48 protein-coding genes and 2 pseudogenes (2 of these 50 cut by a window edge) are annotated in these 57,671 nt (G+C 61.4%); 27 read left to right on the plus strand and 23 right to left on the minus strand.

Going from position 1 to position 57,671, the window contains the following annotated elements:
* From gcvA to DIE17_RS13725, 7 genes are all read left to right on the plus strand, one after another.
* Positions 1-225, plus strand: partial view of a transcriptional regulator GcvA gene (gene gcvA, locus DIE17_RS13695; RefSeq protein ID WP_059648607.1) — the 3' portion only. It extends 681 nt beyond the left edge of the window; 225 of the gene's 906 nt are visible here — the last part of the coding sequence; its start codon lies off the left edge, out of view; it ends in the stop codon at positions 223-225.
* Positions 226-522: 297 nt separating this feature from the next.
* Complete coding sequence (locus DIE17_RS13700) at positions 523-2,988, plus strand: CoA transferase (protein WP_260439230.1); 2,466 nt, start codon at positions 523-525, stop codon at positions 2,986-2,988.
* 179 nt (positions 2,989-3,167) lie between these two features.
* Positions 3,168-4,262 (plus strand): ABC transporter ATP-binding protein, encoded by a 1,095-nt coding sequence (locus DIE17_RS13705; protein WP_124646193.1) that lies wholly within the window; start codon positions 3,168-3,170, stop codon positions 4,260-4,262.
* Between the two features lie 34 nt (positions 4,263-4,296).
* Complete coding sequence (locus DIE17_RS13710; protein WP_021158306.1) at positions 4,297-5,334, plus strand: polyamine ABC transporter substrate-binding protein; 1,038 nt, start codon at positions 4,297-4,299, stop codon at positions 5,332-5,334.
* Positions 5,335-5,351: 17 nt separating this feature from the next.
* The gene (locus DIE17_RS13715; protein WP_042973933.1) at positions 5,352-6,614 is read left to right on the plus strand and encodes an ABC transporter permease; all 1,263 of its coding nucleotides are present in this window, start codon (positions 5,352-5,354) and stop codon (positions 6,612-6,614) included.
* Positions 6,615-6,618: 4 nt separating this feature from the next.
* The gene (locus tag DIE17_RS13720) at positions 6,619-7,458 is read left to right on the plus strand and encodes an ABC transporter permease (RefSeq protein ID WP_059463576.1); all 840 of its coding nucleotides are present in this window, start codon (positions 6,619-6,621) and stop codon (positions 7,456-7,458) included.
* Positions 7,459-7,551: 93 nt separating this feature from the next.
* Positions 7,552-9,255 (plus strand): GMC family oxidoreductase, encoded by a 1,704-nt coding sequence (locus DIE17_RS13725; RefSeq protein WP_021158310.1) that lies wholly within the window; start codon positions 7,552-7,554, stop codon positions 9,253-9,255.
* Between the two features lie 131 nt (positions 9,256-9,386).
* Here the strand turns inward: DIE17_RS13725 and DIE17_RS13730 are convergent.
* Positions 9,387-9,899, minus strand: a pseudogene (locus DIE17_RS13730) (IS5 family transposase); the annotation flags it as partial.
* Positions 9,900-10,157: 258 nt separating this feature from the next.
* Here DIE17_RS13730 and DIE17_RS13735 point away from each other — a divergent pair.
* The gene (locus DIE17_RS13735) at positions 10,158-11,135 is read left to right on the plus strand and encodes a LysR family transcriptional regulator (protein WP_124920995.1); all 978 of its coding nucleotides are present in this window, start codon (positions 10,158-10,160) and stop codon (positions 11,133-11,135) included.
* A 21-nt stretch (positions 11,136-11,156) separates the two neighbouring features.
* On the opposite strand, the gene DIE17_RS13740 is transcribed toward DIE17_RS13735, so the two are convergent.
* On the minus strand, positions 11,157-13,205 hold the full coding sequence (locus DIE17_RS13740) for an MFS transporter (RefSeq protein ID WP_124920996.1): 2,049 nt from the start codon (positions 13,203-13,205) through the stop codon (positions 11,157-11,159).
* Between the two features lie 4 nt (positions 13,206-13,209).
* Positions 13,210-13,476 (minus strand): hypothetical protein, encoded by a 267-nt coding sequence (locus DIE17_RS37410; protein WP_185735376.1) that lies wholly within the window; start codon positions 13,474-13,476, stop codon positions 13,210-13,212.
* Between DIE17_RS37410 and ligD the strand changes: the two genes are divergently transcribed.
* The 3 genes from ligD to DIE17_RS13755 all read left to right on the plus strand — a co-directional run bounded on the left by ligD (position 13,441) and on the right by DIE17_RS13755 (position 16,518).
* Positions 13,441-14,652, plus strand: coding sequence for a DNA ligase D (ligD, locus tag DIE17_RS13745; RefSeq protein WP_124920997.1), 1,212 nt, complete (start codon positions 13,441-13,443; stop codon positions 14,650-14,652). The genes DIE17_RS37410 and ligD overlap by 36 nt on opposite strands.
* 115 nt (positions 14,653-14,767) lie before the next feature.
* Positions 14,768-15,682, plus strand: a complete 915-nt coding sequence (locus DIE17_RS13750) for a Ku protein (RefSeq protein ID WP_124920998.1) — start codon at positions 14,768-14,770, stop codon at positions 15,680-15,682.
* A 29-nt stretch (positions 15,683-15,711) separates the two neighbouring features.
* Positions 15,712-16,518, plus strand: a complete 807-nt coding sequence (locus DIE17_RS13755; protein WP_185735370.1) for a tetratricopeptide repeat protein — start codon at positions 15,712-15,714, stop codon at positions 16,516-16,518.
* A 344-nt stretch (positions 16,519-16,862) separates the two neighbouring features.
* Here DIE17_RS13755 and DIE17_RS37955 read toward each other — a convergent pair.
* Positions 16,863-17,001 (minus strand): annotated as a pseudogene (locus tag DIE17_RS37955) (H-NS family nucleoid-associated regulatory protein); the annotation flags it as partial.
* A 50-nt stretch (positions 17,002-17,051) separates the two neighbouring features.
* Between DIE17_RS37955 and DIE17_RS37960 the strand changes: the two are divergent.
* On the plus strand, positions 17,052-17,186 hold the full coding sequence (locus DIE17_RS37960) for a hypothetical protein (RefSeq protein WP_260439231.1): 135 nt from the start codon (positions 17,052-17,054) through the stop codon (positions 17,184-17,186).
* A gap of 115 nt (positions 17,187-17,301) precedes the next feature.
* Here the strand turns inward: DIE17_RS37960 and DIE17_RS13765 are convergent, their stop codons facing one another.
* From DIE17_RS13765 to DIE17_RS13780, 4 genes are all read right to left on the minus strand, one after another.
* Positions 17,302-18,546, minus strand: coding sequence for a citrate/2-methylcitrate synthase (locus DIE17_RS13765; protein ID WP_124921000.1), 1,245 nt, complete (start codon positions 18,544-18,546; stop codon positions 17,302-17,304).
* 60 nt (positions 18,547-18,606) lie between these two features.
* A complete protein-coding gene (locus DIE17_RS13770) occupies positions 18,607-18,999 on the minus strand; it encodes a VOC family protein (RefSeq protein WP_124921001.1) in 393 nt (130 codons plus the stop codon).
* A 47-nt stretch (positions 19,000-19,046) separates the two neighbouring features.
* Entirely contained in the window at positions 19,047-20,333 is a 1,287-nt protein-coding gene (locus DIE17_RS13775; protein WP_124921046.1) for an MFS transporter, read from the minus strand.
* A gap of 96 nt (positions 20,334-20,429) precedes the next feature.
* Positions 20,430-21,188, minus strand: coding sequence for an SDR family oxidoreductase (locus tag DIE17_RS13780; protein WP_124921002.1), 759 nt, complete (start codon positions 21,186-21,188; stop codon positions 20,430-20,432).
* Between the two features lie 30 nt (positions 21,189-21,218).
* Between DIE17_RS13780 and DIE17_RS13785 the strand changes: the two genes are divergently transcribed.
* Both DIE17_RS13785 and DIE17_RS13790 read left to right on the plus strand, forming a co-directional pair.
* Positions 21,219-21,425 (plus strand): hypothetical protein, encoded by a 207-nt coding sequence (locus DIE17_RS13785; RefSeq protein WP_124921003.1) that lies wholly within the window; start codon positions 21,219-21,221, stop codon positions 21,423-21,425.
* Between the two features lie 76 nt (positions 21,426-21,501).
* Positions 21,502-22,464: a 2-hydroxyacid dehydrogenase gene (locus DIE17_RS13790; RefSeq protein WP_124921004.1), complete on the plus strand. Its 963-nt coding sequence runs from the start codon at positions 21,502-21,504 to the stop codon at positions 22,462-22,464.
* Positions 22,465-22,638: 174 nt separating this feature from the next.
* On the opposite strand, the gene DIE17_RS13795 is transcribed toward DIE17_RS13790, so the two are convergent.
* The 10 genes from DIE17_RS13795 to dapA form a co-directional block, all read right to left on the minus strand.
* Positions 22,639-24,405, minus strand: a complete 1,767-nt coding sequence (locus DIE17_RS13795) for a chemotaxis protein (RefSeq protein WP_124921005.1) — start codon at positions 24,403-24,405, stop codon at positions 22,639-22,641.
* Positions 24,405-26,141 (minus strand): hypothetical protein, encoded by a 1,737-nt coding sequence (locus tag DIE17_RS13800; protein WP_124921006.1) that lies wholly within the window; start codon positions 26,139-26,141, stop codon positions 24,405-24,407. The genes DIE17_RS13795 and DIE17_RS13800 overlap by 1 nt, the downstream gene beginning before the upstream one ends.
* A gap of 352 nt (positions 26,142-26,493) precedes the next feature.
* Entirely contained in the window at positions 26,494-27,198 is a 705-nt protein-coding gene (locus tag DIE17_RS13805; protein WP_124921007.1) for an SDR family NAD(P)-dependent oxidoreductase, read from the minus strand.
* Positions 27,199-27,209: 11 nt separating this feature from the next.
* Positions 27,210-28,016 (minus strand): DeoR/GlpR family DNA-binding transcription regulator, encoded by an 807-nt coding sequence (locus DIE17_RS13810; protein WP_124523035.1) that lies wholly within the window; start codon positions 28,014-28,016, stop codon positions 27,210-27,212.
* A gap of 104 nt (positions 28,017-28,120) precedes the next feature.
* Positions 28,121-29,308 (minus strand): exo-alpha-sialidase, encoded by a 1,188-nt coding sequence (locus DIE17_RS13815; RefSeq protein ID WP_124921008.1) that lies wholly within the window; start codon positions 29,306-29,308, stop codon positions 28,121-28,123.
* A gap of 23 nt (positions 29,309-29,331) precedes the next feature.
* A complete protein-coding gene (locus tag DIE17_RS13820; protein WP_124646553.1) occupies positions 29,332-30,750 on the minus strand; it encodes a sodium:solute symporter family protein in 1,419 nt (472 codons plus the stop codon).
* Between the two features lie 110 nt (positions 30,751-30,860).
* Entirely contained in the window at positions 30,861-31,886 is a 1,026-nt protein-coding gene (gene pdxA / locus DIE17_RS13825) for a 4-hydroxythreonine-4-phosphate dehydrogenase PdxA (RefSeq protein WP_059541763.1), read from the minus strand.
* 11 nt (positions 31,887-31,897) lie between these two features.
* Positions 31,898-33,181 carry a four-carbon acid sugar kinase family protein gene (locus tag DIE17_RS13830; RefSeq protein WP_124921009.1) on the minus strand — a complete coding sequence of 428 codons (1,284 nt, stop codon included), beginning with the start codon at positions 33,179-33,181 and terminating at the stop codon, positions 31,898-31,900.
* Positions 33,178-34,344, minus strand: coding sequence for an iron-containing alcohol dehydrogenase (locus DIE17_RS13835; RefSeq protein ID WP_124921010.1), 1,167 nt, complete (start codon positions 34,342-34,344; stop codon positions 33,178-33,180). The genes DIE17_RS13830 and DIE17_RS13835 overlap by 4 nt, the downstream gene beginning before the upstream one ends.
* Before the next feature lie 13 nt (positions 34,345-34,357).
* Positions 34,358-35,254 (minus strand): 4-hydroxy-tetrahydrodipicolinate synthase, encoded by an 897-nt coding sequence (gene dapA, locus DIE17_RS13840; protein WP_124921011.1) that lies wholly within the window; start codon positions 35,252-35,254, stop codon positions 34,358-34,360.
* A gap of 160 nt (positions 35,255-35,414) precedes the next feature.
* Between dapA and DIE17_RS13845 the strand changes: the two genes are divergently transcribed.
* From DIE17_RS13845 to DIE17_RS13855, 3 genes are all read left to right on the plus strand, one after another.
* A complete protein-coding gene (locus DIE17_RS13845) occupies positions 35,415-35,819 on the plus strand; it encodes a hypothetical protein (protein WP_124921012.1) in 405 nt (134 codons plus the stop codon).
* A 376-nt stretch (positions 35,820-36,195) separates the two neighbouring features.
* Positions 36,196-37,617, plus strand: coding sequence for an APC family permease (locus tag DIE17_RS13850; protein ID WP_124921013.1), 1,422 nt, complete (start codon positions 36,196-36,198; stop codon positions 37,615-37,617).
* 140 nt (positions 37,618-37,757) lie between these two features.
* Positions 37,758-38,921 carry an MFS transporter gene (locus tag DIE17_RS13855; RefSeq protein WP_124921047.1) on the plus strand — a complete coding sequence of 388 codons (1,164 nt, stop codon included), beginning with the start codon at positions 37,758-37,760 and terminating at the stop codon, positions 38,919-38,921.
* A gap of 71 nt (positions 38,922-38,992) precedes the next feature.
* On the opposite strand, the gene DIE17_RS13860 is transcribed toward DIE17_RS13855, so the two are convergent.
* A complete protein-coding gene (locus DIE17_RS13860) occupies positions 38,993-39,907 on the minus strand; it encodes a helix-turn-helix domain-containing protein (protein ID WP_260439232.1) in 915 nt (304 codons plus the stop codon).
* A gap of 300 nt (positions 39,908-40,207) precedes the next feature.
* On the opposite strand from DIE17_RS13860, the gene DIE17_RS13865 reads away from it, so the two are divergent.
* Genes DIE17_RS13865 through DIE17_RS13885 form a run of 5 tightly spaced genes read left to right on the plus strand, consistent with a single transcriptional unit; the run spans position 40,208 to position 45,207 of the window.
* The gene (locus tag DIE17_RS13865; RefSeq protein WP_124921014.1) at positions 40,208-41,167 is read left to right on the plus strand and encodes a carbohydrate ABC transporter permease; all 960 of its coding nucleotides are present in this window, start codon (positions 40,208-40,210) and stop codon (positions 41,165-41,167) included.
* Positions 41,168-41,213: 46 nt separating this feature from the next.
* On the plus strand, positions 41,214-42,062 hold the full coding sequence (locus tag DIE17_RS13870) for a carbohydrate ABC transporter permease (RefSeq protein WP_260439233.1): 849 nt from the start codon (positions 41,214-41,216) through the stop codon (positions 42,060-42,062).
* A gap of 2 nt (positions 42,063-42,064) precedes the next feature.
* Positions 42,065-43,156, plus strand: a complete 1,092-nt coding sequence (locus DIE17_RS13875; RefSeq protein ID WP_124921016.1) for an ABC transporter ATP-binding protein — start codon at positions 42,065-42,067, stop codon at positions 43,154-43,156.
* A 6-nt stretch (positions 43,157-43,162) separates the two neighbouring features.
* On the plus strand, positions 43,163-44,044 hold the full coding sequence (locus tag DIE17_RS13880; RefSeq protein WP_260439234.1) for an inositol monophosphatase family protein: 882 nt from the start codon (positions 43,163-43,165) through the stop codon (positions 44,042-44,044).
* Positions 44,041-45,207 (plus strand): LacI family DNA-binding transcriptional regulator, encoded by a 1,167-nt coding sequence (locus DIE17_RS13885; protein ID WP_124921017.1) that lies wholly within the window; start codon positions 44,041-44,043, stop codon positions 45,205-45,207. The genes DIE17_RS13880 and DIE17_RS13885 overlap by 4 nt, the downstream gene beginning before the upstream one ends.
* A gap of 39 nt (positions 45,208-45,246) precedes the next feature.
* Here the strand turns inward: DIE17_RS13885 and DIE17_RS13890 are convergent, their stop codons facing one another.
* From DIE17_RS13890 to DIE17_RS13900, 3 genes are all read right to left on the minus strand, one after another.
* A complete protein-coding gene (locus DIE17_RS13890; RefSeq protein WP_124921018.1) occupies positions 45,247-46,851 on the minus strand; it encodes a GMC oxidoreductase in 1,605 nt (534 codons plus the stop codon).
* Between the two features lie 12 nt (positions 46,852-46,863).
* Positions 46,864-48,651, minus strand: a complete 1,788-nt coding sequence (locus tag DIE17_RS13895; protein WP_124921049.1) for a thiamine pyrophosphate-binding protein — start codon at positions 48,649-48,651, stop codon at positions 46,864-46,866.
* A gap of 73 nt (positions 48,652-48,724) precedes the next feature.
* Complete coding sequence (locus tag DIE17_RS13900; protein WP_124921019.1) at positions 48,725-49,390, minus strand: ThuA domain-containing protein; 666 nt, start codon at positions 49,388-49,390, stop codon at positions 48,725-48,727.
* 346 nt (positions 49,391-49,736) lie between these two features.
* Here DIE17_RS13900 and hisD point away from each other — a divergent pair, with 346 nt between their 5' ends.
* Positions 49,737-51,023, plus strand: a complete 1,287-nt coding sequence (gene hisD / locus DIE17_RS13905; RefSeq protein ID WP_124921050.1) for a histidinol dehydrogenase — start codon at positions 49,737-49,739, stop codon at positions 51,021-51,023.
* Between the two features lie 438 nt (positions 51,024-51,461).
* Entirely contained in the window at positions 51,462-52,592 is a 1,131-nt protein-coding gene (locus DIE17_RS13910) for a porin (RefSeq protein ID WP_124921051.1), read from the plus strand.
* A 301-nt stretch (positions 52,593-52,893) separates the two neighbouring features.
* Here the strand turns inward: DIE17_RS13910 and DIE17_RS13915 are convergent, their stop codons facing one another.
* On the minus strand, positions 52,894-54,171 hold the full coding sequence (locus DIE17_RS13915) for an ABC transporter substrate-binding protein (RefSeq protein ID WP_124921020.1): 1,278 nt from the start codon (positions 54,169-54,171) through the stop codon (positions 52,894-52,896).
* Between the two features lie 442 nt (positions 54,172-54,613).
* On the opposite strand from DIE17_RS13915, the gene DIE17_RS13920 reads away from it, so the two are divergent.
* The 3 genes from DIE17_RS13920 to DIE17_RS13930 all read left to right on the plus strand — a co-directional run.
* Positions 54,614-55,654 (plus strand): glycoside hydrolase family 3 N-terminal domain-containing protein, encoded by a 1,041-nt coding sequence (locus DIE17_RS13920; RefSeq protein ID WP_124921021.1) that lies wholly within the window; start codon positions 54,614-54,616, stop codon positions 55,652-55,654.
* A 9-nt stretch (positions 55,655-55,663) separates the two neighbouring features.
* Positions 55,664-56,677, plus strand: coding sequence for a glycoside hydrolase family 3 N-terminal domain-containing protein (locus DIE17_RS13925; RefSeq protein ID WP_124921022.1), 1,014 nt, complete (start codon positions 55,664-55,666; stop codon positions 56,675-56,677).
* A 112-nt stretch (positions 56,678-56,789) separates the two neighbouring features.
* Positions 56,790-57,671 carry the 5' portion of an MFS transporter gene (locus DIE17_RS13930; RefSeq protein ID WP_124921023.1) on the plus strand. Its footprint extends 276 nt past the window's final position, so only the first 882 of its 1,158 coding nucleotides appear in the window; its start codon is at positions 56,790-56,792; its stop codon lies off the right edge, out of view.

Here is a 57,671-nt window from a genome sequence, read left to right on the forward strand (position 1 = left end):
GCCTTGAAGGCGGCTGAACTCGGTCAGGGCGTTGCACTCGCAAGGTCGTCCCTCGTCGAGCACATGCTGATCTCCGGCCAGTTGATCGCGCCACTGAAACCACGCCTTCCAACCAGTGAGGCGTTCTACCTCGTCTATTCCCCGCACAGCATCGTCAATCCTCATGCGGCTGCGTTCGTCGAATGGCTCACTGCACAGGTTCAGGGGGCACACGCGAGATTCTGATCTCGCATGCGGCATGCGAGTCCGGTTGCCGGGACGCGATCTCCGATCTGCCCATCATCTGCTCGAGTCATAAAAAAAACGTACCCATCCTCGTTTTTTTTATTGCTTTACCCGCCACGGCTTCTCATCGAAAGTTGCTTCCATCCCGCTTGACCGGCATCCAACCGCGACTCGACGCGGCCGGCCGGCGGTGACGGGGATTGTCCACAACATGATGATCGACGGTCGCGCGATGCGGCCAGTCTGGAGGCGACTCGGCGGATTATGGGAAAGTGCAATCAATTGCCGTTCAGCGGTGTGAAAGTCATCGATTTCGGCCAGTACATTGCGGGGCCAGCCGTCGCGATGATCCTCGCGGATCTTGGTGCGACCGTCATTCACGTGGATCCTCCAGCCGGGCCGCTTTGGGATAGCCCGGCCAATGCGGTGCTCAATCGCGGCAAGCATTGCCTGCAGATCGATCTGAAGACCGACAAAGGCCTGGAAGAAGCCAAGGATCTGATCCGCCGCGCGGATGTTGTCATCGAGAACTTCCGGCCGGGCGTGATGGCGCGGCTGGGTCTCGATTTCGCGAAGTTGCGTGAAGCACGCCCGCAACTGATCACGCTCTCGATGCCCGGCTTTGCCAGCAACGACCAGTTACGTCGCGAATGGCGCGCGTTCGAGCCGATCATCGCGGCGGCTTCGGGCGTTTTTACGGACATGGGGCAGAACCGCGTGCTGATGGGCATCAACCCGAGTTTCTCGCCGTTGCCGCTGGCGTCTGCCTACGGCACCATGCTGGCCGTCTCGGCTGTTGGGCTTGCGTTGCAGGCACGGCAGCGCACCGGCATGGGAGATGAAATCGAGGTCCCGCTGGCGTCGGCTGTGATGGAGGGGCTCTCCTACAACTCGATCCATATCGAGAACTACCCCGAGCGATACAAGACCCTGCGCGAAAAGGAAATCGAGCGGCGGCGCTCCAACAATCTACCGATGGATCTGTCGTACGAAGCGCTGCAGGAATATCTGGATCCGTTCTACCGGACCTACGAGTGCGCCGACGGTCGCAAGTTTTATACGGTATGCCCGTCACATCGCTCGCACGCACGCCGCTGTCTGCAGGCGATGGGACTGTACGAGGAAATGCTGGAGGCCGGTTTGCCACGGGTCGATGATCCGTACCTGCCGATTCGCGAATGGGAAGGGAACGCGTCGCTAGGGGTTTATCCGTTACCTGAAGCGTGGGCGAAGCGCATTTCCGCGCGTATGAAGGAAGTTTTTCGTACGAAAACAGCTGCCGAGTGGGAAAAGATTTTCGGTGAAGGAGGTTTCCCTGGAGCGGCACACCGGACGACGCGGGAGTGGCTGCATGACGGCCACGCGAATACTGCCGGCCTGGTCGTGAATGTCGACGATTTCGAATACGGTGTGATGAAACAGCCCGGGCCGGTCGCGTGGCTTGAAGACTGTGCCGAATCCATGCTCTCGCCGGCGTCCCGCCATCCGGTGACCTTCCGGGATGCGTTAGCCATTCTGGATGAGCAGGAGCGTACTGAACTGCCGGCTCCGTCGGGGGTACCAACACAGGGGTGGCTCGACGGGGTGCGTGTGCTCGACCTGACGAACGTGATTGCCGGCCCCCATTCGGCGTCGTTTCTCGGCCGTTTTGGTGCCGATGTCATCAAACTCGACCCCGTCGTGCCGAATTATGATCCGTGGAACACCGTGGTCTTCGGGATGTCGTCGGCGCGTGGGAAGCGGAGCGTGCTCGTCGATCTGAACCATCCGGATGGACGCGAGGTGTTCACTCGACTCGCCCGGTCTGTCGACGTGATCGTCATGAATGCCCCGGATCGTCAGCTTGAGCCGCTGGGGCTGGACGAGGCGAGCCTCCGTTCCATCAATCCCGGCGTGATCTTCTGCCAGCTCGACTGCTTCGGCGGTCCTCGACGCGGGCCGCGGACCGACTACCTTGGCTACGACGATCTGATCCAGGCGTGCACCGGGATCATGGTGCGATTCGGCGGCGGCATGGAGACGCCGGAGGAGCATGCGCATGTCGGAACGATCGACGTCATGTGCGGATTCGCGGCTGCGCTAGGTGTGGCTGCCGCGCTTTACCGCAAGGCGAAAACAGGCGAGGTCGGGCGCGCGAGAACCTCCTTGTCGGCACTCGGCAATCTGGTACAGATTCCGTTCGCGTATGACTATGCGAATCGCCCACCATTCGACGAGCCGTCCGGTCGCGAGGCGAGCGGCTACGGCGCGATGTCTCGATTCTTCCGGGCCGCGGACGACTGGATCTATGTGGACACCAGCGAAAGTGAGTTAAACGAATTGGATCGAGTAGAAGGTCTGGCCGGAATTGCGGCAGCCAAGGATCCGGCTGCATTCCTCGCGTCCGCGCTGGGTACCGCGTCCGCCGCGTCTTGGCAGATCAGGTTGCAGGCCGCCAATATCGCGGCGGCGGTGCCGGACAACATCGTCAATCTGCGTCGGCACAACAGCCGGCCTAGCGACGATCGCCCCGGTATCGACAACGGCAGCTACTCGTTCAGCGTCTATGCGAATCATCCTAGCGGTCGATGTGTCACGCAGCTCGATCCCTTCGCGATTCGTCCGCGCCATGCCCGGATTCGCGCCTTGGCACCAGCTGAAAAATTCGGTGCATCGACGCAATCCGTCCTGCGCGAGTTCGGATACAGCGATGCCGAGATCGAGATGCTGATTGCCCGACATGCGATCGGAGATAGCTGGTCCGAAGAGTATTTGCCCAGCTAGTTGCGGGTCTTGTCGAGTCGCGCGACGAGTCGAGCATTCCCGCATGAAGCGCGGTGCAAAGCGAACGTCGCGACGACGAGACAGTCGCGCCGGTGGTTCGCCGGATGAATCAACGCGACACACAGCCGACGTGCGCAAGGCTACGGCGGGATGTGAATATTCTTACATTGGAGACAGCCATGCACGATCCGACCCAGGCTCTTGTGAGCTTTCGTCACGTCAAAAAAACTTACGACGGCGAGACGCTAGTCGTCAAGGATCTCAACCTTGAAATCCAAAAGGGCGAATTCCTGACTTTGCTCGGCCCATCCGGCTCAGGAAAGACGACCTGTCTGATGATGCTCGCAGGATTCGAGTATCCAACCGATGGCGAGATCTGGCTCGATGGCCAGTTGCTGAATCGGATCCCGCCACATAAACGCAATATCGGGATGGTGTTCCAGAACTACGCGCTCTTTCCTCATCTTACGGTCGCGCAGAATCTGGAATACCCGCTCAAGGTTCGGAAAATGCCGCCCGCTGAACGGGAGGCAAGGGTCAAGCGAGCGCTCGACATGGTCGGCATGCATAAGCTGAGCAAACGGATGCCCAGCCAGCTGTCCGGCGGTCAGCAGCAGCGCGTTGCGCTGGCACGAGCACTCGTATTCAACCCTCGGCTCGTGCTGATGGACGAACCCCTCGGCGCGCTCGACAAACAATTGCGCGAACACATGCAGCTCGAGTTGAAGGCGCTTCACGAAGAGCTCGGACTGACTTTCGTCTACGTCACGCATGACCAGAGTGAAGCACTCACGATGTCCGATCGTGTTGCCGTGTTCGACCAGGGCGTGATTCAGCAGCTCGATACCGTGGATCGCCTGTACGAATCACCGACGAATCTATTCGTCGCGAATTTCATCGGCGACAACAACCGGATGAGCGGCACGGTCGTTGCAAGGAACGGCGACCGCTGCCAGCTTCGGCTCGCAGACGGGACGACGGTGCGCGCACTGAATGTGGCGTCCGTTGACGTCGGCAACCAGGCGACGGCGGTTATCCGACCGGAACGGCTCTCTGTCGAATCGACGTTCGCGGCCAACGAGGGCAATGTCATCGAAACCGAAACGCTCGACGCAATTTATTTCGGCGACCACGTCCGACTGCGTTGCCGTGGCCCGGGGCAAGCCGAGTGTTTCGTCAAGGTTCCCCTCGAACACGATTGGCGGTCGCACGTTCGTCAGGGAAACCGGATTGCGCTGTCGTTCCGGGAGGACCACCTGAAGATCTTGAGCTGACTGTTTAGTTTTTATCACTCAGTAGGAGGAGACAATGAAATCGAATTCGAAAATGATTTGCGCCGCGCTGCTCGCGTCTCTGTCGGTGGCAGCTTTCGCCGATGGTCTCACGACCGTCAACTATGGTGGCGCGGCCGGCAATGCTCAAAAGGCGGCGTGGGTGGACCCGTTCGCGAAGGAAAGCGGCATAGCGACGAATGCCATCCAGTACACGGGTGACATGGCCAAGGTCAAAGCGATGGTCGAGGCCAGAAATGTCACCTGGGATGTCTTGGAGGTGGAAGCGGCGGACGTCGGTCGCGGATGCCAGGATGGTCTCTTCGAGAAACTCGACTGGTCCAAGATCGCCAACAAGAGCGACCTGATGGCCGGAGCTGCCACGCCTTGCGCAGCCGGCACTTTCGTGTGGTCGACCGTGCTCGCATACAACCCCACGCTGACCAAGGGCGCGCCGCAAGGCTGGAAGGATTTCTGGGACGTCAAGAAATTTCCGGGAAAGCGGGGATTGAAGAAGGAGGCTCGTTATAACCTGGAGTTCGCGCTGATGGCTGACGGGGTGGCGCCGAAGGACGTCTACACGGTGCTCGGCACGTCCGCGGGTGTCGAACGCGCGTTCAAGAAGATGGACGAACTCAAGCCCTACATCCAGTGGTGGGAGGCTGGCGCACAGCCTCCGCAATTCCTGATTGCGGGTGACGTCGCGATGTCGACCGCATATAACGGTCGCATCGACGCGGCAGTGCGTGAAGGAAACAAGAATCTCGGTATTGCGTGGGATCAGAGTATTTACGAACTCGATTTCTTCGTCATTCCGAAGGGCTCGAAGAACAAGGAAGCGGCCGAAAAATACATCTCGTATGTGCTCAAGCCCCAGGCACAAGTCGCGTTCGCGCAGAAGATTCCGTATGGTCCGACCAACAAGGCAGCGCTGAAAATGCTCGATGCGGCAACACAGGCAGCGCTTCCCAATTCAGCGAAGAATGGCAAAACCGCCATTCCCAACAGTGTCGAGTTCTGGACGGACCACGGCGACGCACTGGAGCAGCGCTTTACGGCTTGGGCCGCGAAGTAACGACCGGGGGAAGAAGCATGAGCACCATAACTTCTCGGCAACAGAGCTGGGATACACGCCAGCTCAAGCGGTCGCTGCGAGCCGTTCAGTTTCGAAAGGAGGTCGTGGCGTTTGGACTGGTGGCGCCCCTCGTTCTGTTCATCCTGCTTGTGTTCGTGATGCCGGTCGCATCGATGATTTCTCGATCGGTTCAAAGTCCCGAGGTGGTCGATGCATTGCCGAAGACGACCTCGGCATTGCGCCACTGGGATGGCAAGTCACCCGTTCCTGCCGAGGCTTACCGTGCGCTGGTGCTCGACGTGGAGAGCAACGGTGGCGACAACGATACCGGCACCGCCGCCGGTCGGCTGAACGGCCTCAAGGATGGGTTCCGGTCGTTGTTTTACAAGACGACCAGCGCGCTTCCTTTCACCGATGACGATGCGGCGATTTCCGCGCAGGATATGCAAAGGCGCCTGATCGAAGTCGACCCGCGCTGGGCCGATACAAGCTACTGGCAGGCGATCGCAAGCGTATCGTCCCGTTACACGAGCCAGTATCTCCTTGCCACGATCGACTATCGTGAGGACTCGGGCGGCCGCATCGTGCCGGTCGAGAACGGCGCGTCCGCATACCGTGCGGTGTTCATGCGGACCTTCGTGATCAGCGGGCTTGTGACGCTTGCGGCGCTGGTGCTGGGTTATCCGCTCGCTTACTGGATCTCGATTCTGCCGGCTCGAAAGGCGAATCTCGTCATGATCCTGGTGCTTCTGCCGTTCTGGACGTCGATTCTCGTGCGGATCTCGGCGTGGATCGTCATTCTCCAGGGGGCGGGCCTCGTCAACAAGGCGTTGATGGCGCTGCAGGTGATTTCGACGCCCCTGTCGCTCCTGTTCAACCGGACGGGGGTGTTGATCGCGATGACGCACATCTTGCTGCCATTCATGATCCTGCCGCTCTACAGCGTGATGAAGTCGATTCCTTCTAGCTACACCAAAGCGGCCATTTCTCTTGGTAGTCATCCTTTCGGGGCATTCTGGAAAGTCTACGTGCCGCAGACGCTTCCCGGTGTCGGCGCGGGCGGGTTGCTGGTATTCATTACCTCGCTGGGCTATTACATCACCCCGGCGCTGCTCGGTGGCGCCGGCGACCAGATGGTCAGTTACTACATCGCGTATTTCACCAACGTGGCCCTGAATTGGGGGATGGCCTGTGCGCTCGGTGCGGTCCTTCTCCTGGTGACGCTGGTGCTCTTCGCGCTCTATCGAAGGATCGTCGGTTCGGAAATCAAGGTGGCTTAGCATCATGAAAACTCACGTGCCGCGTTTCGCGCCCTACATGTCGACGCCGGAAATCGTATGGCATTACGCACTGCGATCGGCAAACGTCGTGGTGCTACTGTTTTTGATTTTGCCGATCCTGGCGATCATTCCGCTTTCGTTCAACGAGAACTCATTTCTCGTCTATCCGATACACGGATTCTCGTTCAGGTGGTATCACAATCTGTTCACGTCCACGGACTGGGCGCGCGCCGGCGCAAACAGCTTCATCGTGACGCCGATCGCGACGGTCGTTGCAACCGTCCTCGGAACGCTGGCGGCATTGGGATTGAACAAGGCATCGTTCAGGGGCAAGGGTTTGCTGGTCGCCGTCCTGATCTCGCCGATGATCGTCCCGGTCATCGTCACCGGCGTCGGGATGTACCTGCTGTTTGCCCGATGGGGACTGGCCGGAACGTATGCTGGACTGATATTCGGGCATACGGTGATCGCCGCGCCGTTCGTCGTGGTCACGGTCAATGCGACGCTTGCCGGCTTCAACCAGAACTATGTGCGAGCCAGCCTGAGCCTGGGGGCATCGCCGGTACGAACATTTTTTGCCGTTACGTTGCCGATCATTGCGCCAGGGGTGATTTCCGGCGCGCTGTTTGCGTTCGCTACGTCGCTGGACGACGTCGTGATCACGATGTTCATCGCCGGTCCGACTCAGGGAACGCTTCCGCTTCAGATGTTCATCGGGATTCGCGAAAACATCACGCCCACGGTCGCCGCGCTCGCGTCCATTTTCATCGTCTTCTCAAGTCTGCTGCTGATCACCATGGAATGGTTGCGTTCCCGATCCGTCGCGAGGCAGATGTTGACCTGACGTTGCCTGCGCCGGCGATGATCGGATTTGCCCTGGTGGAGGCAAGTGTCCGGAACGACGCGCAGATGTCATGCAAATAATCCAGGAGGCAAGATGTCGGCAGGAGAGATCAACGAAGCCCGCTTGACGCAATCGGTTGGCGAGTTCGACTATATCGTGGTCGGAGCAGGTACGGCTGGCTGCGCGGTCGCGAATCGCTTGAGCGAGGACGATGACGTATCCGTGCTGCTGATCGAGGCGGGCGGGAAGGACAACTACCACTGGATTCATATTCCGGTGGGGTATCTCTATTGCATCGGAAACGCACGGACCGACTGGCGTTACAAGACCCGTGACGAGGCGGGATTGAACGGCAGGGCGCTGTCCTATCCAAGAGGCCGGGTTCTGGGTGGGTGCTCGTCGATCAACGGCATGATCTACATGCGCGGTCAGCGAGAGGATTACGACGGGTGGGCGCGAATGACGGGCGATTCGTCCTGGCGATGGGACTCGGTGCTCGAAACGTTCAAGAAGAGCGAGGACTATCACGGCGGTGCAAGCGATGCTCATGGCGCCGGCGGCCCGTGGCGCGTAGAAAAGCAGCGACTGAAATGGGACATTCTCGAAACGTTCGCGCAAGCCGCCGAGCAGACCGGCATACCCGCAACGGACGATTTCAATCGCGGCGACAACACCGGCGTCGGATATTTCGACGTCAATCAGAAGCACGGCATTCGCTGGAATGCATCGAAAGGTTATCTTCGACCCGTGGCGAAGCGGGGGAACCTGACGATTCTGACGAACGCGCAGACCCGACGACTCCTGTTCGAGAACAAGCGCTGCACCGGAATCGAGTTTCGTCACGGCGGCGAATCGCGCATTGCCAAGGGAAAGCGTGAAGTGATCCTGTGTGCCGGCGCGGTCAATTCTCCGCAATTGCTGGAATTGTCGGGAATCGGAAATGCCGATCGTCTGGCGAAGCTTGGAATCGAGGTGGTGGAGGATCTGCGCGGCGTCGGCGAGAATCTGCAGGATCATCTGCAATTGCGCATGGCATTCAAGGTTGAAGGTGTGCGGACCTTGAACACGCTCAGTGCTCACTGGTGGGGCAAGCTGATGATCGGTCTCGAGTACGGACTGTTCAGAAGCGGGCCGATGGCGATGGCGCCGTCGCAGCTCGGCGTGTTTGCGAAGTCGGACCCGAACGATAAAACGCTGTCGCGCCCCGACGTCCAGTACCATGTGCAGCCGCTGTCGCTCGAACGGTTCGGCGAACCGCTGCATCCGTTCGATGCATTTACGGCGTCCGTTTGTCAATTGCGGCCATCGTCGCGGGGTAGCGTGCACATCACGTCGAATGATCCGCTGATGGCACCGAGTATTGCGCCCAACTATCTGTCGACGGAGGAAGACCGCCACGTCGCGGCCAACGCGCTGCGACTGACCCGGCGCATTGTTGCGGCACCCGCGCTCGAGCGGTTTCGCCCGCAGGAAATACTGCCCGGCATTCAATTCCAGACTGAGGAGGAGTTGCAGTATGCAGCCGGCAACGTCGGAACAACCATCTTTCATCCGGTTGGAACCTGCCGGATGGGAAGGGCGGACGATCCAGGCTCGGTCGTCGATTCCCGGCTTCGCGTGCGCGGCGTGAGCGGCTTGCGGGTCGTCGATGCGTCGGTCATGCCGACGATCACGTCCGGCAATACTAATTCGCCGACGCTGATGATCGCGGAGCGCGCTAGCGAGATGATTCGTGCAGATCGAAAGCGGGAAGGCAGGTCGGCGGAGACAATTCGTGGCGGAGTATTGTCGACATGACGCATAGACACTGGCGTAGAGAAGATTAATTTCGTCACTGCGGAATCCCGGTCGTTCATGGCATTGGCATTTGATTTGACGCCTCTTGGCGGGGCCGGCGTCAAGTGAAAAATCATATCCTCGACTGGCCGGTCGTCGTCGCTACCATCTTTGCGACGGATGCTCTTGTGGCTAGCCCAGGCCTGAATCAGCGTGCCATCGACGCTGAAATGTTCGCCAGACAGCAGGCCCCGTTTCTGCGCCGTTTCCACCGTCGCGTTGAACAGCTCCGTCACCGCGTCGAATTCCAGTAGCCGATCCCGGTTCTTGATGAACACCGAGTGATTCCATACCGTTTCCTCGATCGGCAGGCCGACGAACCAACGGAACAGCAGGTTGTACGAGATCTGCTCAACCAGTTGCCGCTCGCTACGGATGCTGTACAGCACTTGCAGCAACATCGCCCGCACCAGCTTCTCAGGCGCGATGCTCGGTCGGCCTCCCTTCGCTTCGACTTCGTACATTGCCGAGAACTTCGCATCCATCTTCGACAGCGCTTCGTTCAGCCATATCCGAACCTGGCGCAGCGGATGCGCCTGCGGAACAAATTCTTCTAGCCTCACCGTGCTGAACAACGACTTGTTGTAACTGTCCGCACCTCGCATCGGCCTGCTCTTCCGTGATCTCGGGAACCTACATCGTGCAGGACCGACCGGGGTATTCCAACAGCCTGCTAGAGGTGGTCTCGCTGTCCGGATTTGCTAGATCACTCTATCGACGCGTTTTACCATGACGGGCTTTTACCGATGCCGCCATTTTAATGGCCCTATTAGACTGCGGCTTACTTCGGTCCGCTGCGAGACTCCGTAGCGCGGCCATCGGTCTGGCTAATCACATCGTTTCGGGCACGCCATCCTTCTTCCATGACACCGTTACATCATCGACTGAAGCTGCGACACGTCGCGATTATTATCGAGGTCGCCCGCCAAGGCAGCCTGCTCAAAGCGGCGGATGTGCTTTCGGTTAGCCAGTCGGCGGTGTCGAAATCGCTGGCGGAAACGGAATCCATCATCGGTGCGCAGTTGTTCGAGCGCACGCCGTCCGGCATGCGTGCGACGTCATTCGGCCAGGTGCTGGTCCGTCACGGCCATCTGATTCTGGGAGACGTTCAGCGCGCGCAGGAAGAACTGGAAGCGCTTCGCAACGGCGATACCGGTGCGATCTCTGTCGGTGTATTCCTGCCGCTCGGCTGGTGGGGCGCGCTTGCCGATTGCGTCAATGCGTTTCGCGCGGCGTTCCCTCGTGTACGCGTGTCGTTACGCGAGGATGCGATGGAAAATATGATCGAACGCCTCGATCAGGACACGCTGGACGTCGTCATCGGGCGACTTGCAAGCGGACACTTCAGCGACAACTATCAGGCTGCGAAACTGCGCGACGACCATCCCTGTTTCGTTGCCCGCAAGGAGCATCGTCTTCTGGACGGGCCCGCCACGCTTGAAAATCTGCTGGATTTTCCGCTGATATTGCCCGCGCAGCCCAACATCGTTCGCCAACAGTTGGAGTTCGCGGTACGGGAAATGGGGATGCGCGTGAAAGCCGACATCGTTTCATCGCACATCTCCCACCTCATGCTCAGGACCGTTGGGGAAAGCGATGCGCTGCTGCTTGTGCCGGGATGCGTATCGACCGATCTGGCCGACTCCTACGGTCTGCGTCCCGTCGACTGCCGATTGCCTTTTCACCTGGGGCCGCTCGTTGCCGTCACGAGAGCCGACAAGCCGCCGACGCCCGCGCTCGCCCAGTTCATGAAGGTGGTTCTGGCCAAGCTCGGCCTGGACCGCGAATCGGCATCGCAAAGCGATGCGGACCAGGATGCCGCCCGGCACATCCGTGACTGACGGCGCGGCCAACGGAGTTCGTTAGCGCGGAAAGGGCGCGCCCCGCCTTTTGAGCATCGCGAGCAAGACGAATAGCGCAATCATCGGCATCGTCGCCCATCCGAGGATGGTCAGCGCATTGCAACTGCGGGCAAGCAACGCACCTACGACGGCTGGCCCGATCACGGAGCCGGCTCGCCCGCATGCGGCGGCATATCCGATGCCGGCCGTACGCAATTCGGTGGGATAGATGCGCACGGCAAGCGCGGCTTGTCCAACGCAGATGGCTCCCGTCGCGGCGCCGATGCCGGCGACGAACAGCAGCGCGGCCACTTCGCCGTGGAGTCCGCCCAATGTCAGCCCCGCCACGCACGCAATGCCGAGAGCCGTCAGCGACATAAGCACCGTTTCCTCGGCTATGCGCCCGGCCGACGCAACCAGCGCGACACTGCCAACCATGCCGCCCGCCGACGCTGCCATCGCGCCAAGCGCTGCCGTGGCGGGCGCGAATCCGAAAGATACGAGGAAGGTCGGAATCCAGAACAGTAACGCATAGGCAAGGAGAAAGCCCAGGCATGCAAGAGCGAAGAGGAGATAGCTCGATAGCGTGTACGGTGTGGAATTAACCTGCCGATGTCGTTTACGACAGGAATTGGTTGTACGCGCGAAGGATGTCAGTCCATTCGCGGTCTGCTCCGGTGCAGAGTCTCGATGTAGACTGCGATCATTTGAGACTCTGTTTCTAACCGTACTTTCATTTTTTATTTCATGTGCTTGCCAAATCTTGGACCTTTTTATTACGCGGCTAAGTAGATCGTAGCTGAACGTTTTTTGAGTCCTGGCCCGTACATCAGCAAGTACCTTCTGGACTGACGCATAAGTGCCTGCATCCGTGAGCGAATTGTGGGACTGCCAATATTCTGCGAATTTTTCATCTTCAGTCGCCTCTGCGACAAGCCTCCTGTATTGCTTGCCAAACTCGACCAAAAACGCCGTCTGCCTAGGTGCAATCTTGCGCAAATGAGTGCGTGAGATGCCGAGTGCATCCGCCGCTTGTTTCTGGGACGTAACAGTTTTCGACTCTAGTAGTTTATTGAGAGCGGCGATAAGGAAGGCCTCCGACTCCTTCGTCCGTCCTCTTCGAGTCTTCTGGCTGTGGGGAACATCGCCGGGGGGAGGCGGCGCGCGTTTTCTCAACATCTTTTGGTTTCCATGCAAGACATCCGCAACACTCACGTCGCAACAATATGCAATCACAACGAGCCAATCAAGGGTGGGGCGAAGCGATCCTCTCATCCACATTCGAAGCGATGGCGTATGGGTTCCAAGATAACGGCTGAAATCTGGGATGTTGCCTCCGAATAGCAATTCGTTGGCGTGTCGAAGGAAATCTGGAATTGTGGATGTCTGACTGAAAGATTCAGGGTGTAGATGAGAATGATCTAGTAGTTCTGCAATTAGCCATGCAATCCGGATTTGGTGTGGACGCGCTTCTTGTGCAACCTCATTGGCGAGGCTTGAGCCATCGAACGCAGAGACTCCAGGAAGACAGGACATTTGTCCAACTCCGCGCTGCGCTTGCGGTACTCGCTTCAATGCGAGTCCATGCACAGGGCACGCGGTCACGCATTTGATTGCCCAAAGCAAACGATTATATTTCTGTCGGCCAGCCCGCTCGTCGTCCGCATAGCAACGCGGACAGAAGCGTTCCACCGGTGAAATGAGTCCGTAATTCGACACAACAGAGCTAAGGGGCAATAGTGTAGTCAACTGGAGGTCGTGACGCAGTGTCAACCTCTTGAGTGCACTTGACCACTGTGCCGCTGGCTCACCTGCGCCACAAATGGTCAGGTCATAGCACCTACGGGCTGCGTTGTGGTCCCAGCCACGAATCAAGGGCGTAACTGCGTGGAACGCAAGGGTCCACGGAGGCAGGCCATGGCGATCGCAGAGCCGGCGGAAATAGCTGGAAAGTTCCTCGAACGTTTCTCCAGAGAAGCCTTCCGGTGCCAAACCGAACAGTGCAGAGCGTGGAGGGGTGTCTTCTGGCCAGCCTCCGGGACGGGAAACCGGTTCGGGCGTCGATGTCATCTCATTACCTCCTGCGGTGTTTGTCGTCCCGCTCAGCTTCTAGTTGCAACTCAGCACGGACTTGGGCCGCATCGACGTATGCGTGCACTTCGCTGCCTCGCAGATAGGGCACGATGTCCATCTCGCCGCGAACAGTCTCTCTAGCTATCTTTTTTTGAGCCTCCTCCGACGGCATTACCGATAGGATGTATTCGTCCCGCCATTCTCTTTCACCGTCTGCGATGCAGTCGGCAGCTTGCTGCTCGGATATTACGCTGGCGACAAACTTCATGACGCCGGCAGCGTGGGAACCGGCTGGGATGCTCGGACTGCGAGAGACCTTTGGACGCGTCTCATACCGCTCGAATTGAATTCATCGCCATTTGACATGGCTGCTACGAAGTCCCAGCGCTGGACCAGGCGAGCAGCCGGGAACGAGCGCTGGGTTCAACCATTGCTGGTCGCCGAAATCGAGTTTGCAGATTGGACGGCGGACGGGCTAGTGCGACAGGCATCATTCAAAGGTTTGCGCGTCGATAAGCCTGCTAGCAGCGTCGTTCGCGAAGGAGGGAAGACGGTAACATCGGCTGCTCCGTCGCGTGTCAAGGTCACTCATCCGGGGCGAATTGTTGACCCTTCAAATGGCATCACCAAGCTCGACCTGGTGCGCTACTACGAAAGCGTTACGCAGTGGATGCTGCCTCATCTGAAAGGCCGTCCCCTCGCAATGCTACGCGCGCCTACCGGTATCGCGCACGAGATGTTTTTCCAGAAGCACGCAGAGAAGACCGCGATGCCTGGTTTAACGGCGTACGACCGGAACTTGTGGCCAAATCATCCGCCATTGCTCACTATCGAAACTCCTGATGCGTTGCTTTCAGCGGCGCAGATGAATGTGGTGGAACTGCATACCTGGAACTCGACGGTTCGACGCCTCGATAAGCCCGACAGGGTCATCTTCGACTTGGACCCTGGTGAAGGTGTGAAATGGGGGCGGATTTATGAGGCAGCGCTCCTTGTTCGTGCATTATTGCTCGAATTAGGACTTAAAGCATGGGTGAAGACTAGCGGCGGTAAAGGGGTCCACGTCGTGGTGCCCTTGGCGCCAAGACTTGAATACGAGTCGGTGAGGTTGTTTTCACGGGCATTCGTCTGGCACCTCGCCAAGACGATTCCGGAGCGCTTTTCGGCGACTTCGGGGCCGTCAAATCGCGTCGGAAAGGTATATGTCGACTATCTGCGCAATGGGAAGGGACAGACAACCGCGGCAGCCTTCACCGCGCGGGCACGACCCGGCATGGGGGTGTCGATGCCAGTCTCGTGGGAGCAACTGTCTGAGTTGAAGACCGGAGCGCAATGGACCGTCCAGACGGCGCGTGAGTATCTCAGTTTCCAAACCATGGATCCGTGGGTGGACTACTGGTCCACGAGTCAGTCGTTGGCATCTGCTCTAAAGCGCCTACACTGATGTTCAGTACAAGAACGCCGATATCGCGGGCGTTCCTGTAAATGCGTCAGCCTCCGCAGCGCCACGTGCTTTGCGGGGCGACACGCTGAACATGCTCATCCGCGAGGAGACGTCCATGCCCTCCCGTTCAATCGCCTCTCTATCCCTTTCCTTTGGGCTCGTTTCGATTCCGGTGAAGCTGTATACGGCGACGGAGAGTTCGTCTGATGTTAGGTTCAACTTGCTCGCCCCAGACGGGTCACGCGTGAAGCAGCAGTACATATCGGAAGCGACTGGAGATGTCGTCGAGCGCTCGAGCATGAAGAAGGGTTACGAGTTCGAGAAGGACCGATTCGTAGTGTTCACCAGCGATGAATTCAAGGCTCTGGAAGAATCAGCCAGTCATGTCGTCGAGATACTGGCCTTCATACCGGAGAAAGCGATTAACCCGGTCTTCTACGACAAGGCGTATTACATCGCCCCTGACAAACGGGGCGGCAAGCCATATAGCTTGCTGCAGCAAGCACTGGCAGAAAGCGGCCGCTGTGCGCTGGCCAAGTGGGCATTCAAAGGCAAGACTCGGATAGTCCAGGTAAGACCCGAAGAAAACGGGCTCGTTTTTCAGCAGTTATTCTATGCGGATGAGGTTCGCTCACTGAAGGAACTGAATATCGAAAACGTTTACGTATCCGACCCGGAACTGAAACTTGCGCTTCAAATCATCGAGCAGGGCGCCGAAGACAGCTATGACCCGATAGCATACGAGGACGAAGAGAAAAAACGCATCCTCGCCGCCATAGACGAAAAGATTGAAGGCAAGCAGGTCGTCATTCATGAGCCCGCCGAGGCCACAGCTGTCGGCGGACAGGTCATCGACCTGATGGAGGCGTTGCGCGCGAGTCTGAAAGGCTCTGCGAAAGCGAAGTCCGCTCGGACGCCGAAGCGAAAGACCGCCGCGGAAATTGCAGCGGCACCGAAGGCGCGCAAGCCTGCGACGCGTGCACCGAGGGAAGTTGCTGAACAACCTCCGAAGGTTCGGGCACGCAAGTGACGTCACAAGACGCGGCGCGCGCGATTTCGATGCGGGACCTGCAATCCATGCTGGGCGTTTCTCGCCACGTGGTTTCCAGCCTGGTAGCGGCGGGGTTCGTGACCCCCAGGCGCGGGGCGCGAAACGGATATCGCTTTACCTTCCAGGATGTCGTCCTGCTGCGAACTGCACTGCAGTTGCGCACTGCTCGAATCCCGCCTCGGAAAATTATCATCGCTCTCTCACGATTGAGAGAGGCATTGCCGGACGAGTTGCCGCTGACAGGCATTCGGGTATCCGCCGTGGGTAACGATGTCGCAGTACGGACGGGACCCTCGCAGTGGGATGTGATTACCGGCCAACTCCTCCTGGATTTCGAGGTCGCTGAAATCAAAGGCGACGTAGTATTTCTCGACAACACACCGGCACAAAAGGACCTGGCGCACGAGGCAGAGGAGTGGTACGAACTCGGCGAGCAACTCAGGACATCCGATGTGAAGGGAGCCGAGCAGGCTTATAGGAAGGCGCTGGCGCTCTCGCCGGGGCCGTTCTATGCCGCCTACGTTGACTTGGGTGCGTTGCTATGCGAACTCGAGGTACGAAGTGAAGATGCGCTACAGGTATTCGATGAGGCGATAGCCCACTTCCCCGATGACGCAGCCCTGCATTTCAATCGGGCCGTTGCATTCGAAGAACTCGGCCGAAAGGACGATGCGGAGCGAAGCTATGAGCGATGTCTGGAACTCGACCCATCATATGCAGACGCACATCACAATCTCGCAATTCTTCTCGAGATGCGCGGCGACCGGCAGGGCCTCATACGCCACTTGAGTGCGTATCGCAGGCTGACTGAATAGTGAGGTGAGGGCATGCTCCAGCCGAGGTAATATCGCTGTCACTCGCAGCTTTACTGGTCTGCCGAGATGACCGATCCGGAGACGTAGGCCGCCATTGACATGTGGCGAAAATATCAGCGTGTGCGGTTCGGGCTTATGCCCGCAGGAGCAAGTTTTCGCAAGCTGCTGCTGACGAAACAGTTTAAGGAGATAGCACTCCAGGAAACGAGGGTGAAGAAGCCGTGAAGGCGCCTTACGGGCGGCATATCCTCATCTAAGGACAGCGCTTTTTCTCCGAGATGCGCGACTATAGGTCGCGCATCTCCCTTGTGCAGACTGAAAGTACCAGTGGACATGCAGTTGTTACGGCCACGGCCCGACCAGGTCGCGCCAGTCTTCGGGGCGCGATAACTTCGCTTCTACCAGAGTCTTCGCTTGCTTTGCCGACCGACCTCGGCGCGTGCCGAAGATGTCCTTCTCGGTAATACCGTACTCCGCGACCTTGGCGCCCTCGCGAACACACGCCGGCGCAGATAGCGCGGCGGGCCGGTCGGATGGATCTGATCGACGTACTCGCCCATCCGGACGGTGAGTGTTTTCGGGAGGTCAAGGCGGCCGCCGATGCGATCACCGGCCTTATCACTATGCTGCGATTGCCCGCTCAAACTCAGATTGCGCACAACGCGTGACTGCCACTGCCGGCGTCGCAGGGGAGTTGACACCGGTCTTCGCAAGCCGCAGCCAATGAAAACTTTGCCTTGCAAACGGTGACGCGTTCAATTCGGTCTACGGTTGTCACGCGAGTTACTCCACCACCTTGAACACGCGGTTCTTGTCGATCACGCCGGCTTTCGGCAGTTTGCCATCGTTCTCGGCGGCGGGCCGCAGATGCCGATCATCGAGCGCCGGCCCCGTATAACGGCTGCGCGGCCGGATCACCTTGCCGACGCGCAACTGCTCGATGCAGTGCGCGAGCAGCCCGACGCTGCGCGCGATCGAGAACAGCCCGAACGCCGCATCGCGCGGCAACTGAAGCTGCACCGACAGCATCGCCAGCGCGACATCGATGGTCGGCCGCTGGCCGGTGAGCGTCGTGACCTTGTCGATGAAGTGCGCGAGTTCCGTCGGCGGATCGAGCCGCGCAAGCAGCGCGGCCGCGCGCGGATCGCCGTCGGGGTAAAGATGATGGCCGAAACCGGGAATCGGGATTGCGGACTTCAGGTGATGATCGACGACGCGCTCGGCACCCAATCGTTGCACATCGTCGAACACTGCGCGCACGCGTCCCGACGCGTCGCCGTGCAGCGGTCCCGACAACGTCGCGAGCCCCGTCAGCAGGCAGCCCGCGAGCGACGCGCCGGTCGATGCGGTGATGCGCGCGGCGAATGCCGAACTCGTGATCTCGTGATCGGCGACCAGCACCATCGCGCGGCGCAGCAGGTCTGCGCCATGTCTGTCGAGGCCCCAGCCGGCCGCGAGCCGCTGATGGGTGTGAAGCGCGCTTGCGCCGGTATCGTCGTGCGCGCCGAACGCGCGCGACACGATCGCGACGAGCTGCCCGGCCTCGATGTGCAGCGCGCTGTCCAGCCGGCCGAGCGTCGAATGGCCATGCGCCAGCGTCGCGAGCATCGTGAACGCGCATTGCCGGTCGCGCTCACCGGGCGGCAGCACGATCGCTGGTGCGTCGAACGACACTGGCTCGGTGGCCTGCCAGAGCAGCGCAGCCGTTTCCTCGAGCGTCGCGGTATCGGCGAGTTCAATGCTGTCGCGGCCGCGATACCATGCGCGACCCTTAGAGAACGTGGTGATGCCGCTGTAAATGCACGGCTCGGCGCCAAAGATCGTGCTGGCCGCGAGCGCCGCTCGCTTGCGGCCGACCTGCTTCTTGCGGCACAGCGCGACCACATCCTCGGCCCGATACAGGCTCTTGCGCGGATCGTCGGGATCCTGCATCACGGCAATGCTGCCGCGGCTGGCGTACGCGTAGACGGTCTGCGCCCGCACGCCGAGCCGCCGCGCCGCTTCCGTCAGGGTGATCCAGTTCTGCATGGGGAGTCGTGATGAGGATGCGGCCGGTGCGCGGCCGCTTGCGCCGACTATAGACCGGGTTCAGCTGAATGTCATCTCGGCCGGGCGCCGCTCGAGCACCTCGACGAGGATGTCGCCGGGAGCGCGCACGAAACAGCCGCGCACGCCGGCGCGGATCCGCGTGACGGGCTGGACGATCTCGGCGCCGTTGTCGACCAGATGCGCGTAAGCCGCATCCAGATCCTCGACCAGCACGCCCAAGTGGTCGATCCCTTGCATGCGCGCGCCGTCCGGCACGATCGCCAAACGCGCGTCCGGCAGCGCCGTGATGAACAGGTTGAGGGCGCCGATTCGCAGGTCGACGCGGCCCGGGCGCCGCACGATTTCGGCGTTCAGGCAGCGCGCGAACCACGCGGCGGTGGCTTCGGCATCAGCCGAGCAGAGTTGCAGGTGATCCCATTTGAATTCGATCATGGTCGTGTGCGGTACGTACAGTGGAGTGTAAAAGGGGGCGAACCGGGTCAGAGCTCGATACGCGACAGCTTGCCGAGCAGCACCGAATACGAGAGCGTGCCGACGAGGCAGATCGCACCCATCAGGTTCAGCGCCCAGGAGAAGTTGCCGGTGCGCTGCGTCACGTAGCCGATCATCAGCGGCGTGGTGACGGCCGCGATGTTCGCGGCGAGGCTCGTGATGCTGCTGGTGAGCCCGACATAGCGTTTCGGCGCGATCTCGGACACGGCCGCCCACGACATCGAGCCGATTCCCTGTGCGAAGAACGCGACGGTCAGGATCGCGATCACCAGCGCGTTCGACTGCACGAAGTTGACGAGCACGATCGATGCGCCGAGGAAGGTGCCGATCACGAGCGGCGCCTTGCGCGACGACGACATCGAAACGCCGCGCCGGATGCAGAGATCGGACAGATAGCCGGCGATCAGGATCCCGAGCGTCGCGCCGATGAACGGCATCGCCTGGAAGAAGCCGACCTTGATCATCGACATGTGCCGTTCCTCGACCAGGTAGGTCATGAACCAGGTCGTGAAGAACACCAGCAGCGTGTTGTTGCAGAACTTGCCGAGACAGATCGCGAGAATCTGCCGGTAGCCGAGCAGGCGCAGCGCCATGCGCCAGTCGAATCGATTGCGCGCGGTCACCACCGGCTGCCCTTCGGTGATGTACTGTAGCTCGGCCGCGTTGACGCGCGGATGGCGCGACGGATCGCGATAGAGCCGGTACCAGACGACGCTGAACAGGATGCCGAATGCGCCGGTTGCGAAGAACACGGTACGCCAGCCGAACGCCGACGAGATCCACAGCAGCAGCCCGGTGAAGAGCGGTGTGCCGATGTACTGGCCCATCACATATACGCTCGTCGCGAAGCCGCGCTCTTGGACCGGGAACCACATCGTCACCGCGCGCGCATTTGACGGAAACGCGGGCGCCTCGAGCGCGCCCATCGCCAGCCGCGAACCGAGCAGCATGTGGTAGCCGTGCGCGAGCCCTTGCGTGAGCGTCGCCAGCGACCAGCCGACGAGCGACAGCGCATATGCGACGCGCGAGCCGAGCATGTCGGCGAGCACGCCCGCCGGCAGCAGCGCGATGGAGTAGGCGAGGCCAAACACGGCGAACAGCTCGCCCATCTGCACACGCGTGAGCGCGAGATCCTTCGATAGCGCGGGCGCGACGATGCCTAGCGCCGAGCGGTCGATGTAGTTGAGGATCGTGGCCACGAGCAGCATCGACAGTACGCCGTAGCGCACCCGTGATCGTCTTGCGGTGCCTGCGTGCGCGTCGAACTCGCGCATGACCGAAACCTGCTCTTCTGCGGTTTTCAATGTCGTCTCCTGTCTCCTGATTGCAGGGCCGGCGCGCGGTTGTCTCGTACGCCGGCGCTCGTCCGGTCAGCCGCGCCCGACGAACGGCATCGCGCTCGCCATGATCGTCATGTTCAGAATGTTCGCTTCGAGCGGCAGGCTCGCCATCTGCACGATCGCGTCCGCCACGTACGCGACGTCGACGCGCGGCTCCAGTGCGACGCGGCCGTCGGCCTGCAGCACGCCGTTGTTCATCCGCTCGGTCAGCGACGTGGCGGCGTTGCCGATGTCGATCTGGCCACACGCGATGTTGAACGGCCGGCCGTCGAGCGCGAGCGAGCGCGTGATGCCGAGGACCGCGTGCTTCGTGGCCGTGTACGCGATCGTGTTCGGGCGCGGCGTGTGCGCGGAGATCGAGCCATTGTTGATGATGCGGCCGCCTTGCGGCGTCTGGCGCTTCATCTGGCGCCACGCGGCGCGGGCGCACAGGAACACGCCGGTCAGGTTGGTGGCGACCACGTCGTTCCAGAACTCAAGCGAATAATCGTCGAGCGGCACGGCGCCTGCGTTGCGGCCCGCGTTGTTGAACAGCACGTCGAGGCGGCCGAAGTCATGCGCAATCCGCGTGAAGCTCGCATCGACCGATGCCTCGTCGGAAACGTCGGTCGGAATGGCCGCGGCCACGCCGCCGGCCCGCTCGACGATCTCCTGCGTCGCGAGCAGCGGATCGATACGCCTGCCGAGCAGCGCGACGGTGAAGCCTGCTCGCGCCAGCGCAACCGCCGCTGCCTGCCCAATTCCGGTGCCGGCGCCCGTCACTGCCGCGATTTTTTTCTCTGCCTGCATTTTCACGCCCTCGTCTTCAGTCCGTTGAACATGCAAAAAGCATTGCGCGGCGACGATTTCGCAGCAATCTTGATTCTTTCAATCAATATCAACCGCCCCGTCCAGACGGGCTGGCGTCAGGGTTTTCCTGAGTTCGCGGCTGCGCCGTTCGCGCGCCGGCACGGCATCGCGCATGGCAGAGGATATGGTCGGAATCGGTCGATCATCCGGTCGCTCAATGCCGCGCGGACATGTTGATCGAACCAATCAATATTGACCCGCGCCGACTGCGCTTCGTAGCCTGTGTTCCGTTTTTCGACCCAAGGACGAGACCATGCCTGACAACAATCGCACCCGCCTGTTGGTTGCGCGACGCATTCCCGCCGCAGTCGCCGCACGCGCAGAATCCGAATTCAACGCGTATATAACGGACGCCGACATGGACGCGCCGTCCGTCGTCGAGTTCTGCAACCGCTACGAGACGCCGGCGGTGCTGATCGGCAAGAAATCGGGGCTGCAGGCTGAGCACATCGCAGCATTGCCGCCGAGCGTGAAGATCATCGCGAACGCGAGCGCCGGGTACGACCACATGGATGTCGCCGCCGCACGCGCACGCGGAATCGCGGTCAGCAACGCCCCCGATGCGCTGACCGACTGCACGGCCGATTTCACGATGCTGCTGGTGCTGGCCGCGTGCCGGCGTGCATCGGAGTACGAGCGAATCGTGCGCGCGGGGTGGGGAAAGTCGTTCGGCATGACCGACATGCTCGGCACGCGCGTGAACGGCAAGATGCTCGGAATCGTCGGTTTCGGGCGGATCGGCCGGGCGGTCGCGCAGCGCGCGCGCGGCTTCGGGATGAAGATCGTCTATACCGACCGGCGTCCCGCACCGCCCGAGATCGAGGCCGGTGCACGCTATTGCGCGGATCTCGACACGCTGCTCCCGCAGTGCGACATCCTCACGCTGCACGTGCCCGGCGGCGGCACGCCGTTGATGACCCGCCGCGAATTCGGCTTACTGCGCGCCGGTGCGGTATTCGTGAATGCGGCACGCGGCAGTCTCGTCGACGAGGATGCGCTTTACGATGCGTTGACGTCGCATCGGCTGTTCGCCGCGGGGCTCGACGTTTACCGGAACGAACCCAACATCGATCCGCGCTTTGCCGCGCTCGACAATGTGTTTCTGTCGCCGCACATGGCGAGCGCGACCATCGAGACGCGCGACCAGATGGGGTTTACCGCGCTCGACAACGTCGCGGCGGTGCTTGACGGGAAGGGGGCGCCGAACGCGCTGTGATGACGGCGGGCGAGAGCGCTCGCCCATGCCGGGGTGTCCGATGACGGAACCCCCGGCTTCACACGCGTCGTTACTTCAACACTCCCTCCGCCACCAGCACCGCATGCGTGGCCTCGAACGCGCTGAGACGATGCGGGATACGCGAGGTGATGACTGTGAAATGTACGGGACGCGTCAAGTCTTGTCGGTGCGTTGCAAGCGGCCGACGTCTAAACCAGGAGCGGCCTCTTGAGGCGCTCCCGAGGCCATCTCTGCAAACAAAGTCAGCCAAAGTTGTGGCGGTAGGGGGAGCCGATAGTGTCGGCAGGCCATAACCACGATCGGCCAATGCCCTAGCCGAATAGCTGATAGCGAATCGAACGCAGTATCCCGTTCACACTCGGTACGCACGAAGTCGAGAGTCGCATTCGCCTCCTCGGTCACAGGTATGTGCGAAAGGGCGGCTCCATGATGCCCCCGGCCCGAATACAGCAACGAGTCAGAATCGCTCCCAGGGAGCCAGAGTTGGAAATTGCAGTGTGCTAAGTGTTTTTGCTTGAACGCGGCAATTTGGTCGCTTACCTCTTTGTTGCCAACCGCGTTCGCCCATAGAGCGAGTGTCGGTAGCAGGACGCTGGCCTCAGTCGCTGAGGTTCGGTGCTCATCGGTGGTCTTTCCCGGATGTTCAACGAGTTCCCAATAATCGCTCGCGCTGGTCGGATAGCCAATGCGATTGTGATAGTTGAAGATCAGACGGTCTGTGATTCCCTTAAGCCAATCGCTGATCGTCGGACTAAACGGCGCGCGACAAGCAAACAGAGTTAGGGCGGTTGAAATGTCTATAACTTGCGCGTCCGCGATAGGCGAAAGGAGAACTTGGTTGTTCGAGATCATTGCCACCAGCTCTTGCATGCGCTCATCAAGGCTCGCGCTAACGTCATCAGGGAGCCGGGCAGGCAAATGACCTGAACCACTGTGCCTCCAGGCTTCCCAGAGCGCGCGCTGCGCTGTTCGACCCAATACTTCAAAAAGCTTCAAATTAACGTCAACAGCGACATGCGAACTAACAGCACTGGCGATCGCGTGGCGCGCACCCACATGTGGCCGCAGCTTTGCACGATAAAACTCGTCCCAAATGCCAAAATGAAGTTCAATCAAACTGTTGAGAATGAGGCTGGCATCGGTCGCTTGCGCCGTTGGCGCTTCAATAATCTCGTGGAGGTATTGCCACATCTCGAGTACGGAGAATTCGCTGGCGATGTAAGCGGCGTCGATATTACCAGCCTCTCGAGCCCAACCGTATAGAATCCAAAGACAGATATTGACGAGACGCGCCCGAGCTAATCTCTCGGCGCCCTTTATGTTGCTGTCCTTGACAATGTCGTTCACCAGCGCCCGAAAATGCTCAATCGAAATGTCCGGCTCCTCGACCATGGCGGCGGATTTTCTTAGGTGAGCGCGTAGAGGTGCCGGAAGAATTTCTTCTCGAAGTAGTCCAGAAAGGATAAGTTCTGCGAGCTTGTCGCCGTTCCACTGTTCGTACTTAATGCGCCCGGTCTCGTTCCGCTTGATGTAGCCCGTGACTTCCGCGCGTACTTGTTCGTCGATATCGCCTCCGAAACACAAGCAAATCACAATTGGTAGCGTTTGGTACTCGGCCGGAATCCGTGAGTCCACGTAGTGGTCGATAATTTCATCGAGAGATGGGCGCAAACTTTGTGGCGAGGCGGAATTCCACTCACTTCGCGTGAGATTGCCTGACTTCACAGAGAACAGATAGACTTTCCGGGCCCCGTCCTCGCCAGTCCCGAGAGCCGCGATGTCGACGCCATATTGACGGGTGCCGCGTGAAGGTCGCGAATAGACTTGGAAGCCGAGCTCGGTCAGCATATCGGGAAGCACCGCGTCGAGTTCGTTGCGCTCGCGCAGCGAAGCGAGATATTCCTTAATTATAAGCTTCATTATTGGCGGCGCTCAGATCTAAATACGAAGAGTTGATGCTCGAGCTCCGTTGGGTCGAATATTGACATACGTGGCAACTCGCTTCGGTGGCTGATAGTGTGCATGTCAATTTCGGAGCGTTGAGAGTTTCCAGAAAGATCAGTGATGTAGTTGATCGACCGGCGGCCGTACAGAATTACAGAGCGGGAGGCGAGTGTCCGAAAAATGGATTTTTCCTCCATCGCTTTGTACGCTGCGTCCATTGCTTGTTGTCTTTGATGGCGCTCGATGAAGCGCTGTCGTTCTGACGGTGCGAGCTCGTTCACAACTTCTACTTTGTTGAGGGCGGAGAGATATTGTTCCAGTCGAGACAGTGCATCGTTGACATGCTGCAGCCCGGGGTGCTCGCCCCGTTCCTTCACTTGACCGAGATACTCGGCAACGGACCCCGAGAAGTTGAGTAACAGAGGGTCGAACAATAGCTCGGCTATTTCTTTCGCGTCATCGTCCTGACAGGTTTTAAGAATGCACATCAAGAGCGACGCTGCGGTGATGGGATAAATGAAGAGATACCCGACAACCTTCCGTGCAAGGTAGGCCGCGCTTGCACTTGATTGCGACGGGACGTCAACATCGAAGATTGGTGGTTCATTGTTATACATCGTGCCAACAACCTCTTGCGCTGCATTGCGAAGCGCGTAGCTCTCAGAGCCTAACCACGCAAGCAGCAGCATCCCTGCGCTGTTTTCGTTCTTTGTGTACTCGCGAAAGAAGCTCCCGAACTGCGTAGCGGAAACCTTGCCTTTACCACGTTCGATGAAGTGTCTAACCAGCGCTTCGGCTTGTTCAGATTTTCCACGCTGCGCAAGTGTGTACGCGACGAAATCGAGACCGCGAACGGACTCGACGTCCGATGGTGAGATTGCATAACACGTGACCAGTAAGGCCTGTTGCACACTTTCGTGCGCATTCTTGCCCTTATGCACAATCATCTGCGCTGCCTGGCTGTGCGTGAGCTTGCCTCCGGCAACTCGCGTGCGATCGATGATCTTCACGACAGTTTCGACGGCAATCTCAGGTGCCCGTGAATGGAGGTTGACGGTTGCTGCGAGCGCTGCGGCAAGCAGTTCATCGTCTTCCATGTGATCAACGGACTCGAGTACAGCATCCAAGATAGAAATGGCGAGGTCGGGATCGACTTCAAGATGAATTGCGCTAAGAGCGATGAAAGACGCACGCCGATAGTCGACTTCTGCGCGATTGAGCCAGTCGATAATTCGTGAGATAACGTCGGGCAGAGAATGAAGTGCCCCTGCTTGCAGCGCAACCGTCAAGAACAGGAGTTTGTGGGCTGGATAGTTTGGTACCAGGTCAAGTATTTCTTGCTCTCGCTTGTTCTTCGAGCACCAGTCTCGAAGGCCATTCAAATCGACCGTTGCACTCGCGTCGCGACCACCAATAGTCATCAGTGATCCTATGGCGTCCATGACGTTTTTCGTATCCGCAACTAGCTCCGGGAGTACTTGGCCAAAAAACTGCTGGAACTGGAACATCTCGTAAGGATCTGCTTTATCGACCCTTATGAATGACAGAACAGACAGAAAATCTAAAATTCCAGCGTTGTGGAGTTTGACGACTGCGGCGATAACGTCCCCCTGTCCATATGATTCAGCTTCGCCCAAGCGTGGAACGAGTAATGATAGGAGCGTTTTGCTTTTGTACCGCTCGATAATGTCGTGTTCGAGAGAGTTCGTCATCACGGACCTTGAACGTAAACAAGCGTCAATATCATGAGACGCTTCAGAGCCATTCGATGTTCGATGCAGCCCAGAATGGGTGCTCTTCATGATACGGCATCAGGTACGCTGAAAGGGAGAATCGCTCGTCATGCTGGCAACGTACGAGGTTGAGTGTCCGCGTTTGGACTTGAAACTGACTTTTGACGAATCATTTCGAAAGGCGTCAATGGGTCTCAGAGTCGTTCGCGGCGCGCCAGAATGGCCATTCGCTGTCTCGTATAGCTCCTGACGTTGGGCTAATGCGCAAGCAGGATAGTGGAACTATTCTCGCCAGCGATGTTGCGTGCGTTCGTGGCTGCGCCGCGCTAGGTTAAAGCGATGCACCGCCGCACATGACGATCTGTTGGCCGGTGATTGCGCTTGCATCAGGGCTCAGCAAAAAGCCGGTCAGCGCGGCGACTTCCTCGGGCGTGATGAATCGCCCGATCGGTGGACGCTTCGGGGGTGTTGCCGCGCGCGCCGGATCGCGCAGGAACGGCGTGTTCGTTGCACCGGGCGCGACGACGTTGACGGTGATGCCCTTCGGCGCGAGTTCGGCCGCCCACGATCGAGCGAGGCCCACCAGCGCGGATTTGGTCGCCGCGTACTGGCTGCGCGTGGCCGCGCCGTTGGCGGTGCGGCTGCCCAGCAGCACGATGCGTCCGCCGGCCGGCATCCGTGGCACCAGGCGATCGGCGAGAAACGTCGCGGCTTCGACGTGCAGCCGCCACATCGCCGCGCCGTCGTCGTGCGACAGCTGGCCGAGCGGCGCGGTGCGCATGAAGCCGGCCGCATGCACGAGCGCGTCGACCGCGCCCAGCGCGTCGCACACAGGCGCGAGTGCCACGAAGTCGGTGACGTCGACCGGCACGATCGTCAGCGAATCGTGCGCCGTTTCGACATGCGACCGGCACAGTCCGGTGATGCGCCAGCCGTCGGCGAGCAGCCGCTCGACGATTGCGCGGCCGATTCCCGACGACGCACCGGTGACGACGGCATGACGTGAAACCGAACCCGACTGCTCCCGTTGCGCCACGATCTCTCCCGTTACGTTTGAACCTGCGGTGAACTGCCGGAGGCGGTCGCCGGTTTTGTGCCGACTGCGTGAACCGTGACCCGCGCCTGCGCATGAAACGGTTCGAGTTGCTCGTGCAGCGCGCCGTCATCCGTCACGAGCGTCCAGTCGCGCTCGAGGGGCGTCCAGTGTTGCTGGCTTGCGCGCCCGAGCTTGTCCGCCGTCACGAGCACGAAGACCTCGGCGGCCTGCCGCATCACGCACTCCTTCAGATACGACTGCTCGCTGCTTGCCTCGCACAAGCCCAGTTCAGCGACCACGCCATCGGCGCCTAGGAAGGCCTTGTCGACGCTCAACCGGCTCAGCGCGATCTGCGCGAGCGGCCCGAGCGTGCTCATGCTGGACGACCGCACGTCGCCGCCGATTACCGTCACCGGCACGCCCGACGACGCGAGCGGACTCACGACGAGCAGGTTGTTGGTGACCACGTGCACGTCCGTCCGTCCGGCAAGCAGGCGCGCGAGCGCCGCCGTCGTGGTGCCGCCGTCGAGGAACACGGTGTCGCCGGCTTCGACGAACGCGCTCGCCGCGTGCGCGATCGCTTCCTTCTGCTCCTGCGAGCTGATGCGCCGTTCCTCGAGCGACGCCTCCGGCTCGTGGCCGCCCACCGCGGCGGCACCGCCGTACGTGCGAAGAATGCGGCGGTCGCTCGCCAGCGCCCGCAGGTCCCGGCGCACCGTCGCCTCCGACATCCCGAAGTGCTCGCACAACGTCGCTACGTCCGTCATGCCACCGAGCACGGCCTGCAGCATCGCCTCCCGGCGCCTGGTCACTTTCATGTGCGTGAATTCCTGGTCTGATCGAATGGGCGCGCTGGTCCGCGCCTTGCGACCGACAAGTTTATCCAATTGCCGCAGTGACTGGCCAGTTGCCGAGGCGGGCATCATCGACCACGAACCCACGCTTCGTCGACGCGCACGTACTTGATCTTCTGACGGAACCACGTGAACGCGATGTGCAATGCGCCGTCCTGCGACTGCACGATCGACGGATACGAGTATTCGCGGTTGCGCTGGTCCGCCGAGTTGTTCGTCATGCAGTACCCGTCGCCGATCTCGAGGTTGCGGCGGCGCCGCCACGTCCTGCCGCCGTCCTCCGAGATGGCCAGCGACATCGGCGCACGCGGCGCGCCCCAGAACGCGGTGCCGCGTGCGGACGCCTTCTGGTCGCGCAGCTCGCCGCTGTTCTCCGAATCCTCGATGTCGTCGTACAGCGACGCACGGCGCTCCGTGCTGTGCGACGCGTCGCTTTCGTTGAACACGAGCGCGAGATGGCCGTTCTGCAGTACCGTGAACTGGATCGACGAGTTGTTGTTCGGCACGTCGGTGCGTTCGGGCGCGCTCCACGTGCGGCCGTCCGTCGAGCGGCTCGCGTAGACGAAGTCGGCCCAGCGGCTGCGGTAGAGGGCGAGCAGCGATCCATCGTGCAGCACGTGAACGTTCATGTGCACGCACCCGACGCTGTCCGGCACCTCGTGCAGCGTCCACGTGTCGCCCTGGTCGTCGGACACCATGACCGCGCTGACGTCGTCGTTGCCGACCCAGCGCTCGCCGGGCTCCGTGCGGCACAGGAAGATCGGGCAAATCCACGTGCCGCTGTCGAGCGCGACGATCGGCTGGCGCACGAACGTCCCCGGCCGGTCGAACAGCGTTTCGACGGGGCCCCACGTGAGGCCGCCGTCCGTCGACACGCGGCGGCGCACGATCGCGGTGTTCTGATGGCCGGACAACTGCGCGGTATAGATCAGCCACAGGCGGCCGTCGGGCGCGGTGAACAGCACCGGGTTCTGTTCGGAGCGGGTCGGGTCGTCCGACAGCTTGCGCGGCGTCGACCATTCGTTCGTCCCGGCCGCAAGCCGCGACAGGTAGATCGACACGTCGGGAATGCCTTCCTGCGTCCCGCCGAACCACGCGCACAGCAGGTCGCCGTTGTCGAGGCAGTGCAGGTTGGCCGCGTGGTTCTGCACGCAGGCGGTGGGCAGAAACGCTTCTTGCCGTTCCGCGTCGGCATAGGCGGTGCGAACGCAATGATCCGGCGCGGCACTCGCCGCTTCAACGAGGTGGGTGCTCATGAAATCTCTCTGGGTGGGCGACGTCAGTGCGATTCGCGATGCGTGAGCGGCTTGTCGTGAAGGTTCGCGCCATCGCCATGAAACAGCAGCTTGCCGATCACCAGTACGATGGCCGGCGTCACGAGCGCGACGTACATGTTGTCGATGCCGAACGGGTTGCCGAGCAGGTACCACAACGTCGTCGCGAGCGTTGCCACGATCAGGGCCGACACGGCGCCGCGCTTGCCGCTGAAGAACGGCAGATAGATGCCGATCAGCGCGACGACCGACACGGACAGCCGCAACGCGCGGCTGAAGAACGACAGCGCGAGGATCTGCGGGACGAACAGCACGAAGATCAGCGGCAGGAAGCCGACGATCAGCGAGATCCAGCGCGTCATTCTCAGTTCGACGTCGGGCGTCGGATTGAAACGCGGTACATAGAAGTCCTTCACGATCAGCGACGCGATCGCGAGCGCGACGGTACACACGCTGACGAAGATCGATGCAACGAGCGACGTCGTGACGATGCCGGCCAGGATCGGGTTCATGTGCTGCAGGAACACCGGCAGTGCGTACAGGCTCTTGACGCCGGGATACAGGTACTTGGCCGCGACGCCGATGAAGCCGAGCGCGAGTGCGATCGGTACGCACAGGAACGCGGCGATCAGCGACGACGCGCGCGCACCCTCGGGGCTGCGGGTGGCCGAGATCGCCTGGATGATGAACTGCGTCGAGAAGATCGCGCCGGCCGTGCCGATGATCCATGCGCCGATCGTGCCGCCCGACAACGCGCCGGTCCACGTGAAGTAGTGTGCGGGCATGCTCTGCGCCATCGGCGCGATGCCGCCCGACAGCTTCCACGCAACGCCGACCAGGATGGCGATGCCGAGCAGCTTCACGGCGCTGTGCACGACCGTCAGGTACGCGACGCTCTTGAGGCCGCCCCACACGAAATAGATGGTGCTGACGATCGCGGTGATGACGGCGGCCGTCGGCAGGTTGATGCGCATGACCGTCGAGATCGCCGCCGCACCGCTCACGTAGTTGCCGACGTTCACGAGGAACAGCGCGTAGATCATGATCGCGGAGACGGCGAGTTTTGCGCCGTGTCCGTATCGCTGCGCGATGAATCCGGAAATGGTGAACTCACCGGATGCATACAGGCGCTTGGCCATGAACAGGCCGAAGAGCAGGAAGCCGATGGCGGCCGCGAGCACCGACCACGACGCGGCGATGCCGGCCGAAAATGCCTCCTGCGACGTACCGACGGTCGATTTCGCGCCGATGAATTCCGACATCAGCAGGATCGCAACCACCAGCGCGGGCATCGAACGCCCGGCCACCATGAACTGCTCGGAATTGCGGCTGCGCAGGCGAATGCTGATCAAGCTGGTTATCACGATGTAGACGACAACCATCCCGATGATGGTGGCTGTGTCCCAATAACTGAAGGTGGCCATCGCTTGTCTCCACGTTACCTTCGGTTGATGTGCGTTCGATGCGTCGGGCGATCCGGCATGTGCCTGCCGGTATCGCCCGCCGGTGATGCGTGTCGTTGCGTACGGGCCGCTTACGCGGCGCTGGCGACCGGCGACGGCTCGTTGCGTCGCGTCGCGAGATCCACGGCCTGGCGGAACGCTTCCAGCAGGCTGCGTTCGTCGGCGATGCCCTTGCCGGCGATGTCGAACGCGGTGCCGTGATCGACGGACGTGCGGATCACGGGCAGGCCGACCGTCACGTTCACGCCGGCTTCGAGGCCCATCACCTTCACCGGACCGTGTCCCTGGTCGTGATACATCGCGACGACCACGTCGAAATCGCCACGGCCCGCGCGGAAGAACAGCGTGTCGGCCGGCAGCGGGCCTTCGACGTCCCAGCCGCGCGCCTGCAGGACTTCGACCGCAGGCACGATCTTCTCTTCCTCCTCGCCGTAGCCGAACAGGCCGTTCTCGCCGGCATGCGGATTGATCCCGCAGACGCCGATGCGCGGATTCGCGATGCCGGCGCGCACCAGCGTGTCGTGTGCGCGTTCGATCGTGCGTTGCACGAGGCCCGGCTCGATCTTGCGGATCGCATCGAGCAGACCCATGTGCGTCGTCACGTGGATCACGCGAAGATTGGGCGCGACGAGCATCATCGACACCTCGTCGATGCCGGTCAGATGCGCGAGCATTTCGGTGTGGCCGGGGAAGATATGGCCGCCGGCATGCAGCGCTTCCTTGTTCAGCGGCGCGGTGCAGATTGCGTCGAGCTCGCCGTTCGACGTCAGTTCGACGGTGCGCGCGATGTATTGATACGCGGCGTCTCCGGCGATCGGCGACAGCTTTCCATAAGGCAGGTCGGCCGGAATCAGCGCGAGGTCGATACAATCGACGACGCCTACGCGGAACGCGCCTTCGGACGGCCGGCCGATCGCGCGCACCTCGAGATCGACACCGGCCCGGCGGCCGGCATCGCGCAGGCGCGCGGCGTCGCCGACGACCACGGGGCGGCACTGCTCGTACACGGACGCATGAGCGAGGCTCTTCATGATGATTTCCGGTCCGACGCCGGCCGCGTCGCCCATGGTGATGCCGATGATGGGACGGTTGTCCATGGCAATTCCCTTCACAGATTGGTTTGAGCCGTATCGGCCGGTTTGCCTGCGTTCGCAAGCCGGCGCCAGGCGTGATAGATCGAATCGGGGCGGCCGAAACCGCCGGCCTTGGTCACGACGGGCAGTGTGTTGCCGTGCAATCGGCATTCGAGAAGCGGCATGCCGTCCTCGATTTCGTCGACGACGTGCAGCGCGCTCGCGCCGGCCGCGGTGAGCAGCGCGCGCGCCGTTTCGCCGCCGGTCGCGATGATGCCGCCGGCGTGGCGCACGACCGGCGCGAGCAACGCGGCGAGACGCGTGCAGAACAGCAGTCCGTCGTTCACGTCGCCGCGCTGTGCCTGGCTCAGCGACACGACGACATGCCGGCCGCGACGCAGCGCGTCGCCGACCACGGCCGTGACGTCGCTTTGCGGGTCGTCCAGCGCGGAGACCGCGACTTCGAACGCAACGAGATGCGTGCCGGCGTGCGCGTTGAGACAGTCCAGCTGCGCATGCGAGATGCTCGACATGCTGCCCACCACCGTCAGCACGGGCCGTTGCGGATACGAATGCGGATCGCCGGCCGCCGGGCTGCTCACGCTGCGCGGCAGGTCCAGTGCGTCGATGACGGCGGGCGCCAGGCCGGCCGAGCCGACCCAGAAGACGTGGTCGAGCGTTGCCGATGCGCGCGCGATGCGTTGCAGATCGTCGTCGGATTCTGCGTCGCACACGACCGCTTGCACCCCTTCGGACTGCAGCTCGCGCAGATGTGCGGCGAGCGCGTCCGCATTGCCGCGCACCGTGCCGATCGCCGCGTATGCGACACGCAGATGCTCGGCGGACAGCAATGCAACGAGGTCGGCTTTGCCCGGGATGTTGTCGTTGCGCCAGTATTCGCTCACTTCCACCGGCACGCCACGCACCCATTGGCGCCCGTCCACGGTCGTGCGTCCGGATTCCGGGTAGGCCGGGCACACGATCGCCATGCCGATGCGTGATGCCAGCGCGGCGACTTCCGCCGCGAAATTGCCGCGCAGCGTCGAGTCCACTTTCTTGTAGATGCGCGTGCCGGCGCCTGACAGCGACGCCACGGCATCGACGGTGCGCCGGGCGGCCACGTCCTTCGGCGCGCGGCGCGAGTCCACGTCGATCGACAGGATGTCGACGCCGTGCGGCGGCGTCGCCGCGTGGGCGGTGTCGAGCACGACCATTGCCGTCAGGCCGTGACGCAACCCGGCGACCGCGCAGTCGGCCGCACCGGACAGGTCGTCGGCGACGATCAGGAGCCGTGCCGCGGGCTGTGCGGGCGCGTTCACGGCAGCAGGCGCCGGTAGATGGACTTCATGTCGTCGAGCGTCAGCGCCTTCGGGTTGTTGCCGAGCAGGCGCTTGACCTTCGATGCGGCGACCGCGAGCGCGTCGAGATGTTCTTCCGACACGCCGAATTTGCGCAGGTCCTGCGGAATATCGACGGCCGCGGTCCATTCCTCGATCTTGTCGATCAGCTTGCGTGCCGCGTCGGCATCCGTGTCGGCTTTCGCCACGAGACCGAGGGCGCGCGCTACGTTCGACAGCCGGCCTTCGATCGCATCGAGATTGAACGCCATCACATGCGGCAGCAGCATCGCGTTCGCGACGCCGTGCGTGACGTTGAACATCCCGCCGAGCGGGTATGCGAGCGCGTGCACGGCTGCGGTGCCGGCCGCGGTGAGCGCGAGGCCGCCATACATCGAGCCGAGCATCATCCCTTCGCGCGCCTTCAGCGACTGGCCGTTTTCATAGGCTTCGACGATGTTCGCGCCGATCAGGCGCATCGACTCCATCGCGTACATGTCGCTGATCGGGTTCGCCTTCGTCGAGATGTACGATTCGAGCGCATGCACGAACGCATCCATGCCGGTCGCGGCCGTGATCGGTTTCGGCAGGCCGAGCGTCAGTTCCGCATCGAGAATGACGATTTGCGCCAACAGGTGACGGCTGACGATGCCGACCTTCAACGATTCGTCCGGCAGCGTCACGATCGCGTTCGGCGTGACCTCGGAGCCGGTGCCGGCCGTCGTCGGCACCAGGATCATTGGCACGCCGGGGCGCTTGATCAGATCGATGCCGAGCCAGTTCCGCAGCGGCTCGTCGTTGGTGAGCCGGACGGCGAACAGTTTCGCCGCATCGAGCACGCTGCCGCCGCCGATCGACAGAATCGCCTGCGGCGCGAACGGCGCGATCTGCTCGTTGAACACCGTCTCGACGTTGCCGATGGTCGGTTCCGGCTCGACGCCGCGAATGATGCGCACGTCGATGTCCTTCGCGTTGAGCGATTCGATCACGCGATCGACGACGCCGAGCGCTTCCATCGACGGTTGCGTGATCAGCGCGATCCGCTCGACCGGTGTATCGAGCAGCGCGAGCTTGTCGGGCAGCGTGGCGAGGCTGCCGGCGCCGTGGACGATGTGCTTGACTGTCTGGAGGTGTTGAGTCGTCATGCTGAGACCTGTTTCAGTGGCCGCGCGCGGCGTCGTGGTAGAGGGAGAGCGCTTGCGCGAGGCGCTCGCGGGCGCTGGCGTCGAGCGGCTGGGCGGGCGATCGCGCGGGGCCGGCCGGCATCCCGAGCATCTGTGCGGCGGTTTTCAGCACGACGGGCATCGTGCCCAGCGCGAACGCATCGCGCAGCGCCCGCAGCGATTCCTGTGCGGCGCGTCCGCCGGCGATATCGCCGGCCTGGAACTTGTTCCAGATCGACATCACGACATCCGGGACGGCGTTCGTCGTCGCGGCGACCGCGCCATCGCCGCCCGCGATCAGTGTCCAGAGAATCATCGAATCGGTGCCGGTGAAGACGGCGAAGTCGTCGCGCCGCAGGTTGATCAGTTGCAGCAGGCGGTCGAAGTCGCCGCCACTGTCCTTGATGCCGCGAATGTTCGGAATCTCCGCAAGACGGCGCACCGTATCGACGGTCAGCGTAATGCCCGCTTTCGCTGGAATCGTGTACAGCATGACCGGCAGCGGCGTCGCTTCAGCGATCTTCTTGTAGTGCGCGTAGAGTTCCGGCTGCGTCGCGCCGTTGAAATACGGTGTGATCACGGACACCGCGTCGACTCCGGCATCGGCCATCTTCCGGTTCAGGTCGATCACGTCACGCGTTGCATACGCGCCGGTGCCCGCGATGACGGGCACGCGCGAACGTGCTTGGCTGACCGCGATCTGCGCGATGCGCAACTTCTCTTCTTCATTCAGCGCGATGAATTCGCCATTGGTGCCGAGCACAAACAGCCCATGCACGCCGGCCTCGATCAGCCGCTCGACCAGCGCGCGCAGGCCGTCTTCATCGACGTTCTCGTCGGCCGTCATCGGCGTGATCAGCGCGGGAACGATTCCCTTGAACGAAATTGACATGCTTGCTCCATCGCGGCTGGGACAGCGGCGGAATCGCCGTCTCCGTGGGTTGTGTCGACATCGGCAAAGGCTGTGCGCCGGCGGTCACGATTGCGTTGCTGGACACGTCATCCGGCGCAACGTGTGTGAGAAATGCATCGCCCGATGTCCTTCAATTGGCTTGCTCGTTCAGATCACAAAATTGATCGATGCGTGCATTTTAGATGAATTATTGAGTGAAACAGTCAATGTTAACCCTGATGTGATCGAATCGATCATTTCTGCCATTGCGGGGCGCGACAGGTTCGACGCCGCCCGAGCGTTTCGTGCACTGTCGCAATCTGGGGGCAGAAGGGGGCCCATGGCGACCGCCCCCGGACTTGCCGCGCTCGACCTCCGGCAGGAAGCGTTTGACCCTCCGAGCGCGCCGCACTTGATCGGGGGAGAGTTGCGCGGAGATTGGCTACGACGCGCTTGTGCGATCCGCCAGGTTGTATCCGTACACGTGTCATTCGCCGGGCTGCGGATAGGTGTCGGCGGTTCATCGAATGCGTGCATCGCGTTCATTTCAAAATTTCTATTTTGAGAGTTGACGCGTAATGGCAGGAAAATCGCACGTAGACGATTTGAACATGAGGATTAATCGGGAGAATATTCGACGCTTCGACAAGTGACGCAGCATGACGCAGATTGCGCGTCGAACCGGCGCCAACCCGACGCACACCTTCGCGCGTTGCGGCGCATACGGTGTCGCAGATCACCCGGGCTTCGCCTCTCGAATCGAAAATGATTATCCACTACGGGTAAACGCTCTCCTTCAGCCCGTTGACAGCACAATTTGAAGCGCCGAGCATTTGGCTTATACGTATAAGTCAATGCTCCGCCTCACGGTCGACTCAGCGCGACTGTTGGAGGCCGAGTCCCCGTCATGCTTTGAGCAACGAAGTGGAAGGATGTCTGGAATGGAAAGTCATATTTCGAGCGGATCTGGAAGTCAGGCCGCTATTTCGTCAGCAGAGTTTTCTGGTGCGACTCCGCCTGAAAAAAATACTGGAACAAATGAATCGTCTTTGAAATTGAGCCGCGAATTGAGTGTGCTCGATTTGATCGTGTACGGCATGGTCTACATGCTTCCGATTGCGCCGTTTGCACTTTACGGAATTATTTCGGATGTGAGCGGCGGTATGGTGCCGCTGGTTTATATCGTGAGTGTCGTGGCCATGATGTTTACGGCCCGCAGTTACCAGATACTCAGCAAGGAATTTCCGGCAGCAGGGTCGGCATACACCTATGCTCAAAACGGCATCGGCGATCTTGCCGGCTTTCTGGCCGGGTGGCTGGTGTTTCTCGACTACATCATCGCGCCGGGATTGCTCGCGGTTGTCAGCGCGGTGGCGATGAACAGCCTGGTGCCGGAGATCCCCCGTTCCATCTGGGTGATCGGATTCGTCGGCCTCGGAACGATTCTGAATCTCGTCGGTATATCGGTAACCGCGAAGGTGAATCAGGCATTCCTCGCAATCATGCTGGTTATTCTCGCTGCTTTCGTCGGCGTCGGTCTCTTTGCGCTTTACAGCGGCATGGGGCATGGCCGGCTCACGTTCGGTTCGCTCTTCAATGTCCATACCTTTACATGGGCGGGGCTCGGGACCGGGATCCTCATCGGTTCGACGAACTTCCTGGGCTTCGACGCGATCACGACGCTCGGAGAGGAAGTGAAGAGTGAGAAACGTCATTTGGCCAGCTTTGCCGGCATGGCATCGTTGATCATCATCGCGATCCTGTTCGTGCTGCAGACATGGATTGCCGCAGACCTCGCGTCTGGCGCGAAGGTACTGTCACCGGACAGCGCCTTTTACGACATCTCGGGCTACGCTGGCGGCCACTGGCTGTTCGCGATGACGTCCATCAGCACCGCGCTGGCATTCGGCGTACCGTGCACGATCGTCTGCCAAATGGCAATCGCCCGCATCATTTTCGCGATGGGACGCGACCGGCAACTTCCCAAAGTGTTTTCCCGGCTGTCCCGCAGATCGAAGCAACCGTATGTGGCGAACATTTTCGTTGCGTCCATCTCGCTGATCATTGCATTGGTCTTTCAGGATCGTCTCGACGACCTGGCCTTGTTCCAGAATTTCGGCGCATTCTCCGCATTTATCCTGGTCAACCTTTCCGTCATCGGCTACTTCAAGATCAAGAAGAGGTCGACGGACACGTGGAATCACGTGGTTCTGCCTGCGATCGGATTTCTCGTCATCGTTGCACTCATGGTCGCGATGAGGGCCGCCACGTTGAAGATGGGCATCATTTGGCTCGTGCTCGGGCTCGTCTATTACTTTGTCATGCGTAATGTATTTGGACGCAGTGCGGCACTGAAGATCTGAGGTCGACATCGATGATTCCGTCTATCACGTGGAATCTACGATTGCAGGCTTGATATGCGATGACTCGACGCCAGCCTTTTGTGACAAGGGGCCCGTCGGGTCATCTTTTTTTGGAGTTCGTGATAGGGCACGTCTATTTCATGAGCACTTTCGCAGTCGGTGGCTGGTCTCGCGGTGGCGTCTGGGAGCGCCTTTCGACGAGAGCCGGCTTTTATTCGTTTGGTTTCGTCCTTTCCGCGTGGGCGCCACTCGTCCCCCTTGCGAAATCCCGTATCGGCTTGAGCGATAGCGGCTTCGGGCTTGCACTGATGTGGTTCGGCGTAGGCAGTCTTGTTGCGATGCCAATCGGTAGCGCAGCCGTCGTGCGCTTGGGATGCAGGCGGATCATCCTGTTGGCCGGTCCGATCACGTGCGCATGCCTGTTCGGACTCGCATCGACCGATCGTGCCGACATCTTGTCTGCATGTCTCTTTCTGTTCGGTTTCGGTATTGGAGCCACGGAGTCCGCGATGAACCTGCAGGCTGCCGTGGTGCAGCGTATGTACGACGAGCCGCTCATGTCAGGATTTCACGCGTGGTGCAGTGTCGGGACAATCGCCGGTTCCGCCGGCGTCAGCACGTTGTTATCCCTTGGGATTTCGCCTGTCGGGGCGATAGCGTGCGTCTTGGCGGTCATGGTTGGCCTTTGGCGCGTCGTCGGCCGGCACTTCATCGGGCGAACCAGTGCGGCGCAAGCGCGCGGGCTCGCACCTCCAACGGTGCATATCGTCTGGATCGGAATACTGTGCTTTGTAGCGTTTCTGGCGGAAGGGGCCGTACTCGACTGGAGCGGTGTGTTTCTGGTGACCGAAAAGGCGTTCCCGCAGTCCAGTGCGGGTTACGGCTACGCTGCCTTCGCGCTGGCGATGACGATCGCGAGGTTGACTGGCGATCGCCTGGCTCGCGTGTTCGGCGCGCGATCGATTCTCGTCGCCGGGGCGGTCGGAACTGCGGCAGCGCTCGTCGTGCTGGTTTTCGCGCGACACTGGATGATCCTGATCGGGTTGTTCGCGGCGGTCGGTTTCGGCTTGGCCAACATTGTCCCGTTGTTCTTCTTGCACGTCTCGCGGCAACGCCAGATGCGGGTTGAGCTGGCAATGCCGATCGTCGCGACACTCGGCTACGCCGGCATGCTTGCCGGACCGGCCGTTCTGGGCGCGATAGGCGAGGTGGCGGGACTTTCGGCTTCGCTTCTGACGATCGCCGCGATGCTTCTGCCGATCGCGTTGTCGGCGCACACCATCGTGTCCCGCGACGTCGGCTAGGAGGGCGCCGCCTCGCCGGCACGATCGCCGATGTTCAAGCGGCGGTGCCCAGGCGGACCGCCGGGCACCGCTTAGCCCTCGCCGCCCCACAGCACGGTCGATTGATCGCCGGTCATGTAGTCGCGGATCTCCGCAGGAAGGGACCTGTCCGACGGCAGCAGTACCGTCGCGTTGCGCAGGTGCTTCCTTTGCATGTGCCCGCGGTCGGCAAAATTCAACGCGATGCGCGTCGAAAAGGGTTGGCGAAACGACGACGACGCCACACCGGTGACCACGCCGTACAGGAAGCGGATCGGGCGACGGTGTTGAGGCGTCAAGACCGAGAACGTCATTTCGTTCTTCTGCCGCCCTTCGAAATCAATCATGAAGATCCGATCTCCCATCAGGAAACAGAAGCCGTGGTATTTGAACGAGTAGCCGACCCTGCCGTCCTGGTCCAGTAACGGGAAACGCTCCACGGTAACGTACTGCACCACCGAATCGCGCTCGTAGAGGCACGTCACGGAGCGCAGGATGCGCCCCTTGTAGATCGACGAGTTGTGGTACCGGTAGTACACCCCGAGAAAATCCTGCAGCGCGGCGCTCGACGACTTGATCAGTGGCAGAAATCGCAGAAAGCTCGGTGCGGACTTCAAATCGAACGGCAGTTCGTATTCGAGTCCTTCGTAAAAACTGCGGAATTCCGGCGGAGCCCGGAACAGGTCGGCCGGCTCCATCAGAAAAAACTTGGCGATTTTCAGAAGAACCTTCTGCGACGGAACGTGGTGGCCCGCCAGATATTTGTTGAACTGTTGACGATTGATGTTCAGCTTCCGGCAGAAATCCGCGATGGAGTCGAAGGATGCCACGAGCAGCGACAGATTGCTGGCCAGGTTTGAAAGGTCGTGCTGACGATCCATGTTGTTTCTGAAGAAGTGATCGAAGGGACCAGCGACGAACGGCGAACCGGCGCGCAACGCGGTCGGTCGCGATTCGCTGATTCCCATGCGGGATTTTCCGTATGGAAACCGAAGGAGTTACGGCTTCAAGCGCGTCGGTGCGGTATCCGAAGCATGGGCCGTCGCACTGCATTCACGCATGATTGAGTGTACTGCGTTTTGTGCGTCACTGTGCGTCTCTTTTGAGTGCTCCGCGAAATTGAGCACGTGTTTTTAGCGGCAAATACTCCAGCCACCGATCGCATGATCCCGACACGGTCATGCACGGAACGAGCGGCACCATCGGGGCATGACGCGCCGCGGTGATGCCGCAAGCATCGCGTGACCGTATCAGGAGAGGGGGAGCGCATGAAAGCAGAAACCACACGGAGATTCGAGATGTCTTTTTCCCAAGGAGGCGGCATCCATGCCGGAGCGGTCGGGCAGCGACGACGCCGGCTGCGCGCGAGCCCCGCGGCACTTACGCTGGCGCCGAGTATCGTCGTACTTTTGATTGCCGTCTATGTGTTCATCGGCTGGTCGATCGTCATCTCGTTTACCAATTCGAAGTTCGCGCCGAATTACGACTTCGTCGGTCTTGCGCAGTATGCGCGGCTATGGGATTCGGATCGATGGAATGTCGCGGTAACGAACCTCGGTTTGTTCTCGATTGCATTCATGCTGATCTCGCTCGTGATGGGGTTGCTGCTCGCGATTTTCCTCGACCAGAAAGTACGGGGCGAGGGGGCGTTCCGGATGATCTATCTGTATCCGATGGCGGTGTCGTTGATCGTCACCGGCACGGCTTGGAAGTGGATCCTGAATCCTGGCCTCGGACTGGAAAAGCTGCTGCAGGATCTTGGCATTACCGGCGTCCATGTCAACTGGCTGATCGACCCGCAGATGGCGATTTATACGCTTGTCGTCGCCGCCGTCTGGCAAACCGCGGGCTTCGTGATGGCGATCTTCCTGGCGGGCCTGCGTGGGATCGACGGCGAAATCATCAAGGCGGCACGCATGGAGGGCGCCGGCACCTTGCGCATCTATCTGACCATCATCATCCCGATGCTGCGCGCGTCCGTGTTCAGCGTCGTAGTGATTCTGATCTACCAGGCGGTGCGGTCTTTCGACCTTGTCGTTGCGCTGACGAACGGCGGGCCGGGTTTCTCGAGCGACCTGCCGACGACGTTCATGTACAACCTGACGTTCAGTCGCGGCCAGCTCGCACAGGGCGCCGCCAGCTCCGTCATGATTCTGCTCGTCGTGATCGTCCTTACCGTCCCGTATCTCTACTCGGAGTTCAAGCGTGAACACAACGACAGTCTCTGACGCGGCCCGGCATGCGCGTCGCATGTCACGCCCGTCGAGCACGGCGATGCATTATGCCGCGCGTACGGTGCTCTATGCGGTCCTCGCCGGCAGCGCGGCCTTCTTCGTGATGCCGCTGCTCGTGATGGTCTTCGCTTCGTTCAAGGACATGGCGGAGATCCGTTCGACGTCGATTCTGTCCTTTCCGCTCGCGCCCACGGTCCAGCCGTGGATCGATGCATGGCAAAACGCGTGCGTCGGCATCGACTGCGTGGGGCTGCACGGGTTCTACGTGCGAACCGTGCTGATCGTCGTGCCTGCCGTCGTGTTGTCCACGCTTCTTGGCGCATTGAACGGCTACGCGTTGACGAAATTCAATTTCAGAGGATCGAAGTTCGTCTACGCGGTGATCCTGTTCGGCACCTTCACGCCATATCAATCCGTGTTGATACCGCTTGCGAAGACGCTGGGCGTACTCGGCTTGTCAGGGAGTCTCGCGGGTCTCGTGCTCGTTCATACGGTCTACGGCCTGCCATTCACGACGATGTTCTTTCGCAACTACTTCATGACGGTGCCACAGGACCTCGTGAAGGCGGCGCGGGTCGACGGAGCGGGTTTCTGGACGACTTTTGCATACATCATCCTGCCGCTGTCGGTACCGATGATCGTCGTCACCGTGATCTGGCAGTTCACGTCGATCTGGAATGACTTCCTCTTCGGCGTGTCGTTCACGAGCGGTCAGAACACGCCCATCATGGTTGCGCTGAATAACATGGTAAGCGCGAGCGCAGGCGAACGTCCGTACAACGTCCATATGGCCGGTGCGTTGCTGGCCGCTCTTCCAACCCTCGTCATTTATTTCCTGGCGGGCAAGTATTTCGTGCGCGGCTTGATGGCCGGCGCGGTCAAGGGGTAATCATGGCTTCTCTCCATATTCGCGATGTCCGCAAAAACTACGGCAGCGTTGCATGCCTCAAGGAAATCAATATCGATGCCGACGACGGCGAGTTCCTCGTGCTGCTCGGCCCGTCCGGTTGCGGGAAGTCGACATTGCTGAACGCGATCGCGGGTCTCGAACCGGTCAACGACGGTGAGATCGTCATCGACGGCTCGGTCGTCAACGACGTCGAATCGGCGAAGCGCGATATCGCGATGGTGTTTCAGTCGTATGCGCTTTACCCGACGATGACGGTGCGCAAGAACCTGACATTCGGGATGCGCGTGCGGGGGGCATCACGGTCCGAGCAGGAGGAGGCGGTCAAGCGGGTCGCGGCGATCCTGCAACTCGATCAGTTGCTCGATCGCAAGCCCAGTCAGCTGTCGGGCGGGCAGCGCCAGCGCGTCGCAATGGGTCGCGCGATGGTGCGGGAACCCAAGATCTTCCTGTTCGACGAGCCGTTGTCGAATCTCGACGCGAAACTGCGCACGGAAATGCGCGCGGAAATCAAGAAGCTGCACCAGCGTGTCGGCACGACGACGGTCTATGTGACGCATGACCAGATCGAAGCGATGACGCTGGCAACGAAGATCGTGGTCATGCGGGGCGGCGAGGTGCAACAGATCGGCACGCCGGAAGACGTTTATGATCGCCCGGCGAACCTGTTCGTCGCGCGCTTCATCGGGTCGCCTGCGATGAACTGCCTGAAGGGCGTGCTGCGCGGCGGCGACGCCCACGCCGTTTTCATCGGTGGCGACGGCAGTGGGCGCACGCTTGAGATCGCGCTGGGCTCGCTCAGCGACGCGCAACGATGCTACCTCGATCGGGAAGTCGTACTGGGCGTTCGCCCGGAATGGCTCGCGCCAGGCGTCGGTTCCGCAAGCTTCCAGGCGACGGTCGACGTGGTAGAGCCGACGGGCGCCGACAACTTCGTGCTGTTGTCGGTCGCCGGAGAATCGATCATGGCCCGCTTCGCGCCGGGTGTCGGGCGCGCGGGGGACTTGATGCAGCTCGTCGTCAATGCGGACAAGGCACTCATTTTCGACCCGGCGACCGAACAACGCGTCGTATGAACTGATATGCCGGTCGGTATCGTGGTGTGCCGGCCGGCCTGTCTCGGGACGATGAACGTTGAGCGGAATGAGGAACATTCGATGGCGGGACCGATGTCGAGTATCGACGAACAATACTATCGGGACACGGTGATAGATCTCTGCGACCTGGCTCGCACGCTGTGCGGTGCCGTGGCGCACGACACGCTCACCATTACGCGAAAGCGCGATGCGTCGCCCGTCACCGAACTCGACAGGCGTATCGAGCTGGCACTACGCACCCACATTCAGGCGCGGCACCCGCTGGATTCCATCGTCGGCGAAGAATTCGGCGTGATCGAGGGACGAGCGGGCGGGGCAACGAACCGGAGATGGGTAATCGATCCGCTTGACGGGACGCGAGCCTTCGTGACAGGCAGTCCATTATGGGGAACGCTCATCGGCGTACTATGCGACGGTGTGCCATGGCTCGGCGCGATCGACATGCCGGCTCTCGGACGGCGGCTGATCGCAAGCAGCACCGATGCCGCGACGCACGTCGAGCCCGCTGCCGGCACGGCTGTGCCACTGTCGGCGGCGCGCATGTGCACGACGACGCCGGACAAGTTAACGCCCGGCGAGCAGTCGGCGTACGCCCGGCTCGTCGCGCGTGTCGCCGTTCATCGATATGGCGGCGATTGCTTCAATTACGCGGCACTGGCCACCGGGCGGTGCGACCTCGTCGTCGAATCGGGACTCGCCCCCCACGATTTCCTGCCGATCGTCCCGATCGTCGAAGCGGCCGGCGGCCGGATGACGGACTGGTGCGGACAACGTTTGAGCGAGCGCTCGGCCGGCGACGTCGTCGCGGCGTCGAGCGGAGCGCTTCATGCGAGCGTGATTGCATTGCTGGCCGGATCGAATGCGTGAAGGATCTGGCGTGTATCCCTGTAAAATGCGGCATTGCCAGTCCACAGGCTGATGCCTTCCCATCGATGAAGCGTGCCGTATCAATGAAGGACGTCGCATTGGCCGCCGGCGTCTCTCAGCCGGCGGTCTCCTATGCGTACAACAAGCCGTCGGAAATATCCGAGGCGCAGCGCGAGCATATTTTCGCCGTGGCGAAAAAACTCGGCTATCCCGGGCCCAACGTACGGGGGCGCAGCCTGCGCTCCGGGCGGGTCGGTGCCGTCGGCCTGATGATCATGGACGAGTTGCCTTACGCATTCGCCGATCCGGCGACAACCTGTCTGCTGCGAGGAATCGGTGAAATCAGCGAACTCGCGAACGTTGCGCTCGCGCTTTTCCCGCTACAGAAGGATTTGGCGAATCATGCCGGCGACGTCGAGAACGGCAGCCTCGCGGTACGTGGGTTCGTCGACGGCCTGATCGCATACTCGCTGCCGGACCGCTATCCGGTCATTGAGGTCGCGCGCCGGCAGGGCATCCCGGTTGTGATCGTGGACGCGCCGATTATCGACAAAGTGCCGTTCGTCGGGATCGACGATCTGCAATCCGCCATCGTTCAGATGCGGCACCTGATCGAGCTCGGTCACCGGAAGATCGGCATCGTGGCTGACCGGTTGCGTCCGGACGGCATCAAGGGCATCGTCACCAGGCAGCGCTTCCAGGAAGCCACGGAACACGTTGTGCGGGCCCGCATAGATGGCTATCTGCACGCGGCCGAAGCAGTGGGGCTCGACTTTGACGACCTGTTGATTGTCGAGGCTGGTGGATTCGATCGTGCATCGGGCATCTGGGCGGCAACACAGATCCTGCAGCATACGAGCCTCACGGCAGTGGTGGCGACGTCGGACGTGATGGCACTCGCGCTCGTGCAGGCGGCGCGTGAACGTGGCGTGGCGGTGCCCGATCGGCTCTCTGTGATCGGTTTCGACGATATACCAGAGGCAGCCGGTGCAGGGCTCACGACCATCCATCAGCCGCTGATCGAGAAAGGTCGCCAGGCCGCGCAACTACTCAGCGAACTCCTCAGTGGCACTGCCTCGCGCAAGCCGAGAGTGCCCAGGGTGCTCCTGCCGACGGACCTGGTGGTGCGATCGACGACGAAGGCGCCGGCCGCAGCAAGATAAGCGCGGCCGGCGTATCGCGACGTCTGGGCGAGCTTCGCTTCAGTGACCAACGAACTGCTTGGCCACGCGAAGCGCGTTCGCGGCGATCGTAAGTGCCGGGTTGACCGCCGCGGAGGACGGGAACCATGAACTGTCGACGATCCAGGCGTTCTCCACGTCGTGAAGCTTGCAGTTTGTGTCGAGCACGCTCGTCCGCGGGTCGTTGCCCATCACGGCCGTGCCGCATTGATGCGAGTTGGTCGCGATTCCCATGCGCTTCGTCAACACGAACGGATACCCGGCCCGCCGCATCATCGCGACCGTCTTCTTCACTAGCGCCCGGTGTGCACGCAGATTGTTGGCGCGCCACCTGATGCGGATGCGACCCGACTGCGGGTCGACGGTGATGCGGTTCTCCGGATCGGGAAGATCCTCGCTGGTCAGGTACAGATCGACGCTATGGTTGGTCATGTAGCGCGAAATGGCCTTTGGCAGCCAGGGATACATGCCCGTCACCATCGGTTCGCGGATCTTGCCGAGCATCTGCACGTTACCGAGCGGGAACGCGTTCTGCGGGGTACGCAAATACCAGTCGTTGACCGCGAGCGTTTTCTGGAAGAGCACGTCGTTGGCTCGACGCGGATCGACGGCGAGCATGAACGTGCTGTTGTGAACCATGTAGTTTCGGCCGAGCATGCCCGAACGGTTGCCGATGCCGGCCGGATGCGTGCGATCGGCCGATTGCAGCAGAAGAGCCGCCGAGTTCACTGCGCCGCACGCAAGGACGAATCGCTTGGCGCGGATGCGAACCGGTTGCCCGTCGCGAACGCCGACTGCCTCCTCGATGCGCGTGCCGTCGGCCGACATGACGAGACGATCGATACGGGTGCGCACCATCAGCCGTGCGCCGCCGCCGCCGACGAGCGGCCTCAGCACGGACACTTCCGCATCGCCCTTCGCATCGACGAGGCATGGATAGCCGTCGCAGGTCGAGCAGAGCACGCACGGCCGTTCGCGGCCGTAGTTGACGGCCGCCGGCATCACGAACGGACGAAGGCCTTGCGCACGCATGGCCGCATCGAGTGGCCGCAACGCAGGGTCGTGTTCCAGCGCGGGAAACGGATAGTCGCCGGAGCGCCACGGTTCGGTCGGATCCTGGCCGCTCGCGCCATGGACGTTGTAAAGCCGCTCCGCGGCCGCGTAGTATGGCTCCATGTCGGCGTAAGTGATCGGCCACGCGGGCGAGATTCCTTCGGCGTGCTGAATCGCGCCGAAATCAGCTTCCCTGAACCGTGGAAGCATGGCACCGAAGACCTTCGTGTTGCCGCCGACGTAGTAGAAGACCCCGGGTGAAAACGGCTTGCCAGCGTCGTCGACCCACGACTCCGCGTTGCGGTAGCGTCCTTCGCGAAATACGGCCTCGGCCTGCCAGTTCTGGATTTCACGAGGCAGGAAATCGCCACGCTCGACGATGAGCACGTCGAGGCCGTGACCCGAGATGCCCTGCGCGAAACTCGAGCCGCCCATGCCGGATCCCACGATGACCACGTCGCAGGTAATGATTCCATCGCTACCGGGCACGACCGTCGGGACTTCGCGCCGGAGAACCGGCGCGAAGCTGGACAGATCGGACGCCGGACGATGAACAAGCGTTGCATCGCTCATGCGCTGACTACCTTACAGATGTTGCTCTGAGTTGCGGAATTGTGCGTATTCTTCCTGTCGCTCGTCGTCGATATAGGCCGGAATCGGGAAATCCCACCAGCCCGGCACCCACGGGCCGGCCGCGTCGCGATCCGTCGGAATCTCGATCAGGCACGGCTCGTTGCTTTCAAGCGCCTGCTGGAGAATCGGCTCGAGTTCGTCATTGCTGTTGACGCGCCACGACTTGAGACCGAACGCCTTGCCGACTGCCTCGAAGTCGGGCGAGTACGGGCGTCCGTCCGGATAGTTGAACTCGGTACCGATATGGCGGCTCGTCTGCTTGCGCTGGCCGCCGCGAATCGACATATACCCGGCATTGTTCTGGACGATGAAGATCACCGGCAGGTTGTTGGTGACGCAAATCGCGATTTCCTGCGACGTCATCAGGAAGTCGCCGTCACCGAGAATGCATACCACAGGGCTCTCGGGCTTCGCGAGCTTCGCCCCGATGGCTGCGGGAACCGCCCAGCCCATCGACGAAAAACCGCCGGAAGTCAGGTGTGTACGCGGCGTGTAGACCGGGAAGGTCTGTTTGACCGCGCCCTGGGTATTGCCCGAGCCGACCACCACGATGGTGTCGCGCGGGAAGATCTTGCGCAGCGCGCCGAGCGGCCGTTGCGACGTGAACGGGAAGCGGTCGGAATCGCGGCGCGTGGCGAGCTTGGCTTCCCATTCCGCCTTGTGTGCAGCGACCTCGGACAGATATGCGCCACGGTCGGCCGAATCGCCTTCGAGCGCCTCGACGATGTGGGCGAGTGCGTACTTGGCGTCGGCCACGATGCCGACGGCGACCGGATAGTTCTTGCCGATCTCGTGCGGATCGATGTCGATGTGAATCAGCTTGCCGGGCGGAATCGAGAACGTGACGCCTTTCGCGTAGCTCGACGACGACCAGTCGGTGAAACGGCAGCCGACCGCAATGATCACGTCCGCGCTCGACGAGACCTTGTTGCCGCACATCGTGCCGGTTTGGCCGACACTGCCCGCGAACAACGCATGGTCTTCGGGGAAACCGCTCTTGCCGTTCCAGGTGGTGACGACCGGAATCTGCCACTTTTCGGCGAGCGCAAGCACTTCCGCAGCTGCTTCGCCGGTGATGACGCCGCCGCCGATGACCATGACCGGGCGCTTGGCCTGCCGAAGCACGTCGGCCGCCTTTTCGACGGCAACGGGATCCGGATACACCTTGCCGAGCGGCACGCGCTCCTCGAGCTGATGCAGCGTGACTTCCGCGGCCTCGGCCTGCGTGTCCATCGGAATCTCGACGTGAACCGGTCCGGGGCGGCCGGTCAGCATCGAGCTGAATGCGCGATGCATGATGAACGGCAACTCCTCGACGCGCTGTGCCACCCAATGGCGCTTGGACACGGCCTCGGCGATCTTCGGAAAATCGTTGTCGACGTAGCGTTCGAGTTCCTGAAGCAGGCCGTGACCGCGCATGTGAGTGGGCGGCCCGCCGGTGATGAGCATGACGCTCGTCGAATCGGTGAAGGCCGTTGCCATCCCGATGACCGTGTTGCTTGCGCCTGCGCCGATCGAGGTGACTGCCGCCATCGGCTTGCCCGACACGCGGTAGTAACCGTCGGCTAGATGCACCGCGCTTTGCTCGTGAAACACCTGGATGAAGCGAATCTCCGAGTTCTTCTCGAGGAACGCGTCCGTCAGCGTCCAGATGCCGTGACCGGGAATGCCAGCGACGTATTCGACACCGTAGTTTTTCAACGTCTGGGCGACGATTTGACTTCCGGTAAGCTTTGCCATTTTTCTATCCTGACTAGGATTTGAGGACACCCGCGCGCGGCAACGATGGCCCGCGCGGAACTTCACTGATCCGTTACGCAGCCGGACGCGAGGCCCATTGCAGGCCTTGCATCGTGAGGCGGCGAACGTTGATGTCGGACAGGTTGCCGACGTCATGGCCGATCGAGTGGTAGAACACGCGGCCGCGCCCCCACTGCTTGACCCATGCGACCGGGCTGCGATTGCCTGCCAGCCACGGGAACGGCTTGCCGTCGAAGGTCGTTTCGGCCAGCACGTGGTTGTTCGGATCGACCTGCATGTAGTACTGCTCCGAGCGGACCTCGAAGTCTTCGACGCCGTGCGTGACCGGATGGTCGTGGTCAATCACGTTGACCGTGTACGGATGTGGATAGCCCTCGCCAGCAGGGTGCTCGATGAAAGACCCGCCGAGCACCATGTGATAGCGAAGGCTTGCGCGAAACGCCGCGGCGGCGCCATGCCATGCGGCGAGGCCGGTGCCGTTCTCGACGGCGTCCAGCAGATGCTTTTCCTGCGACGCGGTCAGCGTCTCCGTCGTGACAGCGTTGTTCCAGCCGATCACGATCAAATCGAAGGCGGACAGATCGCGATCGAGCGTGAAGATGTCGGTCGAACCTTCGACCTCCCAGCCCAGTTCGTCGAACAGTCCGCGCGTCCATGCCGCGACTTCATATGGGTAGTGCCCCGGCCAGCCGCCGTACAGATGGAGAACTCGAGTCATGACAACACTCCTTATTCAATGAAACTTATACGTATAAGTTGGCGAAATGCTGCGCGCCCAAAATGACGATGTCAAGCACTAGAAAACCCTCGGCCGGAGCGGTGGCGAAGAAGGTATCAGAGCGCTCGGGTGTTCGTGCTGACGCGGCGAAACGACGGGAGCGACGTGCGCCGGCATCTGCGTCAGGGCGGTGCGTCATGTCGCGTCAGCTTCGACGCGGATGCGAAATTGTGTCGGCAAATTCGGCCCGCGAAAATTTGCTCGTGTGATCGAACTCGTTCAGATCGTGCACCGTTGCAACGCGGGCATCGCGCTGCATGGTCGGGAAACACTCTTGGAGATTTTTGTGATCCAGCATCTTAAGAAAAGCAAGCCGATGGAGGCACAACTCGAGATCGCGAAGCAGGTGCGCGATACGGTCGAGCAGATCATCGCGGACGTCGCCGCCAACGGAGACGCTGCCGTGCGCGAATACTCGATGCGATTCGACAAATGGAATCCGGCATCCTTCCGTCTGACGGACGCGGAAATCAGCGCGTGTGTCGCCACCCTGTCGGAACGCGAACTGGAGGACATCAAGTTTGCGCAGCAGCAAGTTCGCCGGTTTGCATTGGCGCAGAAGGACGCACTGCGTGACATTGAAGTCGAGACGCTGCCGGGCGTGGTGCTCGGGCACCGGAACATTCCGGTGAATTCCGTCGGCTGCTATATCCCGGGCGGGAAGTATCCGCTGCTGGCTTCGGCTCATATGAGCGTGCTCACGGCTAAGGTTGCCGGTGTCAAGCGTGTGGTGGCCGTGGCGCCGCCGTTCGACGGAAAACCGCACCCGGCAATCGTCACGGCCATGCATCTGGCGGGCGCGGATGAGATTTACTGCGTTGGCGGCGTTCAGGCGATTGCAGCATTGGCGCTTGGTACGGATCAGTTCGAACCGGTCGACATGATCGTCGGCCCGGGCAATGCATATGTGGCCGAAGCGAAACGCCAGTTGTTCGGCAAGATCGGGATCGACCTAATCGCGGGCCCGACGGAGACGCTCGTCATCGCCGACGATTCGTCGGACGTCGAGATCGTTGCGGCCGACCTGCTGGGTCAGGCCGAGCATGGCGTGAATTCGCCAGTCGTGTTCCTGACAAATTCCAGCAAGCTCGCGGATGGCCTGCCGGCGGAGATCGAGCGCCAGCTCGCGGTGTTGCCGACAGCGGCTATCGCGTCGGTCGCGTGGCGCGACTATGGCGAGATCATCCTGTGTGACACCGTTGACGAAATGGTCGAAGAAGCCGATCGGATCGCATCAGAGCACGTTCAGGTCATGACGCGCGATCCGCTCTATTTCCTCGAGCACATGACGAACTACGGTGCGCTGTTCCTCGGCGACCGTACCAATGTGTCGTACGGCGACAAGGTAATCGGCACGAACCATACGTTGCCGACGACGAAGGCCGCACGCTATACCGGCGGGCTGTGGGTCGGCAAATTCATCAAGACCTGCACCTATCAGCGGGTGCTGACCGATGAAGCATCGGCCATGCTCGGCGAATACTGTTCGCGACTGTGTGCGATGGAGGGCTTTGCGGGGCACAAGGAACAAGCCGATATCCGCGTCCGTCGCTTCGGAAAGCAAGCGGACTGATATCGGGCCACAAGGTTGGGCAGCGATTCGGCACTCGAACGAGTGCCGTTTTTTTTGCGTCGAATCGAGCGGGTTTGAGCAGTTCTGGGGCGTGAGGACGTCATATTCATGGAGTGAGTGGGAGTGCGTCGTAGTGCGACACAAATTGTGTCTTTGCGAAATTGAGTGGCATTTATTGGACTTCAATACTGCGTCGCGGGTGAGGAGGCAGTGAGCGGGTTTCGTCCGACGCAACGCGTGTTGGAGCGTAGCCCGACATGAAACGCGGCAATCGTCAAACGGCAGGAGGGGTGACGGTCAGCTGCTGCATGACGGCCTCCCCACCGTACCCCATCGTTCAGGATGGTTTTCCTGACGATGGGAAAGAAACGGAGCGGCACGCGGGAGACGCCTCAGTACCGCTCTGATCGATGTGTACTTCGTGGACGGACAAGTGAAATGAAAAGAAAAGTCATCTCGGCGATCTCTCTGTCGATTACCGCCTACGCGGCCGGCGCACATGCGCAAAGCTCGATCACGCTTTACGGTATTGTCGATACCGGCATCGCGTACATTCACAATAGCGGCGGACAATCGTCGCAATGGAAGATGTCAGCCGGTAATCTGTCCGGAAACGAATGGGGGCTCAAGGGAACCGAAGATCTCGGCGGCGGCTTGTCCGCGAGTTTCCAGCTCGAGAATGGCTTCGATCTCGGCTCGGGCCAGTTGCAGAATGACGGCCGCATGTTCGGCCGGCAAGCATTCGTCGGGCTGGGCAGCACGCGTTTCGGAGCGGTCACGTTGGGGCGGCAATACGATCCAGTGACCGATCTGGTTCAGCCGATCACCGCCGATTCATACAGCGGCCTGTTCGCGCCGCCGGGCGATATCGATAATTACGACGACAGCGCGCGTTTCAATAGTGCGGTCAAGTGGACGAGCCCATCGTGGGGCGGCGTCACGGTCGAGACCATGTATGCGTTCGGCGGCGTGGCAGGATCGACAGGATCGGGGCAAAGCTGGTCGGCCGCGGCGGCCTACAGCGGCGGCGCGCTCAGCGTGGCGGGCGGGTTCCTGCACGTGGACAACGGCAACGCCAGGACGTCGGCACGTGGCACGTCGAGCGCGGACAGTTTCTTCAACAGCGCCGTCAACTCCGCGTACGCAACTGCCCGCGGCATCGATATCGGGCGGATCGGTGCACAGTACGTCGTCGGGCCCGTCACGGCAGGCGCGGCGTACTCGTACACGCGATATACGTCGGACGGCGCGTCGACGTTCGCGGGTTCGCAGCACTTCCAGAACGGTTCCGTGTTCGCGAGCTGGATGGCGACGCCGACGTTCCAGGTGATCGGCGGCTACAATTACACGCGTTCGGGCGGTCATTCGAAGGCAACCTATCACCAGGTCAATCTCGGCGTCGATTATCTGTTGAGCAAACGGACCGACGTCTATGCGACGGCCGGCTATCAGCATGCGAGCGGCGACAATGGCCAGGGTAGCGCTCAAGCGGTGATCGGCTCTTACGACGTCAACTCGGGAGCGAATTCGCAGATTGTCGCAATCGTCGGCCTGCGCCACAAGTTCTGAGCTGCCCATCACCGGTTCTGGACGCGTGAATCGGACCGTTCCACGGCGTGTTGATTCCGACCGCGACATCGATATGGTCGGATGCCTGCGCAAGGTGATCAACATGGCGTTGGACGGCCCGTCGCATTCGCTCGCTGGGGATCCACCGGATGACGGTGGCCCGCGGGCGCCGCGCACGCGTATCGAGCCGCGCACTGGCGCGACATGCGCTCGAGAGATCGCGTAACGGCCGTTTGATTGAAGGGAAATCCAGCGGACAGACAGGTCCCGCCCCCGACGGAGCGGGACAATACCGGCGACGTCAGTTGTTCTTTGCTGCCGTTGCCAGCTTCTTGACGGCAGTGGCGGAAGTCATCGACGGGGTATTCACGAATTGCGTGATCACATCGACGAATGACGCGCGAATGTCACGCTCCAATGCGGCATTCTCGATGAACGACGGAACGACAGCGCCGGATTTGGCGGCTGCAGTACGGTCGGCGAAATTCAACTTGGCGCAGTCGTCGAATTTCGATTGCGGCACATCGAGTCGCGCGGGGATCGAACCTTTTCGCAGATTGAAGTTCTCCTGTACTTCGGCGCTCATGGCCAGGTTGGCCAGCGTCGCCTGATTAGCCGCGGCAGCGGAATTCTTCTGCTTGAAGAAAGTCAATGTGTCCACGACCCATACGAACGCGTGACCGCTTCCCGGCGTCGCCGCACAGACGAAGTCGATGCCCGGCTTTTTTCCCGCCCGAAGGAACTCGCCCTTGGCCCAGTCAGCATGGATCTGCATCGCTGCCTTGCCGTCGATGACCATTTGCGTCGCGACGTTCCAGTCGCGACCGGCACGGTTCGGATCCGTGAAGCTGATAATCTTGCGCAATTGATCGAACACCTTGAGCATGGTGGGACCCTGGATCGTCGCGGGATCGTGATCGATGATCGCTTTCTTGTAAAAGGCGGGGCCGCCGATGCCGATGACGAGATCGCTGAAGATCTCCGCTTCCTGCCAGTCCTCGCCGCCCAGCGCGACCGGGATGATGCCATCCTTCTGTATGCGCTCGGCCAGCGCGTTGAATTCATCCCAGGTGGTCGGGACTTTGCCGCCGTACTTCTGCAGGATCTTGGCATTGATCCAGAACATGTTCTCGCGGTGTTCGTTGACCGGAACGCCATACCAGTCGTTCTTGTACTTCACGTAAGGAATCAGCTCGGGGGCGATCAGCTTGTCCCAGTTGCCTGCCTTCGCGAGACTGTCGAGGTTCGTGAGCTCGTTTTGTTCGGCATACGAAAAAAGCAACTGCGGCTGGGCCTGCGCCGCTGCCGGAGCGCTCCCGGCAGCCAGCCGCGCCTGCAACGCCTGTTGTTGATTGGCGCCGTCGTTGCCGGCGATCGCGCTGTCTTTCCAGCCGATGCCCTTCTGCTGCAAGGCGTCCTTGAGCGCCTGGAGCGCATAAGCTTCGCTGCTGGAGGTCCATTGATGGACGACCTCGACCGTTTGCGTTTGTGCGCCGGCCATGCCGACCATGGAGAAGCTCGCAACGGTCGATGTGACCGCCCGTGCCGAAATACGCCGCAATCTTGTTTTTGCCTTCACAATCCAATCTCCTCAGATGACATCGACCTTCGCCGGTTCCCGCTCGTGCTTGGGTATGCATGAGCGCCCGGCGAGTATCGGAAGGCAAATTGACGTACGCAATTTCGCGATTGTCCGTTTCGAGACGCACGATGACGCTACCTGGTGGAGCAACGGGTATGCCGGGATATCTCGCCGCAGGCGATTGAGGCGGCTCCGAGCTGCGCGCATTTCGAGGATGAGCAGACTGACGCTCGATCTGCTTCGCTTTGCGTCGCAAAAAGGCGCTTCGCGAACTTGCCCGGACATTTTTCTATGGAGAGCATGCCGACATGCAATCCGCCGAGCGTCTTGCAAGTGAGAACCGCTGGTCGCATCGACCATATCGACCGTATAGCGCGGATTCGTACGAGCTCGACGGCCGTCGTCGCGAAATTTTCACCTTATACAAGGGACTCCTGCTGTGGACGATTACGATCGAGACGCTTACGCGGTTCTGTTGCCGGCATTCGCGGGCCTGACGCTCAGCGACGATGTGTGCCGCTATCTCGACCAGGGCGGCGTGTCGGTACTGCTGGGCGAGACGCGCGACGAGTACGTCGGACGCGCGATGAGCGCACAGCGCCGAACGGAAGAGACCGCCACGCAGTTCAGGGACGTCGTCGAATCGGCCCGGCGGCGGGCGGGGACAGGGGTGCTGGTGGCCGTCGATCAGGAACTCGGCGGGATACAACGACTGCATGATCTCGTGCCCGCGCTTCCGTCGCTCGACGACGCACTGCGCGCCGGCACCGACACGATCGAGGAGCGATCCGCCGCGGTCGCGGCCGCGGCGCGCGAACTGGGCGTCAATCTGTTCTTGTCGCCGATCGCCGATGTCGTGACGGGCGCGAATCCGTGGCTCGACGGGCGACATCTCGGCGCCGATGCCGCCGATGTGCTGCGCATTGCCCGCGCGTTCGTGCAGGGCGTGCAATCGGCGGGCGTTGCGGCAACCGCCAAGCATTTTCCCGGGCATCCGGTCACGGAAATCGATCCGGCGCTCGGTGAGGCAATCGTGGGCGGCGAGCTCGCCGACCTGGCGCCGACACTCGACGTATTTCGGGCATTGATCGCCAGCGGCGTCAAGGGGGTCATGGCCGGGCCCGCGCTGGTGCCTGCCATTGATGTCGAGCATCCATCGAGTACGTCGCGCGATACGCTTTCGATGTTGCGTCACGAATTCTCGTTCCACGGCCTCATTATCTCCGACGATCTGGATGCGCCCGGCATCTTGCGAGGCAGAAGCATCGAGGCCACGGCCGTTGCCGCGCTCGATGCCGGTGCTGATCTGCTGCTCGTGTCGAGCGAAGCCGGGCTCGACCGCATTGCAGGCACCATCGTCGAAGCCGTCAGGCGTGGCGCCCTCGACGCGTCGCGGCTGGCGCAGGCGGCCGACCGCGTGCGCGCGCTCGCACGGGAGCTGGATCGCGCACCGGCCGCTGGCCGCCACGACAGCGAGTGAGACGAAACGATGAGCGAACTTTCGCGCCAAGCGCATGCAGTGTTGTTTCCGGTGCTCGTGACACTCGAACTCGACGACCACATCGGCCGATTTCTCGACAACGGCGGAAAGAGTCTGCTGTTCGGCGAGACGGGCGACGAATATGCGTCCGGCCAGATGAATACGGAGCGCCGGCGTCGCGAAACGCTCGATGCATGGCACACCACGGTCGAACAGGCGACAGCGCGTGCGGGGCACATGCTGCTCGCGGCCGACGCGGACATCGCCGCCGTACACCGGCTGCAATGGCTGACGCCGCCGTTGCCGAGCCGGGACGACGCTCAACGGATGCCGCCACGCGAGCTGGAGGATATCTGCTATGAAATGGCCACGGGTGTCGCGCAAACCGGAATCAATCTGGTGCTGTCACCGACCGCCGATGTCGTGACGGGGCGCAACCTGTGGCTGAGCGGCAGGACGCTGGCCGACGATCCCGTTCTCGCGGCGGGGATGGTCCGTGCGTACGTACGCGGTGTTCGTCGCGCCGGTCTACAGACCACCCTCAAGCATTTTCCGGGGCATCCCCAACTAGTGGGTCACCCGGCCACCAGCGATGCCACCGTGCCGCTTTTGCTCGCCGATTTGAGATCGCTTTGGGCGCCGTTCGAAGCAGGGATCGAAGAGGGTGTCGATGCGGTGATGATGGGGCCGGCCCGCTTCCATGCAGTGCAGCCGGCGGTGGCCGCTTCGCTTTCGCGCGAACTGATTTCGACCCTGCGCGCAGAGCTGGGTTTTGCCGGACTGGTGATGACCTGTGACCTCGATCACCGGGCGACCCAGGGCGATCGCGCACTCGGCGACGTGGCTGTCGCTGCGCTGGCGGCCGGCGCGGACTTGCTGCTGCTGTCGCCCAAAGCGGTGCCGCGCATCGCTGAGGTTGCCGAAGCAATCGTGCGAGCGGTAGCGGACGGGCGATTGGAGGCAAGCCGCCTGCAGGCGGCCTTCGACAGCGTAAGCGCTGCCGCCGGGAGACGGCCTGCATGAACGCCGGGATGGTTGTGTGCTTGCATCGCATCTCGTCGTCACGCCGATACCGGAAGGTTGGCGTCGATGTCGGGACGGCGCACGCGATTCATCTGTTCACGCGTGTCACGGCATGACTTCATATCGACCGACGGCCCGAGTCGCGGCACGCGTCGTATTCTTCGTGGCCGGATTCGGCGCAGCGTGCTGGGCATCGCTCGTTCCGTTCGTCAAACAGCGGGCGGCCCTCGACGAGGCGACACTCGGCATGTTGCTGCTATGTATGGGCGCAGGCTCCGTGATCGCGATGATGTTGACGGGCGCACTAGGCACACGGTTCGGCAGCAAGCCGATCGTCGTCGTCGGTGGCGTCGCGCTGGCCGTGATCCTGCCGCTTCTCGCGATTGCGCACGACGCCGTCACGTTGGGCATTGCGCTGTTCGGATTCGGTGCTGCGCTCGGTTCGCTGGATGTCGCGATGAATATCAACGCGGTCGAGGTCGAGCGCGTCGAAGGGCGGCCGCTGATGGCGGGGTTTCATGCTCATTACAGCATGGGTGGATGTGGCGGCTCGGCGTTGGCGACCTTTCTGCTGACCGCGCGGACAGGCGTGCTCGCGAGTATGCTGCTGTGTTCGGCACTGATGTTCGCCGGGATCCTGATTGCACGGTCCCACCTGATCGAAACACCGCGGGAACGGGGCGGTCCGCTCTTTGCGGTGCCGCGCGGCATCGTGGTGTTACTGGCGAGTCTGGTGGCCGTTTCATTTCTCCTCGACGGCGTACTGCTCGGCTGGGGCGCGTTGTTCATTTCCGGCAAAGGGCTGGTTCCCGCCACGCAGGGCGGGCTCGGCTACATGCTTTTCTCGATCGCGATGATGGTCGGTCGGTTGAGTGGCGACACGTTGGCCGCCCGCGCCGGCGACCGGTCGATGATGTTCTGGAGCGGATCGATCGCCACGATGGGCATGGTCGTTCTAATCGTTGCGCCGCTCGCTCCGATTGCGCTGGCCAGC

Origin of the sequence: Burkholderia sp. Bp9099 (assembly GCF_003857805.1) — a bacterium.
Lineage (GTDB): Bacteria > Pseudomonadota > Gammaproteobacteria > Burkholderiales > Burkholderiaceae > Burkholderia.

Bases quoted from the DNA above. Each gene is read 5' to 3' on its own strand.
- DIE17_RS13705 (WP_124646193.1), top strand. From the start codon at position 3,168: ATGCACGATCCGACCCAGGCTCTTGTGAGCTTTCGTCACGTCAAAAAA.
- DIE17_RS13710 (WP_021158306.1), top strand. From the start codon at position 4,297: ATGAAATCGAATTCGAAAATGATTTGCGCCGCGCTGCTCGCGTCTCTG.
- DIE17_RS13715 (WP_042973933.1), top strand. From the start codon at position 5,352: ATGAGCACCATAACTTCTCGGCAACAGAGCTGGGATACACGCCAGCTC.
- DIE17_RS13720 (WP_059463576.1), top strand. From the start codon at position 6,619: ATGAAAACTCACGTGCCGCGTTTCGCGCCCTACATGTCGACGCCGGAA.
- DIE17_RS13725 (WP_021158310.1), top strand. From the start codon at position 7,552: ATGTCGGCAGGAGAGATCAACGAAGCCCGCTTGACGCAATCGGTTGGC.
- DIE17_RS13735 (WP_124920995.1), top strand. From the start codon at position 10,158: ATGACACCGTTACATCATCGACTGAAGCTGCGACACGTCGCGATTATT.
- DIE17_RS13740 (WP_124920996.1), bottom strand. From the start codon at position 13,205: ATGACATCGACGCCCGAACCGGTTTCCCGTCCCGGAGGCTGGCCAGAA.
- DIE17_RS37410 (WP_185735376.1), bottom strand. From the start codon at position 13,476: ATGAAGTTTGTCGCCAGCGTAATATCCGAGCAGCAAGCTGCCGACTGC.
- DIE17_RS13750 (WP_124920998.1), top strand. From the start codon at position 14,768: ATGCCCTCCCGTTCAATCGCCTCTCTATCCCTTTCCTTTGGGCTCGTT.
- DIE17_RS13755 (WP_185735370.1), top strand. From the start codon at position 15,712: ATGCGGGACCTGCAATCCATGCTGGGCGTTTCTCGCCACGTGGTTTCC.
- DIE17_RS37960 (WP_260439231.1), top strand. From the start codon at position 17,052: ATGGATCTGATCGACGTACTCGCCCATCCGGACGGTGAGTGTTTTCGG.
- DIE17_RS13765 (WP_124921000.1), bottom strand. From the start codon at position 18,546: ATGCAGAACTGGATCACCCTGACGGAAGCGGCGCGGCGGCTCGGCGTG.
- DIE17_RS13770 (WP_124921001.1), bottom strand. From the start codon at position 18,999: ATGATCGAATTCAAATGGGATCACCTGCAACTCTGCTCGGCTGATGCC.
- DIE17_RS13775 (WP_124921046.1), bottom strand. From the start codon at position 20,333: ATGCGCGAGTTCGACGCGCACGCAGGCACCGCAAGACGATCACGGGTG.
- DIE17_RS13780 (WP_124921002.1), bottom strand. From the start codon at position 21,188: ATGCAGGCAGAGAAAAAAATCGCGGCAGTGACGGGCGCCGGCACCGGA.
- DIE17_RS13785 (WP_124921003.1), top strand. From the start codon at position 21,219: ATGCAAAAAGCATTGCGCGGCGACGATTTCGCAGCAATCTTGATTCTT.
- DIE17_RS13790 (WP_124921004.1), top strand. From the start codon at position 21,502: ATGCCTGACAACAATCGCACCCGCCTGTTGGTTGCGCGACGCATTCCC.
- DIE17_RS13795 (WP_124921005.1), bottom strand. From the start codon at position 24,405: ATGAAGCTTATAATTAAGGAATATCTCGCTTCGCTGCGCGAGCGCAAC.
- DIE17_RS13800 (WP_124921006.1), bottom strand. From the start codon at position 26,141: ATGACGAACTCTCTCGAACACGACATTATCGAGCGGTACAAAAGCAAA.
- DIE17_RS13810 (WP_124523035.1), bottom strand. From the start codon at position 28,016: ATGAAAGTGACCAGGCGCCGGGAGGCGATGCTGCAGGCCGTGCTCGGT.
- DIE17_RS13815 (WP_124921008.1), bottom strand. From the start codon at position 29,308: ATGAGCACCCACCTCGTTGAAGCGGCGAGTGCCGCGCCGGATCATTGC.
- DIE17_RS13820 (WP_124646553.1), bottom strand. From the start codon at position 30,750: ATGGCCACCTTCAGTTATTGGGACACAGCCACCATCATCGGGATGGTT.
- pdxA (WP_059541763.1), bottom strand. From the start codon at position 31,886: ATGGACAACCGTCCCATCATCGGCATCACCATGGGCGACGCGGCCGGC.
- DIE17_RS13835 (WP_124921010.1), bottom strand. From the start codon at position 34,344: ATGACGACTCAACACCTCCAGACAGTCAAGCACATCGTCCACGGCGCC.
- dapA (WP_124921011.1), bottom strand. From the start codon at position 35,254: ATGTCAATTTCGTTCAAGGGAATCGTTCCCGCGCTGATCACGCCGATG.
- DIE17_RS13850 (WP_124921013.1), top strand. From the start codon at position 36,196: ATGGAAAGTCATATTTCGAGCGGATCTGGAAGTCAGGCCGCTATTTCG.
- DIE17_RS13855 (WP_124921047.1), top strand. From the start codon at position 37,758: ATGAGCACTTTCGCAGTCGGTGGCTGGTCTCGCGGTGGCGTCTGGGAG.
- DIE17_RS13860 (WP_260439232.1), bottom strand. From the start codon at position 39,907: ATGGGAATCAGCGAATCGCGACCGACCGCGTTGCGCGCCGGTTCGCCG.
- DIE17_RS13865 (WP_124921014.1), top strand. From the start codon at position 40,208: ATGAAAGCAGAAACCACACGGAGATTCGAGATGTCTTTTTCCCAAGGA.
- DIE17_RS13870 (WP_260439233.1), top strand. From the start codon at position 41,214: ATGCATTATGCCGCGCGTACGGTGCTCTATGCGGTCCTCGCCGGCAGC.
- DIE17_RS13875 (WP_124921016.1), top strand. From the start codon at position 42,065: ATGGCTTCTCTCCATATTCGCGATGTCCGCAAAAACTACGGCAGCGTT.
- DIE17_RS13880 (WP_260439234.1), top strand. From the start codon at position 43,163: ATGCCGGTCGGTATCGTGGTGTGCCGGCCGGCCTGTCTCGGGACGATG.
- DIE17_RS13890 (WP_124921018.1), bottom strand. From the start codon at position 46,851: ATGAGCGATGCAACGCTTGTTCATCGTCCGGCGTCCGATCTGTCCAGC.
- DIE17_RS13895 (WP_124921049.1), bottom strand. From the start codon at position 48,651: ATGGCAAAGCTTACCGGAAGTCAAATCGTCGCCCAGACGTTGAAAAAC.
- DIE17_RS13900 (WP_124921019.1), bottom strand. From the start codon at position 49,390: ATGACTCGAGTTCTCCATCTGTACGGCGGCTGGCCGGGGCACTACCCA.
- DIE17_RS13910 (WP_124921051.1), top strand. From the start codon at position 51,462: ATGAAAAGAAAAGTCATCTCGGCGATCTCTCTGTCGATTACCGCCTAC.
- DIE17_RS13925 (WP_124921022.1), top strand. From the start codon at position 55,664: ATGAGCGAACTTTCGCGCCAAGCGCATGCAGTGTTGTTTCCGGTGCTC.